The organism is Flavobacterium sp. N2550 (genome assembly GCF_025947265.1).
Classification (GTDB): domain Bacteria; phylum Bacteroidota; class Bacteroidia; order Flavobacteriales; family Flavobacteriaceae; genus Flavobacterium; species Flavobacterium endophyticum.
In genome coordinates, this window is the sequence record NZ_CP110007.1 from 1,441,789 (window position 1) to 1,499,459 (window position 57,671).

Annotated in this window: 51 protein-coding genes, 3 tRNA genes and 3 rRNA genes (2 of these 57 only partly in view); 26 read left to right on the top strand and 31 right to left on the bottom strand. The window is 38.7% G+C overall.

The genetic code is table 11. The features are described from left to right. Positions 1-1,102 carry the 3' portion of an aminotransferase class V-fold PLP-dependent enzyme gene (locus OLM56_RS06215; protein WP_264528697.1) on the top strand. The gene continues 56 nt to the left of window position 1, outside the view, so only the last 1,102 of its 1,158 coding nucleotides appear in the window; its start codon lies off the left edge, out of view; its stop codon occupies positions 1,100-1,102. Positions 1,103-1,105: 3 nt separating this feature from the next. Here the strand turns inward: OLM56_RS06215 and OLM56_RS06220 are convergent, their stop codons facing one another. Then, the gene (locus OLM56_RS06220) at positions 1,106-1,825 is read right to left on the bottom strand and encodes a class I SAM-dependent methyltransferase (RefSeq protein ID WP_264528698.1); all 720 of its coding nucleotides are present in this window, start codon (positions 1,823-1,825) and stop codon (positions 1,106-1,108) included. Between the two features lie 63 nt (positions 1,826-1,888). Between OLM56_RS06220 and OLM56_RS06225 the strand changes: the two genes are divergently transcribed. Together OLM56_RS06225 and OLM56_RS06230 are read left to right on the top strand one after the other, a co-directional pair. Then, the gene (locus tag OLM56_RS06225; RefSeq protein ID WP_121376166.1) at positions 1,889-2,383 is read left to right on the top strand and encodes a YkgJ family cysteine cluster protein; all 495 of its coding nucleotides are present in this window, start codon (positions 1,889-1,891) and stop codon (positions 2,381-2,383) included. An 11-nt stretch (positions 2,384-2,394) separates the two neighbouring features. Next, entirely contained in the window at positions 2,395-2,631 is a 237-nt protein-coding gene (locus tag OLM56_RS06230; RefSeq protein WP_264528699.1) for a hypothetical protein, read from the top strand. Positions 2,632-2,642: 11 nt separating this feature from the next. Here OLM56_RS06230 and OLM56_RS06235 read toward each other — a convergent pair whose 3' ends face one another. Continuing rightward, positions 2,643-2,867: a hypothetical protein gene (locus tag OLM56_RS06235; protein ID WP_182493480.1), complete on the bottom strand. Its 225-nt coding sequence runs from the start codon at positions 2,865-2,867 to the stop codon at positions 2,643-2,645. 78 nt (positions 2,868-2,945) lie between these two features. Then, complete coding sequence (locus OLM56_RS06240; RefSeq protein WP_264528700.1) at positions 2,946-4,175, bottom strand: DUF1343 domain-containing protein; 1,230 nt, start codon at positions 4,173-4,175, stop codon at positions 2,946-2,948. Between the two features lie 6 nt (positions 4,176-4,181). On the opposite strand from OLM56_RS06240, the gene OLM56_RS06245 reads away from it, so the two are divergent. The 8 genes from OLM56_RS06245 to OLM56_RS06280 all read left to right on the top strand — a co-directional run bounded on the left by OLM56_RS06245 (position 4,182) and on the right by OLM56_RS06280 (position 12,512). Further along, positions 4,182-5,435, top strand: a complete 1,254-nt coding sequence (locus OLM56_RS06245) for an ABC transporter permease (protein WP_264528701.1) — start codon at positions 4,182-4,184, stop codon at positions 5,433-5,435. A gap of 56 nt (positions 5,436-5,491) precedes the next feature. Continuing rightward, complete coding sequence (locus OLM56_RS06250) at positions 5,492-5,686, top strand: hypothetical protein (protein WP_264528702.1); 195 nt, start codon at positions 5,492-5,494, stop codon at positions 5,684-5,686. 447 nt (positions 5,687-6,133) lie between these two features. Next, positions 6,134-7,647: ribosomal RNA gene (locus OLM56_RS06255) — 16S ribosomal RNA — on the top strand. Between the two features lie 93 nt (positions 7,648-7,740). Beyond that, a tRNA-Ile gene (locus OLM56_RS06260) sits at positions 7,741-7,814 on the top strand. A gap of 92 nt (positions 7,815-7,906) precedes the next feature. After that, positions 7,907-7,980: transfer RNA gene (locus OLM56_RS06265), tRNA-Ala, on the top strand. Between the two features lie 93 nt (positions 7,981-8,073). Then, positions 8,074-10,955, top strand: a 23S ribosomal RNA gene (locus OLM56_RS06270). 136 nt (positions 10,956-11,091) lie between these two features. Beyond that, positions 11,092-11,201 (top strand): 5S ribosomal RNA (rrf, locus tag OLM56_RS06275). The 16S, 23S and 5S rRNA genes sit together here with 2 tRNA genes alongside, the layout of an rRNA operon. An 84-nt stretch (positions 11,202-11,285) precedes the next feature. Continuing rightward, on the top strand, positions 11,286-12,512 hold the full coding sequence (locus OLM56_RS06280) for a glycosyltransferase (protein WP_264528703.1): 1,227 nt from the start codon (positions 11,286-11,288) through the stop codon (positions 12,510-12,512). A 50-nt stretch (positions 12,513-12,562) separates the two neighbouring features. On the opposite strand, the gene OLM56_RS06285 is transcribed toward OLM56_RS06280, so the two are convergent. The 5 genes from OLM56_RS06285 to porU all read right to left on the bottom strand — a co-directional run bounded on the left by OLM56_RS06285 (position 12,563) and on the right by porU (position 21,012). Further along, positions 12,563-14,239: a pyruvate dehydrogenase complex dihydrolipoamide acetyltransferase gene (locus tag OLM56_RS06285; RefSeq protein ID WP_264528704.1), complete on the bottom strand. Its 1,677-nt coding sequence runs from the start codon at positions 14,237-14,239 to the stop codon at positions 12,563-12,565. A gap of 5 nt (positions 14,240-14,244) precedes the next feature. Next, positions 14,245-15,243, bottom strand: a complete 999-nt coding sequence (gene pdhA, locus OLM56_RS06290) for a pyruvate dehydrogenase (acetyl-transferring) E1 component subunit alpha (RefSeq protein WP_182494273.1) — start codon at positions 15,241-15,243, stop codon at positions 14,245-14,247. A 146-nt stretch (positions 15,244-15,389) separates the two neighbouring features. Then, a complete protein-coding gene (gene cdd, locus OLM56_RS06295) occupies positions 15,390-15,872 on the bottom strand; it encodes a cytidine deaminase (RefSeq protein WP_264528705.1) in 483 nt (160 codons plus the stop codon). Positions 15,873-15,944: 72 nt separating this feature from the next. After that, positions 15,945-17,123: a type IX secretion system outer membrane channel protein PorV gene (porV, locus tag OLM56_RS06300; RefSeq protein ID WP_264528706.1), complete on the bottom strand. Its 1,179-nt coding sequence runs from the start codon at positions 17,121-17,123 to the stop codon at positions 15,945-15,947. A 43-nt stretch (positions 17,124-17,166) separates the two neighbouring features. Next, positions 17,167-21,012, bottom strand: a complete 3,846-nt coding sequence (porU, locus tag OLM56_RS06305) for a type IX secretion system sortase PorU (protein WP_264528707.1) — start codon at positions 21,010-21,012, stop codon at positions 17,167-17,169. Positions 21,013-21,223: 211 nt separating this feature from the next. Here porU and gldJ point away from each other — a divergent pair, with 211 nt between their 5' ends. The 4 genes from gldJ to OLM56_RS06325 all read left to right on the top strand — a co-directional run bounded on the left by gldJ (position 21,224) and on the right by OLM56_RS06325 (position 25,474). Further along, the gene (gldJ, locus tag OLM56_RS06310; protein ID WP_121376954.1) at positions 21,224-22,888 is read left to right on the top strand and encodes a gliding motility lipoprotein GldJ; all 1,665 of its coding nucleotides are present in this window, start codon (positions 21,224-21,226) and stop codon (positions 22,886-22,888) included. 64 nt (positions 22,889-22,952) lie between these two features. After that, on the top strand, positions 22,953-24,236 hold the full coding sequence (locus OLM56_RS06315; RefSeq protein WP_264528708.1) for a UDP-N-acetylmuramoyl-tripeptide--D-alanyl-D-alanine ligase: 1,284 nt from the start codon (positions 22,953-22,955) through the stop codon (positions 24,234-24,236). Between the two features lie 145 nt (positions 24,237-24,381). Beyond that, entirely contained in the window at positions 24,382-25,098 is a 717-nt protein-coding gene (locus tag OLM56_RS06320) for a MotA/TolQ/ExbB proton channel family protein (RefSeq protein WP_121376953.1), read from the top strand. Continuing rightward, on the top strand, positions 25,079-25,474 hold the full coding sequence (locus tag OLM56_RS06325; protein ID WP_121376927.1) for an ExbD/TolR family protein: 396 nt from the start codon (positions 25,079-25,081) through the stop codon (positions 25,472-25,474). Before OLM56_RS06320 ends, OLM56_RS06325 begins: the two co-directional genes overlap by 20 nt. 395 nt (positions 25,475-25,869) lie before the next feature. On the opposite strand, the gene OLM56_RS06330 is transcribed toward OLM56_RS06325, so the two are convergent. The 8 genes from OLM56_RS06330 to OLM56_RS06365 all read right to left on the bottom strand — a co-directional run bounded on the left by OLM56_RS06330 (position 25,870) and on the right by OLM56_RS06365 (position 33,048). Continuing rightward, positions 25,870-27,390: a T9SS type A sorting domain-containing protein gene (locus OLM56_RS06330; RefSeq protein WP_264528709.1), complete on the bottom strand. Its 1,521-nt coding sequence runs from the start codon at positions 27,388-27,390 to the stop codon at positions 25,870-25,872. A 168-nt stretch (positions 27,391-27,558) separates the two neighbouring features. Continuing rightward, positions 27,559-27,993: a DUF1801 domain-containing protein gene (locus OLM56_RS06335; RefSeq protein ID WP_264528710.1), complete on the bottom strand. Its 435-nt coding sequence runs from the start codon at positions 27,991-27,993 to the stop codon at positions 27,559-27,561. A gap of 12 nt (positions 27,994-28,005) precedes the next feature. Continuing rightward, positions 28,006-28,461 carry a hypothetical protein gene (locus OLM56_RS06340; RefSeq protein ID WP_264528711.1) on the bottom strand — a complete coding sequence of 152 codons (456 nt, stop codon included), beginning with the start codon at positions 28,459-28,461 and terminating at the stop codon, positions 28,006-28,008. A 169-nt stretch (positions 28,462-28,630) separates the two neighbouring features. Next, entirely contained in the window at positions 28,631-29,137 is a 507-nt protein-coding gene (locus OLM56_RS06345; RefSeq protein WP_264528712.1) for a hypothetical protein, read from the bottom strand. A 269-nt stretch (positions 29,138-29,406) separates the two neighbouring features. Further along, positions 29,407-30,108, bottom strand: coding sequence for a hypothetical protein (locus OLM56_RS06350; RefSeq protein ID WP_264528713.1), 702 nt, complete (start codon positions 30,106-30,108; stop codon positions 29,407-29,409). A gap of 100 nt (positions 30,109-30,208) precedes the next feature. Beyond that, positions 30,209-30,595, bottom strand: a complete 387-nt coding sequence (locus tag OLM56_RS06355; protein ID WP_264528714.1) for a hypothetical protein — start codon at positions 30,593-30,595, stop codon at positions 30,209-30,211. Between the two features lie 30 nt (positions 30,596-30,625). Further along, positions 30,626-31,042, bottom strand: a complete 417-nt coding sequence (locus OLM56_RS06360; RefSeq protein ID WP_264528715.1) for a helix-turn-helix domain-containing protein — start codon at positions 31,040-31,042, stop codon at positions 30,626-30,628. A gap of 911 nt (positions 31,043-31,953) precedes the next feature. After that, positions 31,954-33,048 carry a hypothetical protein gene (locus OLM56_RS06365; protein WP_264528716.1) on the bottom strand — a complete coding sequence of 365 codons (1,095 nt, stop codon included), beginning with the start codon at positions 33,046-33,048 and terminating at the stop codon, positions 31,954-31,956. A 366-nt stretch (positions 33,049-33,414) separates the two neighbouring features. Here OLM56_RS06365 and OLM56_RS06370 point away from each other — a divergent pair, with 366 nt between their 5' ends. Continuing rightward, on the top strand, positions 33,415-34,395 hold the full coding sequence (locus tag OLM56_RS06370; RefSeq protein WP_264528717.1) for a T9SS-dependent choice-of-anchor J family protein: 981 nt from the start codon (positions 33,415-33,417) through the stop codon (positions 34,393-34,395). 109 nt (positions 34,396-34,504) lie between these two features. Here the strand turns inward: OLM56_RS06370 and OLM56_RS06375 are convergent, their stop codons facing one another. Beyond that, positions 34,505-34,783, bottom strand: a complete 279-nt coding sequence (locus tag OLM56_RS06375) for a hypothetical protein (protein ID WP_121376916.1) — start codon at positions 34,781-34,783, stop codon at positions 34,505-34,507. 235 nt (positions 34,784-35,018) lie between these two features. On the opposite strand from OLM56_RS06375, the gene OLM56_RS06380 reads away from it, so the two are divergent. The 4 genes from OLM56_RS06380 to OLM56_RS06390 all read left to right on the top strand — a co-directional run bounded on the left by OLM56_RS06380 (position 35,019) and on the right by OLM56_RS06390 (position 38,209). Then, positions 35,019-36,689 (top strand): T9SS-dependent choice-of-anchor J family protein, encoded by a 1,671-nt coding sequence (locus tag OLM56_RS06380; RefSeq protein WP_264528718.1) that lies wholly within the window; start codon positions 35,019-35,021, stop codon positions 36,687-36,689. Positions 36,690-36,699: 10 nt separating this feature from the next. Further along, the gene (locus OLM56_RS17505) at positions 36,700-36,894 is read left to right on the top strand and encodes a LytTR family transcriptional regulator DNA-binding domain-containing protein (protein WP_413614436.1); all 195 of its coding nucleotides are present in this window, start codon (positions 36,700-36,702) and stop codon (positions 36,892-36,894) included. Positions 36,895-37,137: 243 nt separating this feature from the next. Then, positions 37,138-37,680: a hypothetical protein gene (locus tag OLM56_RS06385; RefSeq protein WP_264528719.1), complete on the top strand. Its 543-nt coding sequence runs from the start codon at positions 37,138-37,140 to the stop codon at positions 37,678-37,680. Positions 37,681-37,711: 31 nt separating this feature from the next. Then, positions 37,712-38,209 (top strand): hypothetical protein, encoded by a 498-nt coding sequence (locus OLM56_RS06390; protein ID WP_121376910.1) that lies wholly within the window; start codon positions 37,712-37,714, stop codon positions 38,207-38,209. A gap of 127 nt (positions 38,210-38,336) precedes the next feature. Here the strand turns inward: OLM56_RS06390 and OLM56_RS06395 are convergent. The 5 genes from OLM56_RS06395 to OLM56_RS06415 form a co-directional block, all read right to left on the bottom strand. After that, positions 38,337-38,411, bottom strand: a tRNA-Val gene (locus tag OLM56_RS06395). Between the two features lie 58 nt (positions 38,412-38,469). Beyond that, positions 38,470-39,690 carry a bifunctional folylpolyglutamate synthase/dihydrofolate synthase gene (locus tag OLM56_RS06400; protein WP_264528720.1) on the bottom strand — a complete coding sequence of 407 codons (1,221 nt, stop codon included), beginning with the start codon at positions 39,688-39,690 and terminating at the stop codon, positions 38,470-38,472. 37 nt (positions 39,691-39,727) lie between these two features. Further along, positions 39,728-40,621, bottom strand: a complete 894-nt coding sequence (locus OLM56_RS06405; RefSeq protein ID WP_264528721.1) for an energy transducer TonB — start codon at positions 40,619-40,621, stop codon at positions 39,728-39,730. Between the two features lie 86 nt (positions 40,622-40,707). Continuing rightward, positions 40,708-41,934, bottom strand: coding sequence for a Glu/Leu/Phe/Val dehydrogenase dimerization domain-containing protein (locus OLM56_RS06410; protein ID WP_264528722.1), 1,227 nt, complete (start codon positions 41,932-41,934; stop codon positions 40,708-40,710). Between the two features lie 92 nt (positions 41,935-42,026). Beyond that, positions 42,027-43,094: an anhydro-N-acetylmuramic acid kinase gene (locus tag OLM56_RS06415; RefSeq protein WP_264528723.1), complete on the bottom strand. Its 1,068-nt coding sequence runs from the start codon at positions 43,092-43,094 to the stop codon at positions 42,027-42,029. A gap of 97 nt (positions 43,095-43,191) precedes the next feature. Here OLM56_RS06415 and OLM56_RS06420 point away from each other — a divergent pair, with 97 nt between their 5' ends. Continuing rightward, positions 43,192-44,334, top strand: coding sequence for an acyl-CoA dehydrogenase (locus tag OLM56_RS06420; protein ID WP_121376952.1), 1,143 nt, complete (start codon positions 43,192-43,194; stop codon positions 44,332-44,334). Positions 44,335-44,428: 94 nt separating this feature from the next. Continuing rightward, a complete protein-coding gene (locus OLM56_RS06425; RefSeq protein ID WP_121376905.1) occupies positions 44,429-46,843 on the top strand; it encodes an ATP-binding protein in 2,415 nt (804 codons plus the stop codon). Here OLM56_RS06425 and OLM56_RS06430 read toward each other — a convergent pair. Further along, the gene (locus OLM56_RS06430; RefSeq protein ID WP_121376904.1) at positions 46,840-48,180 is read right to left on the bottom strand and encodes a sigma-54-dependent transcriptional regulator; all 1,341 of its coding nucleotides are present in this window, start codon (positions 48,178-48,180) and stop codon (positions 46,840-46,842) included. The genes OLM56_RS06425 and OLM56_RS06430 overlap by 4 nt on opposite strands. Before the next feature lie 159 nt (positions 48,181-48,339). Then, a complete protein-coding gene (locus OLM56_RS06435; protein ID WP_121376903.1) occupies positions 48,340-48,633 on the bottom strand; it encodes a hypothetical protein in 294 nt (97 codons plus the stop codon). Between the two features lie 384 nt (positions 48,634-49,017). Between OLM56_RS06435 and OLM56_RS06440 the strand changes: the two genes are divergently transcribed. Together OLM56_RS06440 and OLM56_RS06445 are read left to right on the top strand one after the other, a co-directional pair. After that, positions 49,018-49,962, top strand: a complete 945-nt coding sequence (locus tag OLM56_RS06440; protein WP_264528724.1) for a M28 family peptidase — start codon at positions 49,018-49,020, stop codon at positions 49,960-49,962. Between the two features lie 37 nt (positions 49,963-49,999). Continuing rightward, the gene (locus OLM56_RS06445) at positions 50,000-50,677 is read left to right on the top strand and encodes an SDR family NAD(P)-dependent oxidoreductase (RefSeq protein WP_264528725.1); all 678 of its coding nucleotides are present in this window, start codon (positions 50,000-50,002) and stop codon (positions 50,675-50,677) included. Here OLM56_RS06445 and OLM56_RS06450 read toward each other — a convergent pair. Both OLM56_RS06450 and OLM56_RS06455 read right to left on the bottom strand, forming a co-directional pair. Then, a complete protein-coding gene (locus tag OLM56_RS06450) occupies positions 50,663-51,379 on the bottom strand; it encodes a VanW family protein (RefSeq protein ID WP_264528726.1) in 717 nt (238 codons plus the stop codon). The two genes, OLM56_RS06445 and OLM56_RS06450, sit on opposite strands and share 15 nt — an antisense overlap. Next, positions 51,376-52,050 (bottom strand): class I SAM-dependent methyltransferase, encoded by a 675-nt coding sequence (locus OLM56_RS06455; protein WP_264528727.1) that lies wholly within the window; start codon positions 52,048-52,050, stop codon positions 51,376-51,378. Before OLM56_RS06455 ends, OLM56_RS06450 begins: the two co-directional genes overlap by 4 nt. A gap of 47 nt (positions 52,051-52,097) precedes the next feature. Here OLM56_RS06455 and OLM56_RS06460 point away from each other — a divergent pair, with 47 nt between their 5' ends. Then, positions 52,098-52,697 carry a SprT-like domain-containing protein gene (locus OLM56_RS06460; RefSeq protein WP_121376897.1) on the top strand — a complete coding sequence of 200 codons (600 nt, stop codon included), beginning with the start codon at positions 52,098-52,100 and terminating at the stop codon, positions 52,695-52,697. Between the two features lie 80 nt (positions 52,698-52,777). Continuing rightward, positions 52,778-53,836, top strand: a complete 1,059-nt coding sequence (locus tag OLM56_RS06465; RefSeq protein ID WP_264528728.1) for a mannose-1-phosphate guanylyltransferase — start codon at positions 52,778-52,780, stop codon at positions 53,834-53,836. 26 nt (positions 53,837-53,862) lie between these two features. Here OLM56_RS06465 and OLM56_RS06470 read toward each other — a convergent pair whose 3' ends face one another. The 5 genes from OLM56_RS06470 to OLM56_RS06490 form a co-directional block, all read right to left on the bottom strand. Continuing rightward, positions 53,863-54,651 (bottom strand): ABC transporter ATP-binding protein, encoded by a 789-nt coding sequence (locus OLM56_RS06470; RefSeq protein WP_121376895.1) that lies wholly within the window; start codon positions 54,649-54,651, stop codon positions 53,863-53,865. Continuing rightward, entirely contained in the window at positions 54,648-55,397 is a 750-nt protein-coding gene (locus tag OLM56_RS06475) for an MlaE family ABC transporter permease (protein ID WP_121376894.1), read from the bottom strand. The genes OLM56_RS06470 and OLM56_RS06475 overlap by 4 nt, the downstream gene beginning before the upstream one ends. Before the next feature lie 133 nt (positions 55,398-55,530). Continuing rightward, positions 55,531-56,379, bottom strand: a complete 849-nt coding sequence (locus OLM56_RS06480; protein WP_264528729.1) for a glycosyltransferase family 2 protein — start codon at positions 56,377-56,379, stop codon at positions 55,531-55,533. A gap of 13 nt (positions 56,380-56,392) precedes the next feature. Next, on the bottom strand, positions 56,393-56,923 hold the full coding sequence (locus tag OLM56_RS06485) for a methyltransferase (RefSeq protein WP_264528730.1): 531 nt from the start codon (positions 56,921-56,923) through the stop codon (positions 56,393-56,395). 72 nt (positions 56,924-56,995) lie between these two features. Continuing rightward, positions 56,996-57,671, bottom strand: the 3' portion of a protein-coding gene (locus tag OLM56_RS06490) for a 3-oxoacyl-ACP synthase III family protein (protein ID WP_264528731.1). Its footprint extends 383 nt past the window's final position; 676 of the gene's 1,059 nt are visible here — the last part of the coding sequence; the start codon falls outside the window, past its right edge; it ends in the stop codon at positions 56,996-56,998.

Genomic DNA, 57,671 nt, shown 5'->3' on the forward strand with positions numbered 1-57,671 from the left:
CGGAGCTTGCCCAAAACCCATATTTGAAGAATATCAAAGATTTCAAACAGAGCTAGAAAACGAGCCCGTCCAGTTTATACAAAAAAAAGCAGGCGGTTATTTGAAAAAAGCAAAAGAAAGACTGTCCAAATACATCGGATGCCAGCCTGAAGATTTCTTTTTTACGCCTAATCCGACAATTGGAATAAATACAATAATGAGAAGCCTGAACCTGCAGCCGGGCGATGAAATTCTTTCAACAAACCATGAATACGGCGCAATGGACAGAACTTGGGCTTTTTTCTGTCGAAAATCAGGAGCCAAATACGTCCGACAGGAAATCTCTTTGCCGATCATTTCAAAAGAGCAAATCTTAGAAGACTTTTGGAAAGGCTATAACGCAAATACAAAAGTGGTTTTTATCAATGAAATCTCTAGTGCAACAGCCTTAGTATTCCCTGTCAAGGAAATCTGCAAAAAAGCACAAGAACTCGGACTGATAACAATTGTTGACGGAGCTCATGTTCCTGGACATATCAATTTGAATATACAAGAAATGGATCCTGACTTTTATACTGGGACATTACACAAATGGATGCTTGCTCCAAAAGGGAGCTCGTTTTTATATGTAAAGAAAGAATTCCAAGACGATATCGATCCATTAGTTGTAAGTTGGGGCTATGATAATGAAACGATTAATGATACTCAATTTTTAGATTACCACGAGTATCAAGGGACAAGAGATATTTCTGCCTTTTTGTGTACGCCTAAAGTAATTGATTTTCTTGAAGACAACAATTGGAAAGAAGTGTCCGAAAAATGTAAAAATACGGTTCTAGAGAATTACCAACGTTTCTGCGATTTGCTACATACTCAGCCTTTGTGTCCAATTTCAAAAGAATTTTTAGGACAGATGGCAAGCATTCCCGTCAAAACGGAACAACCTTTACAACTCAAAGAGTTGCTTTTTGAGAAATATACCATTGAAATACCTGTCATGCCTCTCAATGGCGATTTTTATATCCGATATTCTATAAATGCTTACAATTCCCAAGAAGATTTGGATAGGCTTTATGACGCTTTAAAAGAAATTATTGCTACAACTTACTTAATCCAGATTTAAAAACTAAAGAGTTAGCCTTGCCAAGTAATCATAATGGTCGCCTTCCAAGGCTAATTCACATTGTAAGCCATTAGCGAAAGCGGCGTTCTGCAAAGTGTTGTAGTCGACATAGAGCCAATCGAAAGGTTCTTCTTTTTCGTTTTTGTAGAATACAGTAAATGTAATTTCCCCATAATAGTCTCTGTCGGTCGGAATCCATTTGCCGCCGTCCTCATCCTCGTCAAACATATAGATGATATCCGATGAATCAATGAGTATTTGTCCATTTGGAGAAAGCAATGATTTTAGCTGACGCAAGAAGTCAGAAATATTTTGCAATTTCCCACATATCCCTGTGCCATTCATCAAAAGCAAAATCGTGTCAAATTTGTTGCCAGGATCGTTCGAATCCATCTTCATTACATCTTGAATCGTTGCATTTTCCAATCCTCTCAAACGACACGCTTCAATCGCATTTGTAGAAATGTCAATAGGAAGAACTTCAAGTTTTTTGTCATTTCGAAGATACAGGCTATGGCTTCCAGCGCCACATCCTACATCCAGTACCTTTCCTTTGGCCATCTTCATAGCTTGCTTTTCAATTTTTGGCATGGCTGAAAAGTCCCGAAACAAATAAGCAACGCTCATTTCGTCGGCTTCAGATATAGAAGTTTCAGTAATCAGATTTTCCGGAGCATTATTGGTCTGGTAATCCAATATGGCTTTTCCAAAAAGGTCTTTCATCGATTTAAGGTTTATGTTTAAAGATAAAGCAGAAAGTGTAACTTTGTCCGCAAATAAATTACGTTGGAACAAATAATCAAAAATCTTCCTAAGCAGGCCAAAGATAAGCATAACGAAAACAAGAAGTATTTCGATAAGCTTAAAAAGAAGGCGCCCAAGAATATCGATTATGTAATGCAGGAATTGCACGATAGGGAATTCAAGAAAACGGATTGCCTAAAGTGTGCTAATTGCTGCAAGACAACAGGGCCGCTTTTTACGATTGCCGATATAGAAAGAATTTCTAAACATTTTCGCCAAAAGCCACAACAGTTCATTGACCAGTATTTGCGAATCGATGAAGATAATGATTATGTGCTGCAAAGTGTTCCGTGTACTTTTTTAGATTCGGAAAATTATTGCATGATTTATGATGTACGTCCAAAAGCTTGCCGGGAATTTCCCCATACCGATAGGAAGAAGTTTCAGCAGATTTCAAATCTGACATTGCAAAATGTTGCCATTTGTCCTGCGGCCTATAATATTGTTGAAGAAATGAAAAAAAGAATGCCACTATAAAATATCACTTTATGAAACACAAAAGAAACCTGTTTTATATCTTTTTTGCCTCAGTAGCAATTTCAATTTTGCTGGTTTTTGTCAACCAAGGAATAGTCGTAACAAGTCTTTTCGATAAAATAATGGAAGTCACGATAATGGTCGGATTGTTTTTTATCGTTTTTGTTGTGATTTACTTTTTGCTATTTATAACCAAATCTGGCGCCAGCAAGATAACAAAGAAGCAAAAAAAAGACCTTACTAAATAAGGTCTCTTTTTTTATACAAAAATATAATCTTCGGGAAGTTCTATCGTTTCGCTGAATCGGCCGCCGATTGCATCAACTACATAATCAATTCCTTGTTTTATGTATTCCAATATTTTCTCGACCCATTCTTTTGCTTTGTGGAATAATTCGATGGCTTTGTCTACGTAATAATCAATCATTTCGAAAAATTCCTGCAGCTTGTCCATATAATCTAAAAGTAATTGCGATGTATTCATGGTGGTAAATTTTATAGGTTTAGCGTCGGCATGTTAAATAGCCACATCTAAAAATACACATTTTTAGGAATATCTCCATTAATAAATTTCATATTTTTTTCTTATTTTTCTGAAATCCTCTAATCCTTTTTCCCAGCTTTTTTTAATCTCAGTTTCCGTCATTCCGGTTTCAATCTGTTCTTGCAGTTTCTTTGTTCCGGCCAGTTTTGTAAAGAAAGGAATAAAGAATTTGGTTTTATCCGATGTTGTCGCATACGCTTTCAAAAGCCATTTTAATTCGATACCTTTTACTCTAGGAGCCTTAGAAAGATCTTCTCCATAGCAAACCTTTCCTTTGTGCAACGGGTCTTTCGACCCAAAATTAGGTTTTGGCGTAAAGCTGAAATTGGTTTTTGGCAAGAAAGGAGAACCATAGATTTGGAATTGTTGCTCCGTTCCTCTTCCCAGGCTGACATTTGTGCCTTCAAAAAAGCACAGGCTGGCGTAAAGATTTATCGCTTGATCGTTCGGAAGATTAGGAGAAGGCTTTACAGGAAGAGGGTAATTCATTTCCTTATTGTAATTCAAGCACGGAATTACAGTCAAGTCACATTGGACACCATTTTTCAGCCACTTTTCTCCGTTGATCATTTTTCCATACTCGCCTATTGTTAGTCCATGCAAGACAGGAATCGGATGCATTCCTATAAAGCTTGAATTTTCTTTTTCTAAGATTGGGCCGTCAATGGTGTTTCCATTCGGATTCGGTCGGTCTAAAATCAAGAGCGGAATTTTATTTTCAGCACAAGCTTCCATTACATAATGTAACGAAGAGATGTAAGTGTAGAATCGGGTACCCACATCCTGCAAGTCAAAAATTAGGATATCAATACCGGCTAATTGTTCCGGTTTTGGTTTTTTGTTGTCTCCATAAAGAGAAATGATTGCAATTCCAGTTTTAGTGTCTTTCCCATCTTTGACCAATTCACCTGCATCGGCAGTGCCTCGGAAACCATGCTCAGGAGCATAGATTTTTTGGACGTTGATTTTCTTTTCTAGCAAGAAATCGACGAGATGTGTTTTGTTCGATAAAATTCCGGTTTGGTTGGTGACGACGCCTACTTTTTTGTCCTTTAGTATAGGAAGGTATTTTTCATAATTGTCTGCTCCCGTTTTTATTTCCGTAATTGTAGTTTGCCCAGGCTTGTTAGCCGTATCATGAGCTTTCGGTTTTTCCCTTTTTCCTTTTGTATCAAATGAATTTCCACAGGAAAGAATTGACAAAACCAAGAATAAAACTGTATTTTTGAAAACCGAATTTGATATCATAAAAATTTGAATTTAGAATATTTCATAGCCAAAAGACTGATTGCTGCTAAAAATCATAAAAGTAGTATATCTGCGCCAATTATAAAAATTGCCATTGCCGCTATTGCAATAGGAATGATTATGATGATTGTATCTGTAGCCACAGGAATTGGACTTCAGCAAAAGATACGAGAAAAGGTTGCGGCTTTTAATGGACATATTATTATAACCAATTATGATGACAACCAATCTGAAGTAAGCATCAATCCGATTTCTACCAATCAAGATTTCTACCCTAAATTTAAAAACGTTGAAGGAATCAGCCATATCCAAGCTGTAGCTACAAAAGCAGGAATCATCAGGACGGAAACTTCTTTCGAGGGAATCATATATAAAGGAGTAGGGAAAGATTACCAATGGAAGAATTTGGAAGAATACTTAATCCAAGGAAAACTTCCCGATGTTTCGAAGAAGCTCAATCCTGATGTTTTGATTTCAAAATACCTTGCCGATAGACTTGACTTAAAAGTAGGAGACAAGTTCAATACTTTCTTCATGAAAGAAAACAGCAACCAGCTGCCTAACCTTAGAGTTTTTGTCGTGGCAGGAATTTATAATTCCGGATTTCAAGAATTTGATGCTACCTATATAATAGGAGACATTCGCCACCTGCAAAGAATCAATAAATGGAAACCAGATCAAGTTGGAGCTTTTGAAGTCTTTATTGATGATTTTGATAAGATCGAGCAGAAAGGACAAGAAGTGTATGACAATACCCAAAATAAAGAAGATGCTTCGAAGACTCTCGATACCCAAACGATTTCTGAAAAATACTATAATATATTTGAATGGCTGCAGCTGTTCGATTTCAATATAATAGTCATTCTTGTAATTATGGTTATCGTAGCAACAATTAATATGGTTGTTGCATTGCTGGTCTTGATTCTGGAAAGGACACAGATGATCGGAATCCTTAAAGCAATTGGCGCGAGCAATTGGACAGTCCGTAAAATATTTTTGTATAATGCCTTCTATTTAATAATCCGCGGCCTGCTTTGGGGTAATGTTATCGGAATTGGTTTGATTGTTATCCAACAGCAATTCGGTATTGTAAAGTTGAATCCAGACAGTTATTATGTAAACGTAGCGCCTGCATATTTGGACTGGCTTTATATTCTTCTATTAAATATAGGAACTCTTATAATTTGTTTGGCGGTTCTTTTGATTCCTTCCTATATAGTAACAAAGATTTCTCCTGTAAAAGCCATGCGTTTCGACTAGTTTTATAAGTAGAAAGTATTTCTTGTAAAATGTTTCTTCAGATTTAAACACAAATTTTGTCGAAAACCATACTTCAAATCAGTTTTCCCGACGTTTTTCAGTCTCCTTCGAATGCTTTCCGAGCAGGTCTTCCACATTTTCCGCCACAGAAGCCGCTGGCCGTTCCGGCTTCTCCGGACCTTTTTCAGGGAGCGCACGCGCGGCTTCCACGATTCCTTCCTGCGGAGCCGAAAAAACTTCCGCTTCCATAAAACTGTGTTCCAGCGCATTGCGAAAAACTTTAAAAAAAAGTATGCTGAAAGTTTGGAAAAGCGGAAAAAGGGGCTACTTTTGCACCCGCAATCAAGCAACGTTCCTACCGAGTACTGAAACAGAAGGCCTGAAAAAAAATCCGAAAAAGATTTGCAGGAAACGGAAAAGGGTCATATCTTTGCCGTCCGCAAAACACCGATCGGAAGGGGCCGGAAGGGCCGGAGAAAAAAAGATTCAAAATTTTTTTCAAAAGTCTTGCAGGTTCGGAAAATAATCGTACTTTTGCACCCGCTTCGAGAGAGGCGAAAGAATAGAAGAACACGTTCATAGACATATTGGATTGACAGCAGTTTCGGCAGCGATGCCGGAGCTAAAAAAGAGAGAGCGGCGCGGTCTTTAGATAAGACCCGCAACAAAGCTGAGATTCGTCGAAATTATTAAAATATACGATGAAGAGTTTGATCCTGGCTCAGGATGAACGCTAGCGGCAGGCCTAACACATGCAAGTCGAGGGGTAGATGTCTTCGGATATCGAGACCGGCGCACGGGTGCGTAACGCGTATGCAACCTGCCTTCCACAAAGGGATAGCCCAGAGAAATTTGGATTAATACCTTATAGTATATCGACCCGGCATCGGGATGGTATTAAAGATTTATCGGTGGAAGATGGGCATGCGTCCCATTAGCTTGTTGGTAAGGTAACGGCTTACCAAGGCAATGATGGGTAGGGGTCCTGAGAGGGAGATCCCCCACACTGGTACTGAGACACGGACCAGACTCCTACGGGAGGCAGCAGTGAGGAATATTGGACAATGGGCGCAAGCCTGATCCAGCCATGCCGCGTGCAGGATGACGGTCCTATGGATTGTAAACTGCTTTTATACGGGAAGAAACCCTGGCTCGTGAGCCAGACTGACGGTACCGTAGGAATAAGGATCGGCTAACTCCGTGCCAGCAGCCGCGGTAATACGGAGGATCCAAGCGTTATCCGGAATCATTGGGTTTAAAGGGTCCGTAGGCGGCCCCGTAAGTCAGTGGTGAAATCTCCCGGCTCAACCGGGAAATTGCCATTGATACTGCAGGGCTTGAATTATTGGGAAGTAACTAGAATATGTAGTGTAGCGGTGAAATGCTTAGATATTACATGGAATACCGATTGCGAAGGCAGGTTACTATCAATACATTGACGCTGATGGACGAAAGCGTGGGTAGCGAACAGGATTAGATACCCTGGTAGTCCACGCCGTAAACGATGGATACTAGCTGTTCGGGGCAACCTGAGTGGCTAAGCGAAAGTGATAAGTATCCCACCTGGGGAGTACGTTCGCAAGAATGAAACTCAAAGGAATTGACGGGGGCCCGCACAAGCGGTGGAGCATGTGGTTTAATTCGATGATACGCGAGGAACCTTACCAGGGCTTAAATGTGGCCTGACAGGACCGGAAACGGTTTTTCCTTCGGGCAGGTCACAAGGTGCTGCATGGTTGTCGTCAGCTCGTGCCGTGAGGTGTCAGGTTAAGTCCTATAACGAGCGCAACCCCTGTCGTTAGTTGCCAGCGAGTCATGTCGGGAACTCTAACGAGACTGCCAGTGCAAACTGAGAGGAAGGTGGGGATGACGTCAAATCATCACGGCCCTTACGCCCTGGGCTACACACGTGCTACAATGGACGGTACAGAGAGCAGCCACTGGGCGACCAGGAGCGAATCTACAAAACCGTTCACAGTTCGGATCGGAGTCTGCAACTCGACTCCGTGAAGCTGGAATCGCTAGTAATCGGATATCAGCCATGATCCGGTGAATACGTTCCCGGGCCTTGTACACACCGCCCGTCAAGCCATGGAAGCTGGGGGTGCCTGAAGTCGGTGACCGCAAGGAGCTGCCTAGGGTAAAACCGGTAACTGGGGCTAAGTCGTAACAAGGTAGCCGTACCGGAAGGTGCGGCTGGAACACCTCCTTTCTAGAGAAAGACGCAAATCTCGCTGCGGGGGCCATCATGGTCCGCCTGCTCTCGCTGTTGGTTCAAAAATATTAAAGAAAAGCAATAAAACAGAGTCTCGTAGCTCAGCTGGTTAGAGTACTACACTGATAATGTAGGGGTCGGCAGTTCGAGTCTGCCCGGGACTACTTTTTTAAGGCTTTGATAGGAAATTTTAGAAGTATGAGTACGAATTACGCATTAATTCAAGATTCAACATTCATAATTTAAGATTAGAGATGGGGGATTAGCTCAGCTGGCTAGAGCGCCTGCCTTGCACGCAGGAGGTCATCGGTTCGACTCCGATATTCTCCACTTTTCCGGAAGGAAAAAAGTTCATTGACATATTGGGATAAGAAAACATTTAAAAAGTAGAAAGCATTCTTCTGATTTATCAGAAGAGAAAGCGCAATAAGCAAAATAAGGGCGCATGGGGGATGCCTAGGCTCTCAGAGGCGAAGAAGGACGTGATAAGCTGCGAAAAGCTGCGGGGACGGGCACACACCGATCGATCCGCAGGTATCCGAATGGGGCAACCCACTATGCTGAAGGCATAGTACTCCGATAGGAGGGCGAACCCGCTGAACTGAAACATCTAAGTAGGCGGAGGAGAAGAAAACAAAAGTGATTCCGTAAGTAGTGGCGAGCGAACGCGGATTAGCCCAAACCAGGCATGTTACGGCATACCTGGGGTTGTAGGACCGCGACATTTTATGCAAGAAGAACCGGAAGCGACTGGAAAGTCGCGCCATAGAGGGTGACAGCCCCGTACGGGCAATGATTGTAATAGATAGCGGTATCCTGAGTAGGGCGGGGCACGTGAAACCCTGTCTGAATCCGGCGGGACCATCCGCCAAGGCTAAATACTCCTGAGAGACCGATAGTGAACCAGTACCGTGAGGGAAAGGTGAAAAGAACCGTGAATAACGGAGTGAAACAGATCCTGAAACCATGCGCCTACAAGCGGTCGGAGCCCTTTAGTGGGGTGACGGCGTGCCTTTTGCATAATGAGCCTACGAGTTAACGTTGCCGGCAAGGATAAGTGGTTCAGCCACGGATCCGTAGCGAAAGCGAGTCTGAATAGGGCGCCATAGTCGGCAGTGTTAGACGCGAAACCGTGTGATCTACCCATGGGCAGGATGAAGCTGTGGTAACACACAGTGGAGGTCCGAACCGGTTGTCGTTGAAAAGACTTCGGATGACCTGTGGGTAGGGGTGAAAGGCCAATCAAACTCGGAAATAGCTCGTACTCCCCGAAATGCATTTAGGTGCAGCGTTATGCGTAAAGTTATACAGAGGTAGAGCTACTGATTGGATGCGGGGGCTTCACCGCCTACCAATTCCTGACAAACTCCGAATGCTGTATAATGTTTCATAACAGTGAGGGCTTGGGTGCTAAGGTCCAAGTCCGAGAGGGAAAGAACCCAGACCATCAGCTAAGGTCCCCAAATATATGCTAAGTTGAAAGAACGAGGTTTGTCTGCCCAGACAGCTAGGATGTTGGCTTGGAAGCAGCCATTCATTTAAAGAGTGCGTAACAGCTCACTAGTCGAGCGGACGAGCATGGATAATAATCGGGCATAAGCATATTACCGAAGCTATGGATTTGCAATTTATTGCAAGTGGTAGGGGAGCATTCTGGCTGGGGCGAAGGTGTATCGTAAGGTATGCTGGACCGGCCAGAAAAGAAAATGTAGGCATAAGTAACGATAATGCGGGCGAGAAACCCGCACACCGAAAGACTAAGGTTTCCTCAGCTATGCTAATCAGCTGAGGGTTAGTCGGGTCCTAAGGCGAACCCGAAAGGGACAGTCGATGGCCAACGGGTTAATATTCCCGTACTTCTTATAATTGTGATGGGGCGACGGAGTGATGAAAGCACCGCGAACTGACGGAATAGTTCGTTGAAGCACCTAGCTATATTTCCTATAGGCAAATCCGTAGGGAATGGCGAAATGCGATAGTACGCGGAGTCTTCGGACAAAGCGATAGTGTGCCTAAGGGCTTCCAAGAAAAACCTCTAAACTTAGATTATAAGAACCCGTACCGTAAACCGACACAGGTAGTCGAGGAGAGAATCCTAAGGTGCTCGAGAGATTCATGGCTAAGGAATTAGGCAAAATAGACCTGTAACTTCGGGAGAAAGGTCGCCAGCGCAAGCTGGCCGCAGTGAAGAGGTCCAGGCGACTGTTTATCAAAAACACAGGGCTCTGCAAAATCGTAAGATGAAGTATAGGGCCTGACACCTGCCCGGTGCTGGAAGGTTAAGAGGAGATGTTATCTTCGGAGAAGCATTGAATTGAAGCCCCAGTAAACGGCGGCCGTAACTATAACGGTCCTAAGGTAGCGAAATTCCTTGTCGGGTAAGTTCCGACCTGCACGAATGGTGTAACGATCTGGACACTGTCTCAGCCATGAGCTCGGTGAAATTGTAGTATCGGTGAAGATGCCGATTACCCGCAGTGGGACGAAAAGACCCTGTGCACCTTTACTATAGCTTAGTATTGACTTTGGACAAGTGATGTGTAGGATAGGTGGGAGACTTCGATCCTGCGTCGCCAGGCGTAGGTTAGTCATTGTTGAAATACCACCCTTTGCTTGTCTGAAGCCTAACCCCGCGCTGCGGGGGACATTGCTTGGTGGGTAGTTTGACTGGGGTGGTCGCCTCCAAAAGAGTAACGGAGGCTTCTAAAGGTTCCCTCAGCACGCTTGGTAACCGTGCGCAGAGTGCAATGGCATAAGGGAGCTTGACTGAGAGACATACAGGTCGATCAGGTACGAAAGTAGAGCATAGTGATCCGGTGGTTCCGCATGGAAGGGCCATCGCTCAAAGGATAAAAGGTACGCCGGGGATAACAGGCTGATCTCCCCCAAGAGCTCATATCGACGGGGGGGTTTGGCACCTCGATGTCGGCTCGTCACATCCTGGGGCTGGAGAAGGTCCCAAGGGTTGGGCTGTTCGCCCATTAAAGTGGCACGCGAGCTGGGTTCAGAACGTCGTGAGACAGTTCGGTCTCTATCTACTGCGGGCGCAAGAAATTTGAGTGGATCTGATTCTAGTACGAGAGGACCGAATTGGACCGACCGCTGGTGTATCTGTTGTCCCGCCAGGGGCATCGCAGAGTAGCTACGTCGGGAAGGGATAAGCGCTGAAAGCATATAAGCGCGAAACCCACCACAAGATGAGATTTCTTTTAAGGGTCGTGGGAGATGACCACGTCGATAGGCTGCAGGTGTAAAGGCAGTAATGTCATAGCCGAGCAGTACTAATAACCCGTAAGCTTATGCGCGATTTTCCTGCCCTCCGGGGCAGGAAGAAACTTTCTTATAAAACTTAAAAATGTATTTTATCCCAGTATGCCAAGATATTGCCATGGTATCCGTAAAAAGAGGCCATGGACATGCCGCCCGACGGCAAGAATGATCCAAGGTGGTTATTGCGGCGGGGCTCACCTCTTCCCATCCCGAACAGAGAAGTTAAGCCCGCCTGCGCAGATGGTACTGCAATCCTGTGGGAGAGTATGTCGCCGCCTTCCTTTGAAAGAGTCCTTACGATATGTAAGGACTCTTTTTTTTGCATATATGCAAGGCATCTTACTCAAAATAGCGTTCTTTGCAACATGCATAAACCAAAACTTTTAATAATAGGGCTCGTCTTTCCTGAGCCAAATTCTTCGGCAGCCGGCGGTAGGATATTGCAATTAATCCAATTGTTTAAAGAGATTGGATGTGAAATTACCTTTGTTAGCCCAGCTCAGTATAGTAAATATCAATTTGATTTAACTTCAATAGGTGTTAACGAGCAAATTGTCAGCTTAAATGATGAAAGCTTTGATGATTTTATCAAAGATTTGAATCCAAAAATTGTATTATTTGATCGTTTTGTAATTGAAGAACAATTTGGCTGGAGGGTTGCGAGTTGTTGCCCAGATGCTCTAAAAATTCTAGATACAGAAGATTTGCACTGTTTGCGTTTAGCTCGACAAAATGCTTTTAAAGAAAAAAGAGAATTCGTTACTACTGATTTGTTTAGCGATACTGCAAAAAGAGAGATTGCAAGCATTTTGCGATCAGACATTTCCTTGATCATTTCTGAATTTGAAATGAACCTCTTGATTGAAGAATTCAAGGTAGATCCTTCCTTGTTGTTTTATCTCCCTATTTTTGCTACACCAGTTTTGGATTTTCCTCCTTATGAAGAAAGAAGAGATTTTATGTTTATCGGCAACTTTCTACATGAACCCAATTGGAATGCTGTCCGTTATTTAAGAGAAATCCTTTGGCCTATAATCCATGCACAACTGCCAGATGCTAATTTGTATATTTATGGTGCCTATCCTTCGGCTAAAGCTTTGCAATTGCATAATCCGAAATTAAATTTTCATATTATGGGTAGGGTTGAAGAAGCTAGAGTAGTTATTGAAAAGGCAAAAGTGATGTTAGCACCATTACGATTTGGTGCTGGAATAAAAGGAAAGCTTCTAGAAGCTATGCAATATGGGACGCCAAGCGTTACTACAACAATAGGTGCGGAAGGAATGCATCTTAATTTGGCTTGGAACGGTTTTATCGCCGATAATCCAGAAGATTTTGCAAATCGAGCTATACAGCTCTATCAAGAAAAAATCACTTGGGAAAAGGCTCAAAAAGGGGGTGTAGTCATTTTGAAAAATAAATTTTCTAAGGATTTATATGCAAAAGGTTTTATAGAAATGATGGAGAAACTTCGAAACAATCTACAACACCATCGAAATAAAAATTTCATTGGACAAATTCTACAACATCATATGCTAAAAAGTACTGAATACATGTCGCGGTGGATTGAAGCTAAAAATAAATTGCAATAAAAAACCCGTCATAAACGTAAGACGGGTTTTTTGTTTATAGAGAAATTAGCTTATGCTAACATCGTAACTGGATTTTCTAAGTATTGTCTTAGCGTCTGTAAGAATTGTGCTCCAGTAGCTCCGTCAACGGTTCTGTGATCGCAAGCTAGCGTTACTTTCATAGTATTGCCGACTACAATCTCGCCGTTTCTGACAACTGGTTTTTCAACAATTGCTCCAACAGAAAGAATCGCAGAGTTTGGCTGGTTGATAATTGAAGTGAATTCAGTAATACCAAACATACCTAAATTTGAAACGGTAAAAGTACTTCCTTCCATTTCGGCTGGCTGTAGTTTTTTGTTTTTGGCTCTTCCGGCAACATCTTTTACATTTGCTCCGATTTGAGACAAGCTCAATTGGTCAGCAAATTTTAACACAGGAACAACCAAACCGTCTTCAACAGCAACAGCAACTCCAATGTGTACGTGATGGTGGATTACCGTCACATCCTCTTTCCATTGGGAGTTTACTTTTGGATGCTTCTTCAAGGCCATTGCACAAGCTTTGATTACCATATCATTAAATGAAACTTTCGTGTCTGGTAATGAATTGATTGTATTTCTAGAAGCTATGGCACTATCCATTGCAACTTCGATTGTCAAATAATAATGTGGTGCCGTAAATTTAGACTCTGATAAACGCTTAGCGATAACTTTGCGCATCTGTGAGTTTTTGATTTCTTCTGAATAGGTTTCGCCAGCTGGAACAAAAGGTTTTACAGCAGGAGCAGCGGCTGTTTCTGATTTAGCAGCTGTTTCTTGTGGAGCTGTTGCTTGAGAAGTTGCAGCAGGCTTGAAGTTTTCGATATCGCTTTTTACGATACGACCGTTTTCTCCTGTTCCTTTAACTTGTGAAATTGAAATGCCTTTCTCTTCGGCAATTTTTTTAGCCAAAGGAGAAATGAAGATTCTTTTTCCGTCTGAAACAGTTTCTACAGTTTCTTCTTTTGATTCGGCTGTTTCTGCTTTAGGTTCTTCCGTTTTTTCTTCTTTTGATGGAGCAGGAGCTGCACCGCCTTTTCTGAAGTTTTCTGCGATACCAGTAATGTCAGTTCCTTCTGGACCGATGATAGCTAAAACGCTGTCAACAGGAGCTGTTTCGCCTTCTTTGATTCCGATAGACAATAAAGTTCCAGAATTGAAAGATTCGAATTCCATTGTTGCTTTGTCAGTTTCGATTTCAGCAAGAATGTCGCCTTCGTTAATTTTGTCTCCAACTTTTTTCAACCAGGTCGCTACCGTTCCATCGGTCATCGTGTCGCTTAGACGCGGCATGGTTACAACTACAACACCTTTTGGTAAAGCTGTCGTTGTGCTTTCTGCTTTTGGAGCTTCTTTTGTTTCTTCATTTTTTTCTTTTGGAGCTTCTTCTGATTTGGTTTCTGCTTTAGGAGCTTCTTCTTTTTTGTCTGAAGAACTTCCGCCAGCTAATAAATCTGAAATATCTTCGCCTTCTTTTCCGATAATTGCCAGAAGCGAGTCAACTGGAGCAGATTCTCCTTCTTGGATCCCGATGTGCAATAAGGTACCTGAATTGAAAGATTCAAATTCCATTGTTGCTTTGTCAGTTTCGATTTCAGCAAGGATATCGCCTTCGTTAATTTTGTCTCCAACTTTTTTCAACCATGTGGCTACAGTTCCTTCTGTCATCGTGTCGCTTAAGCGAGGCATTGTGATTTTTGTTGCCATAATGATTAAAGTTTATGAGGTAAAAAAGGATAGTTTTCTTGTTCGTAAACAACATCGTAGAGTTGTTGTACTTCTGGGAATGGTGATTCTTCTGCAAATTGAGCGCATTCTTCTACCAAGTCTTTAACTCTTTCGTCAATTGCTTCAATTTCTGCTTCGGTAGCATACTTGTTTTCTTTGATCACATCTAGAACTTGAGTGATTGGGTCGATTTTTCTGTATTCTTCCACTTCTTCTTTAGTTCTGTATAATTGTGCATCAGACATTGAGTGTCCTCTGTAACGGTACGTTTTCATTTCTAAGAATGTCGGTCCGTCACCGCGACGTGCTCTGTCGATTGCTTCGTGCATTGCTTCTGCAACTTTAACAGGGTTCATTCCGTCAACCGGTCCGCATGGCATTTCATACCCTAAACCAAGTTTCCAGATATCTGTATGGTTTGCTGTTCTTTCTACAGAAGTTCCCATCGCATAGCCATTGTTTTCTACAATGAATACAACAGGAAGTTTCCAAAGCATGGCCATATTGAAAGCTTCATGCAAAGAACCTTGACGTGCTGCTCCATCACCAAAATAGGTTAATGTAACCCCGCCTGTATTAAAATATTTATCAGCGAAAGCGATACCAGCACCCACTGGAATTTGAGCTCCAACGATACCATGGCCTCCGTAGAATCCTTTTTCTTTTGAGAATATGTGCATAGAACCGCCCATCCCTTTTGATGTTCCGGTAACTTTGCCCAGCAATTCTGCCATAACGGCTTTAGGGTCAACGCCCATTCCGATTGGCTGAACGTGGTTTCTGTAGGCAGTAATCATCTTGTCTTTGGATAAATCCATTGCGTGCAAAGCGCCTGCCAAGACAGCTTCCTGACCATTATATAAGTGAAGAAATCCTCTTACTTTTTGCTGAATGTATAAAGCGGCTAATTTGTCTTCAAACTTTCTCCAAAGCAGCATGTCTTCATACCACTTCAAATAAACTTCTTTTGTAACTTCTTTCATTGTTTGTTTTTTGCTAAACGTTATTGTGCCAGTAAATTGCTAAAAATAATAAGACGCAAAATAGTTTCCTCACACAAATTTGCGAAAGGCAAAAATAAGACATTCCAACTTAGAAGTAAAACTTAAAAGGTAAATTTTAGGTTTTTTTATAAGAAGTTTTTATCAAACATAAATGGAAGCAGGTTTTTGAGAGAGTCTGATTTGTAAACGGCTCCCGTTTCTCCCATAAAATAAATTTCAATCGGATAATCCTGCTTGAATTCGTATTCGGATATGGATTGGCGGCAGGCTCCGCAGGGCGGAATAGGGGAAGTGACCGGCTTTTCATCGGATGTAGCGGAAATCGCGATTTTCAAGATTTTAGCATCTGGATAAATAGCTCCTGCCTGGAATATGGCAACTCTTTCGGCACAAAGTCCAGACGGATAGGCAGCGCTTTCCTGATTGGATCCCAAAACAACTTTACCATTATCTAAAAAGATGGCGGCTCCGACTCTGAATTTTGAATAAGGCGCATAGGCTCTTTTTCGTATTTCAATGGCCTGATACATCAAATTTTGCACGTCTTCTGGCAATTCCTCTTTGTTGTCAAATACTGAGAAAATGGTCGTAATGTTGATTTGTTTCATAAATGTTTTGAGGAAAAAAAATCCAAATTACTAATGAAAGCAATTTGGATTTTTTAGACTTTAAATTATATACTAATATTCATCATATTGATCTCCAAAGGCAAAGCTAAGAGAAAAACGCAATGTGTTTTCTAATGGGTTTCTGACTTTTGAAGCAGAGAATAGGTACGATACGTCTAATTTTACGATATTGTATTTAAATCCAGCTCCAAGCGAAATGAACTTTCTGGCTCCTTTTTCTTTGCTTTCGTTAAAGTAACCTGCTCTTACAGCAAATGAATCTTGGTACCAATATTCAGCTCCTAAAGCCCATGTAACTTCTTTTAATTCTTCTTTTATTCCGTCAGGCGCATCTCCAAATGATTTGAAGATTCCTTCTGTCCATCCGATGGAACGATAATCTCTATTGTTTTGTGCTCTTTCCTCATCGGTGATATCGCCGTCACCATTTAAATCTGGATTTTGCGGAGTCGGAACCAATAGCTTGTTTATTTCTGCATTTAAAGAAACTTTGTTGTATTCGTCAAAGATAAAGTCGAATCCTCCTCCAAGTTTCAAGTTTGATGGAAGGAAGTTTGAGCCTTCATCTGAATCGTCTAAGTCATAATTGATTTTTGGACCTAAATTTTGGAAATTGAAACCACCTCTCCATCTTCCGTTAAAATCTTCGTAGGCTACTTCTTCAGATTGATAGTAACCAGAAATGTCGACTGCAAATGAGCTTGCTGCTGAAGCATCATTGCTCAATTGCGCCAATCTCAGGTTGGAACGAATGTATCTTCCGGCAACCGACATAGAGAATCTTTCACTTAATTTCAAAGAATAAGATAAGTCTACGGCAAATTCGCTAGGATTTACTTCCACCGCTGGATCGTCTGGGTTGTCGTTTCTGAATTCGATAACTCCAAGGCTGAAGTAACGCAAGCTTCCGGCAAAAGCACTTCTTTCGCTGATTCGGTTAAAATAAGTCAACTGGCTTAAAGAAATATCATTTACAAGTTCTGGAAGATAAGGTGTATAACTTACAGAAAAGCCTTGTTTGTCTAACGAAAAGGCATATTTTGCAGGGTTCCATTGCTGTGAATAAGCATCTGGAGACGAAGCAACACCGATGTCGCCCATACCAGCAGATCTTGCATCACCAGCAATAAGAAGAAAAGGCACTCCTGTTGTAATCACTCGGCTTTCTTCTTGAGCATTGGCTATGCTGAATCCTAATATGCAAATAATAAATAATGCGGTTTTTTTCATTCTGAGATTGGTATTAATTGAATTGAACAAATATAGTATTTTATTAAAGTATAACAAGTTTTTCGTATTTTTCTGTTTTTTTGTTAGTCAGGGTCGATTTGACCGTCAGCTTATAGACATACACTCCTTTGCCTATCTTGTCGCCAAAATCATCTTTTCCGTCCCAAGAAATCTCTCTAGATAAGAAGCCTTCTGTCGTTACTATCTGATTGATTGTCTTTACGATCTTTCCAGTAATGGTAATGACTTGTACCTGTACTTCTAGCGGCTCATACGGGCGGTTATGGGTGAACCAAAACTGCGTGTAGCTCACAAACGGATTAGGATAGTTCAGTACATTTTTTAAGGTCACGGTTTCATCTCCAACCACAATAAATTGTATTTCTGCTGTCACCGGATTGTTGTACACATCCCAAGCCTTGAAGGTAATTGTGTGCAATCCAACTGCTAAATTTCGGAAAGGGAAGCGTACTTTTCCTTTCGTATGATTGTCTAATTCGGTTTCGTAATAGTCATTAAGTATGTACGGATTGTTCTCGTCTCCGTCTAAAATTGCGACAATATCATGACCGATTCCGCTGGCGGTGTTGATTCCGTTTTCATCTTCCAAGAAAGCCAAAAATATAGGTGACTCGTTGGTAATGCCTCCCGAAATAAACGTCTCGTCATTCATGTACAATCGCACTCTCGGGCCTATGTTGTCGGCAACAGCATTCGGATTGATTCCTCCAATTTTTATATCAGTATTGTATCCTGTCTGGTCTTCGAGGACTTGGTTCTTTTTCGCGTAAAAGCTGATTCTTCCGTTTCCGACAGGTATAGAAATGTCTCTTGGCACTACAAAATTAAATTCAAACTGTCCGTTGGTAACCGATGCGTTGCCGCGGAAAACAGTTTCTCCTAATAACACAAAATCCATCAGGATTAGGTTGCCCGTCCCATCGGTTATGCCATCGTTTCCTAAAGTGGTTCGCTGTACGTTTTTATCGAATATATTTACGGATAAATTGCCGTTGTAGTTTGGAAGTATAGCGTTTCCGTCTACGTTTCTTACTTCACCCGATAATTTTACCGGACTCAAAGCATTAAAAACAAAAGTAGAAGAAGCTACTGGCTGGTCGTTTATTTTGGTCAAGACTATCGTAGGCTTCGGGATGGCTAATCTTAGCGCAGGGTCGCCGACATATGAAACCATCAAGGCCGTGCCGTTGTAATTGTTTTTTGCAACCCTTAGTGCTTCTGATATTGGAACATTGCTCGTGGTACCATAGCCGTATAATTCACTAGAAAAAGCTTCATTGATATCTTGTCCGGTTGTCACGCTTATCTGTCTCGTGGTCGTTACCATTGATATGGCGCCGCCTTTCGGATTCCAATACGTATATTCTCCGGCCGTTGGTCTAAAAGGATTATCAAATCTTGTGAATTCACAAGTCACAGTCACAAACAGCGGATACTTATAACGGTTGTTTAAGTTCTGAGCGTCGGCTTTTTCAAAGATCCTTTCCTTTGCCAGTCCGTCTTCACCGCCATGTCCGAAATAATTAAAGACCAAAGCGCCTTGGTTGATCGCATCCACAAAATCCTTTCTGGCTTTTGGATAACGGAAACCTCCTGCCGAAGCTTCTTGTACATAAGAATCGGTGTGTATTTTTTCTACGTTCACAAATGGTTTCTGTGCTGCAATCTGGTTCCCTAAAGCATCAATTCCGGTTTGGATTGAATTTTCCCAAGCCACATCTACGTCGTCAGAAACCAATACAAAGTTGTTTCTCCATTTTCCGTACGATTCGATAGCGTGGTACTCAATAACCTTGGTGACCATTTCTTCTGCTTGTCTTGCATCCGAAACGAGCATTCTTCCAACAGCAAGTTCCATGTCTTGAACAGAACCGCTCAAGGTCATTGTTCCTTCGTTGTCGTCTAGCATGGTAAAATAATCGTCAGACATATAAGAGCCGCCTAGCGAAAAACTGTTCAGGGCTTGAAATACGGGCACGATGTTCGTGTTATTCGAAATCCTGTTTTTGTAATCGAAAGAAGCATCTCCAAACAAATTCAGGTATTTGATTCGCTTGGTAGGAATCGATCCGTTGTTATAGATGTATTTTACAAAATTTCTGATTGCTCCGATATCTTGCTTTCCAGAAGAAAACTCTTCGTAGATATTTTCAAGATTGACAACTTTTACGTTCAATTGCGAATGTGTCCTGTGGAAATTTGCCAATCGTTCTGCTTGTGAATTCAGAAATGCAGGAGTCACGATTAAGTAATCGACGTCTTGAAATGCGCCTTGAGAATTTTTAAGGATAGTTCCTTTCAGGTTCTGATTTGCTACGCGGGTTTTGGATTCCTTTAATGGCGAGTAATAATCAGAGGCATCAATGGCAATGTATTTTCGGTCTTCGCCCAAATATGCTTTAAAAGCAAATGTGGCCGCTCCGTTATTTTCTACTTTTCTTACATTGTAAATGTCAGTAATGTCCCATGCCTGCGTTATGCCTGCCGCGTTCGAAAGCTGGTATTGAATTACTCCCGTGTTGACATCGGCATCATTATATTGGAATCGGAATTGTTTTCCATAACCTTGCAGGTTTCTTTTGGCTTCTACTATAATATAGTCCAGATAAGCATCGGCGCTAGGAACGCCTCCATTGTTATAGCTTAATTTTACTGCAACATTTTCTGCCGCAGGGAAATTCCCTGTAAGGCTTCGTTCAAAAGCTACATCGCCATCAGTACTTGTAGGAGGGAAATTCATCGCGCCTATGTTTTGGCTGTTAGCAGTAACGCTCATAGTCGTTGCCGAAAAAGCAGCTGCGGCTGTGTTAACGGTAAGTTTTATCTGGGTTCCTGAAGCAATATTAGGAAACTTGAAGTCAAAAGTCTGTTCGTTTTCGATATTAAACCGTTCTCCAAACCATTTTCTTCCCAAGCGACCTATGTTTGTCTTGTCTTGCTCGTGATATTGGTAATCGTCAAAAGTAGTAGCGTTAAGTGTTGGATTGTCGTTAATAACGTCCATATTTCCGATTCTTTTTCCCGGTCCACCTTGCGCTGTTACATAATAATACGACCGGTCTGCATACAAATTGTTGTGTGTCTGGCTTTCGCTGTTCCAGTTGTCAAGTCCTTCGGCATAAAAAAGAATGTAATCTTGGTTGTCAAGAGAGCCGTCGTTTTCTCCTATAATAGTAATGGCGTTTTCGGCTAAATCTTCGGGATAAAAAGTTCCGTTGAGCAGCGGCAGCATTCGGCCTCCGTTGCCATAAATTTTTATGTTTCGGGCATCCACGCCATTCAGGTTCATGCCTAAACTCTGCAAGAAACTCCTTGATATTTTATATACTCCAGATTTTAGTACGTAAAATCGATACCAGTCACCCGAACTCAAGACAGAATTTGAAATAGACGCAGAACTCTGGGTAGAATAACGGCTCGGCCTGTTGGCGGTTGTCGTAAATGAATAGGTGAACGATTTTACTCTTTGAAAACCTGCGCCCGATTTAATGATAGGCGACAAGGCAAGCACCGCTCTTTGAGAAGCAGCGTTGTTCATATTCGTGATAGTCGCTCCTATAGTAGAAGGAATCGATGCTGTTCTTAAATCGCCCAGCTGTTCGCGACTAATCGTTTCGTAAACAATATTGGTAATCTGCAGGCTGCTTTCATCGGCAAAACCTGATACAGGAATTTTAATATTGAAAAAAATAGCTTTCTTGTCATAATCATACTGAAAGCTGGACGATTTAAAGATAGGTGCTTTTATCTGGATCTGCTCCGAATAAATACCTGAGTTGTCAATCCATTCAATGGAAATATTGTCTCTCTGCTGGGCAAAAGAAACATAAGAACACATAAGCAATAAGAGGAAGGTAATCTTTTTCATTAACTTGAATAACGCTGACTGCGCTTAATTATTACGAAAAGTAAAAATAATTTTTTTAACTTAATATTAAGTACAATAAACCCATTAAATTTGCGTTCTTAAAAAAGGCTTTTAACAAAAAATTAGTTTTTTATTAATATTTGAAAATTGTTGTTGCAGTTTAATGGTTAATTATTATATTGCGGCTCGAAATTTATTACCTACTGAAAGTATGAAAGTAAACAAAATTATGGCTTTGAAGCTGATGCTGTCCTTAGCATTGGTTATGGGTTTTACTAGTTGTAGTAAAAAATCCAGTTCAAAAAACGCATCTTCTGCCACGGGTTGGAAAATCAATGACAAGAAAGGCGGGTTCCAATACAACTCTAAATTCAAGAAGCAAGAGACTGCACCTGGATTGGTTTTGGTTGAAGGAGGAACGTTCACTATGGGTAAGGTTCAAGACGATGTGATGCACGATTGGAATAATACTCCTAACCAGCAGCACGTTCAGTCTTTCTATATGGATGAGACTGAAGTTACCAATCTTATGTATATGGAATATCTTGACTGGTTAAAAAGAGTTTTTGATCCAGAAGATGAAAATTATAAAAATATCTACGAAGGTGCGCTTCCTGATACATTAGTTTGGAGAAATAGATTAGGTTATAACGAAACAATGACCAATAACTATTTGAGGCATCCTGCTTATGCAAACTATCCTGTAGTTGGTGTAAACTGGATCCAAGCTGTTGAATTCAGCAAATGGAGAACAGACCGTGTGAACGAAAATGTTCTTGAAAGAGAAGGCTACCTTAAAAGAGATGCTAAAGTTACAGATGCTAAAGGTGACAACACTTTCAGTACTGAGACTTACTTGAATACGCCGACGAAAACGTACGGTGGTAACGAAGAAATCGTCTTGAAAGGAAGAAGAGGAAAATCTAAAGACAGTGTTAACCTATATGCTCAAAGAACTTCTGGTATCATACTTCCAGAATACAGACTTCCAACTGAAGCTGAGTGGGAATATGCTGCTGCTGCTGATGTAGGAAACAGAGAATACAACCTTTACAGAGGTCAAAAGAAATATCCTTGGAAAGGAAACTACACTCGTTCTGGAAAAAGACAAGTTAGAGGTGACCAATTGGCTAACTTCAAACAAGGTAAAGGAGATTACGGCGGAATTGCAGGATGGTCTGATGACGGTGCTGATATCACGAACGTAGTTAAATATTACCCACCAAACGATTTTGGATTGTATGACATGGCAGGTAACGTTGCAGAATGGGTTGCCGACGTTTACAGACCGATTGTTGATGATGAAGCAAATGACTTCAACTACTACAGAGGTAACGTTTACATGAAAAACAAAATCGGTGAAGACGGAAAAGCTGAAATCGTTACGGGAGAAAATATTGCTTATGATACGCTGGCAAACGGTAAGATCATCGCAAGAAACTTCCCTGGACAAATTGCTCAAGTTCCAGTTGATGAGAAAGAAACTTACTTGAGACAAAATTTCGACAAGTCTGATAACAGAAACTATAGAGATGGTGACAAGCAGTCAACTAGATATTATGACTTCGGAAGTTCTGAAGACGGTGAGAAAGTAGATGATTCTAAAAGAATGTACGATTCTCCAAAACATAATGTGACTACTGATAGTTTAGGAAATATGGTTCGTAAATATGACCATTCATCAAAAAGAACAACTTTGGTAGATGATAACGTTAGAGTTTACAAAGGTGGTTCTTGGAGAGACAGAGCCTATTGGTTAGACCCAGCTCAAAGAAGATATTTCCCTCAAGATATGGCTACTGATTACATCGGATTCAGATGTGCAATGTCTAGAGTAGGTCCTAAATCTGACAAAAAGAAAAAAGCAAGAAACTAATTTTCTATACTAAATTCTACAAAAGCCCTTTTATTAGGGCTTTTGTTTTTTTAAACCACTTGTAATGGAAATTAAAGACATACACGATTTATTTTTAAGATGCGCTTCCGTCTCGATCGATACTCGAAAGATTGAAGATAACTGCATGTTCTTTGCTATCAAAGGCGAGCGTTTTGATGCCAATACTTTTGCCGCAGAAGCCTTAGAAAAAGGAGCTTCGTTTGTTATTATTGATAACAAACAATATTTTATAGACGACAGGACGATTCTGGTTAACAATACTCTGGAAACATTGCAGGAAGTGGCCAAGTTCCATAGAGACTATCTAGGACTGCCGATTATTGGGTTGACAGGAAGTAACGGAAAAACAACCACTAAGGAGCTGATCAATGTGGTGCTTTCAAAAAGGTACACTACAAAAGCTACAATCGGAAACCTAAACAATCATATCGGCGTGCCGCTCACATTGCTTTCTTTTAATTCGGATACTGAAATCGGAATTGTAGAAATGGGAGCCAACCATCAAAAAGAAATAGAATTCTTGTGTAGCATTGCCCGTCCCGATTTTGGCTATATTACCAATTTCGGAAAAGCGCACTTAGAAGGCTTTGGAGGAGTAGAAGGCGTTATCAAAGGCAAAAGCGAGATGTACCAATTTCTTTCCGACAATAATAAATATGTCTTTGTAAACCTTGATGATACCATTCAAAGAGAAAAGACAGAAAAAAATCTCCGCATTACATTCAGCCATTCCGACAAAAATGCTTCTGTCTTGATTAACAAGATTACGGCGAATCCATTTGTTGCTGTTGAATTTGATGGAATAAAAGTGAAATCGCACCTAATTGGCCTGTATAATGCAAACAATATCAACGCTGCCATTACCATAGGCCGTTATTTCAAGATTTCTGATGACGAAATAAAAGAAGCCATCGAAAGCTATATTCCAGAAAATAACCGCTCGCAGATGCTGGTCAAGAATTCTAACGAAATCATTCTAGACGCCTATAACGCCAATCCGAGCAGTATGGAAGTAGCCATCAAGAACTTCTTGCAACTTGACAAACCAAACAAGGTCGCGATTTTGGGCGATATGTTTGAACTGGGCAAAGAGAGCTTGCACGAACACAAGCATATAGTAGCGTTGCTTAAGAATGAGAAGGAAGTTGCCGCCTATTTTATTGGTAAAGACTTTTATTCTAATAAGCTAGACAAAAAGAACCTGTTCTTTTTTGAGACATTCGATGAATTTTCTGAAGCCTTTAGAGAAGAAAAGATGGAAAATAAAACGATGCTGATTAAAGGATCGCGAGGCATGGCATTAGAAAGAACGCTAGAATTGTTATAGCCGAGACGGCAATTAGAGAGTCCCGAGAGATACTATATTTTAAAAACTGCCGTTATACTTTTAAAACTAAATAAAAAACTTATTTTTGTCTTGAAGCAATAAATGCTTTACGATTCAAATAACCAAAATTCGAACGATATTTATGATATTTTCAACCATTTTACTGCAGACTGATACCATTGCAAAAGCTTCTACCAATACAGTAATTGAGGGGATCGCAAAAAATGAAGAAATGAATCTATTTAGTTTCTTGATGAAAGGTGGAGCATTTCTTGTTCCGATCGTCATCCTTCTTTTTTATACCATCTATCTGATTTTCGAAAGATATCTTTCGATCAAGAAAGCAACGAAGCAAGATTCACACCTGATCAAAGATATCAGCATACAGTTGAATTCGGGAAACATCAACGCTGCGCTGTCTTTGGCCGAAAGATCAAACACAGCCTCTGGGAATGTCTTGAGAGAAGGAATCCTGACCATCGGGAGGCCGATTTCTGAAATTGAATCCAACATGGAAAGAGCTGCCAATATCGAAATTGGCGAAATGGAAAAAAGAATGGGACACTTGGGGCTTATTGCCGGTATTGCACCGACTTTAGGTTTCGTGGGTACGATTTCTGGAGTTATCAAGATTTTCTACAGCATTTCGCAGACCGAAGATATCAGTATCGGTAATATTTCTGGCGGTTTGTATGAAAAGATGATCAGTAGTGGTGCAGGACTTGTTGTAGGAATCATTGCCTATGCAGGCTACCACTTGTTCAATGGGGTGATTGATAATTTCTCCCTGAACGTCCAAAAGCAGATATTGGAATTTGTAAGTATAATCCAAAGACCTAACGATGGCTCTAAAACGAAATAGAAGATTTCACGCGGAAGTAGCTACTTCTTCCCTAAGTGACATTATGTTCTTTTTGCTGTTGTTCTTTTTGATCATATCAACACTGGCAAATCCGAACGTAATCAAGATGACGTTGCCTAAAACGCAGCAGAATGATAAAACGAACAAGCAACACATTACGCTGTCGGTTTCGGAAGAGAAACAGTATTATGTAGACAAGCAAAATGTTTCTTTCGAAGAATTGGAAGCGACGCTATTAAACAAAATGGGCGATGCCAAAGACCAGACCGTAATCGTGAGGATTCCGTATAATCTGCAAGTACAAGACTTGGTCGATTTGCTTCAGATTGGTGTCAAGAACAACTTAAAGTTTGTCATTGCTACAGATAAGAAATAAAAATACAAGAGATAAAAAAAACGCTTCGGGAAACCGGAGCGTTTTTTGTTGGGATTCCAACCCAATATTTTCAAGTAGCTAATCATTTAAACGTTATTTCCTAACTCTATTCTTATAATTTTTTACAAGAATGTAAACCGAAAATGCAAAAACGACTAAGTAAATAATACCTAATCCTATATTCTTAAACTTTAGATTTTCAAAATCGAATTCCTTATACAATGCCGATCCTACAATGATGGCTATAATACCAAAAATAAATGATGATGCTTGTTTGTTTTCCATATGCTCTAATGTTTCTTCGAAGTTAATGAAGGGTTTAATTTTTATTAATTTGTTTAATAATTTTTCTTAAACTATCTGAACTTTATATTCCTAAAAATAGTCTAGTCGGTTTACATCTTGATAAACTTTACCGTTACCTTTTTTTCTGAAAACGGAAAACTCATAAAATATAAACCTGTTTCATATGAAGAGACATCAATTTGAGAAGTATTTTTCACTTGCTCAATAACTTTACCAGTGGCATCACTAATAATAATGGTTTCAGGTATAGAATTATTTGTTGTTTCGATATACAGAGTATTTTTTACCGGATTTGGATAAACAGAAGCAAAGGGTTGTAATTTATTCGAAATGCCTAGACTACAATCTGCTTCATTGTTGACGTAACTTCCACTAAAACCAGCCGACCAAATTTCGGTATTTAGTAGGTAATTAGCATTTTTATTATCTACATAAACACAAGTCAGCATGGGATTCAAACCGATATGAGCATATTGTATGTTTTGGTTATTTCCATTTCTTAAGTCTAATGCGGCTAATTGATAATTATTATAAATGTCAAGTCGAGTTAGAGCAATATTAGATGATAAATCCAAATGTTGTAATTGTTGACTTGAATATAGAGTCATCTTTTCTAATAATTGGTTTTGCGATAAATCTAGGGTTGGCAAAGTAACGCGAGATAATGCTAGGCTCTTCAAGGTATGGTTTTGCGATAAATCTAAAGATGTATAACCTCCTCTAAGATACAGGTATGTTAAATGGGGTGAATTGGTAAGGTTGATTGCTCGCATTTGAAGTGCATCAACTGATAATGAATCTAATGCCGAATTTTGTTCGACATTTAGATGATTCAGCGATTCACTATTAATTCTGACCGATTTTAAATTAGGTGCGACAGAGGCATCAATTTCTAAAATAGAGTTTGATTTAACATATAAGTTTTCTAATAAGGGATGGTTCGAAAGAAAATCATCATTAGCAACTGGGCTATCTATAGATAAATCCGTTAGCAATGTATTAGATGCTAAGTTTAGTATGGTTAACGGTGCGTCGAATGTACGGATGTCTACTTTTTGCAATAATGTATTAGTGCTTAAATCTATAGATGTCACATTGCCATAAAGCCTAAAATCTGTTAACCCAACTAATGGTGAGACATCGAAATGGTATATAGTAGAGCCAAAAAAGCCGGCACCAAGTGTGAGTTTGGTCAATGCGGTATTATTTGAAAAATTTACATTATTTAGCGTATTGCTGTAGAGATCTAAAGTTGTTAATGCAGTATTGTTCGATAAATCCAGAGTATGTAATTCATATCCGCTAATATCTAAAGTTAAAGTTTTTAAAGCAATATTTTGTGACAAATTCAAGCTCTGTAAAGAATAGTTATAGATATGAAGTTCTGTTAACGAAACAAAATCCTCAATTCCAGTAACAGAACCTATAAAGTCTAGGGTTAATGATGTCACGCCGCTAATATTTGCAGTAGGCACATAATGATCTATTGGGCCAGAATCATAACCTAAGTAAATAAGTTTTTCTTCGAATGAACTGTTTGGTATATAGGTAAGCTGTGAGAACGAACTGGTCGAAATTAGCATAACTACAAACATGTAAATATTTTTCATAATAATTCTTTTATGATACATTAATTCTTTAATATTTTTCAAAATTCTTGTGAGTTGAGTTTAAAACAGATAGACTAATTTCTGTTAAAGATAGAGTTTTCGCAAATACAAGGGTCAGCCGCCCAACGGATTTTTCATCAGTTAAGCTATTCGTCCTTTTGCAGATAACTATGTTAATTCTATCTGTTTGCTCAATCCATATCGTATTGCCTCATCAAGCACGTCAATATTTATATCTTTCAGCGATTTGAATTTAATGCAATAGCCAGTTACAGTTGCCTTGCCTATTGTAGATCCAAAGTTGTTGGGTAAATAGGTTTTGTCTTCGAGTCCCATAATATAAACCGAAATGCCTATTATATTCGCGCTTATGCCGATTTGATAAAATTCTTTGAAAGAACCATCTTTATAACGCATCATAAACTGTCCGTAGCCGATATTCGGATTTGCAATCACTTTACCCGTAGCGTCTGTGCCGTCTAAAAACCATAATTTGCTATTAGGCAACAGTTGAAGCATTTGCTGATGCAACATTTGCATATCAGTACTTTTAGGTTCTTCTTGGCTGTCAATATAAGCTTTGATTTGTTTTTCTACGTCCATGGTATGGCAGTGTTATTTTTTGAATTTTGAATTTCTCCAAGACGCTAACATCTTCTCTCCTTTGGATGTGTCAATATACATGATGTTGACTGTCAATTCTTTTTTTTCAAACAGTCTACTAAACATTAAAAGAGTCATTACCATCTTATTTGGAAGCTCGATTTTTACCTTAAAAGTTTGAAATACAAAACCGTCAATCTTTTCTGTTGAGCTACTTCTCTCAATCTTTGCTTGAGGCATTTGGCTTTTAAACGTTTCAAATACAATATCGTTTATAGCTTTGCAGGATTCTAAATAATTCCCATCTGTAGCCTCGTCAAAGGGTTGGTAGTTAGCCTCAAAATAATTGAATTGATCGTTTTGGAAGACGAAAATTGTCTTAGCCTGATTAATAATTTCTTGCCCAATGGTCTTTTCGAGGGCATTAGTACCTTTATTTTGAACTTTCGACCACTCTTGTGTACTCACGCTCACAAAATCTTTGGGAATAACGATTGTCCATTTAAAATCTTTATTATAAATCGTATTGCTGTCAGCTGTTTGCGCGTGGCAACTTAAGATTGCTGCAGCCCAAAAGATAAAGGCATATTTAGCTTGTTCATTTTTTAGTATTTTGTAGGGTACTCGCGACCTGTTTCTATTTTAGCTTTTCAAAGCCATACAATGTTATATAATCAATTTTATGCCCCCAAAGCTCACTAGTAGCTGTTTTAGGAAAAGCGCCCACAATGCTGGTATTTTCAAATTTATCCGAAAAATAATATTTTATATCCGCCTTGTAGGTTATTGGCTTTTCAAGATTGTTTCGAAGCAATAATACACTTTTCCAATCCTTATCCTCTTTTCCTCCGTTATAAAAGGCGCCCATAAAAAATAATTCTATGGTGTTCTTTTGTGGTTTTTTTGAAAAAAGATCTTCATTTTTATCCAAATCATAGTAGCCTTTAATAGGCTCGATTGCCAAGACTTTATATTCGTATTTGTTGTTCTCAATCTCTTTTAGTTCTAGTGTTATTTTAGAACCGAGAGAAAAAGTAAACTTTCCATATTCAGTAGGGAATTTTGTAGGAACATTTATTTTGGTTTGAGAATACAGATAAGAGCTCAAGACAGTGAACAGAATAAGGAAAAGCTTTTTTTTCATTTAGGATTCTTTTTTTGAGTTTTATTATTGGTTAACTTAATTCTGGATATTTTTTAATACGGTTCTACTTTTTACTATACTCATCTTCGGCTGTCATTTTCTTGTCAATGTTAAAAATATAAATAATACTCCGCTACAAAGCAGAGCCAATGCAAGGAACAAACAAATTGTGCTTGTCGGATGCCCTGATTTTGTTGTAAAAGCAAACCCACTTAAAAGCCAACTCAAAATTATTGCTCCAATTGAAAGGAATATTTTATTTCTTTCGGTCATTTTACTATCGATTTATTTATGCCAATTAAGGCCTTTTGTATCTTCTTAAAAGATTTTATTTCTCCTTGTTTATTTACATGAGCAATTCTTAAAAACTGTTCTTCTAATTTGAATGGAAGATAAGGAACTATGCTATCGACATAACTCCAAAATTGTAAGTCTGCCTCTTGAAATGGAAAGAATAATGTTGGCGAGCACGATTTTGTTCTCGAAAGCCAAACGCAAAGAGATGTTCTGTTATCTTGATTTGGCAATTCTTCTTTATTGATTGTATCAACTAATTTAAAGTCATACGTTACAAAAAGCTCGAGAGACCCAAAGGAGGACTTTGGCAATGGGCTATTTTCGATAATATATCCAATTGCTTCTTGCCATCTATCTTTAGTAAATGTCCAATTGTAGCGGTTTGCCGAAACTGGTTCTCCGCTGGGATAGTGGTAACCAATCGGTTCTGCTTCACTTGTTCCAAACCGTTCAATAGTTTTTTTAATTATTTTGTTGAGAGCCTCAACAGGATCTGTTGCCTCATAAGCCGTATAAGCTGCTAATTGTAATGTGCTAGGCTCAGAAATAGTTGCAGTAGTGCAATGCTGCAAAAAAAACTCAATGTCTTTAAGTATGTCTTGAAGCTTGCTTTTGTTGAACTTTTGTGTTGTTCTGTTTTTAGAAAGAGAATAAATTATATAGGGTTTTTCCATGTTTAAAATTTCTATTAACCACTAATTTACATACTGAGTCGTATTACAAACGTCTATTTTCAGCTGGCAGACGACAAAACAACAATATTGCAAATTGCTATTATAGGCTGGCGTGATTGTTGTCTTCAAAATTTTCAACTATACCTTTTAATTCTTTTAAGCTTTCCGGAAGCGGATTTAAAACAATTTCTTTATTTAATTCCGTTACTATTTCAGATTCGATTTTACAGAAGATTCGACTATTCTCTTTATAGAAATGAAATTTTAAATTATCTAAATTAGGATTAGAGGGATACAGTATGTTTTCAAGATAATAACTTTCAAAATTATATTTTATTGACAACCTAAATAGGGTTGGGTCTTTTGGAAAATCTACAGTATTGGCTTTTTGATTTTCAAAAAGTGTAAAGATTGTAGCGTTCCAAATTCCTTGCGAAAATTGAATCTTTAAATCTTTATCATGATCTCCACTAACGATAATTTTCATAATTGCTGATTTATGTGGTTTTATAAATGCTTACTTCCCAATCAACCTCTCCAACTTCTCAATCATCTCATCCTTTTCTTTTAACATACGCTCATAAAGCTCTACCATCTTATCAATAGGATTGAAACTTGGTTGGTAATTGAATACTGCCGGATTAGTCATAGTGGCATTATCATTATTGTTGATTATATTAGAAATAACGTTTATGGCTTGTTCCTCACTAAAATTCTCAAAAGCTTCTACAGGCACTTTTAATATTTTAGCCACCTGCACGAGTATGTTGGCTTCTACGGTTTCTTTCTGCTCTAAGAGCGAAATTTTCTTTTGGTTCCACTCATCGCCCAATTCAAAAGCTAGAGCTTCTTGCTTGATGCCCAGCATTTCGCGAAAGCGCTTGATGTTTCGGCCTTGGTGTATTTTTTTGTGTGGCATGTCGTTGTGTATCATAATCGTAAGTATAAAATTTTTGTTAAATATAGAAAAATATAGTTTATAGTTGACAGTGAATAGTGGATAGTGGAAAGTTATTAAGATTGGAACTGGAGGCTACAAACTGGAGCAAGTAACCTACCTTTTGTTCTTGGCCGGCGTCACTATATCTGCTGAACGATGGGATGATTTTTAATCTTCTTCATAATGATTAATTTTAATGTTAGTATAAAATTTCTGAAACTCCGTATAATATCTTATGATGCAGCACAAAATCAGCCTAATACGGCATAGAAGAACTTTTTGCTCTCTACTATTTGCAATTGCAGTATTACATCTGCTTGGCGCTGTTTGCAAAAGCTTTTTGCTAGATTACATTTTGCAATTGTTATATTACATTGACCAGATGTAGTCATACAAAAAAACCTTTCGTGCATGCTGTTTTATAGTTGTTGTTTTACATTTGTCTAATGTTGTATTACAAAAGCTCCTTGCTAGATTGCATTTTGCAATTGTTGCTAGCATCTGCCTGATGTTGATTGCGGCAACTTTTTGCAACATGACATTTTGTAATTGCAGGACAACATCCGTTCTATGCACGCTGAATCGACAGACTGTAATGCTCATTTTTCTGTATGTTATGATCAATAGCTCCATCTACGCTTTCTTTATCACGAAGCAGTCCAAAGTCGGACTACTTCTGTTTTTCTTGATACAATACTAAAAGTTCGATGCTAAAAACGCAACCGAAAAGTAATAAGTGGTCAAATACAGGCGTAAGTGGTCGGTTTTTGGGTGTAACTGTTTTTTTTGACCTGGCTCAAAATGGGAGAAAATAGGGTAGGTGAAAGTAAAAAAAAGTAAATCCGATAATTCAATAAATTATCGGATTGTAAACGTATGAAGATTAGATTTAGGACATCTTGGCTTTATTTCATATATTCTATTTCTCTTTTGTATTTTGAAGCCTCATAACGCTGTTCCTTTCTGCCGTCTGCAAGATGATATGTCACCAGTTGCTTTTTTTTCATTTCGATTGCGTTTCCTTTAGCGTCAACTGTATAATCATATTGCGTACTTAGCGCATCTTCTTTATAATAGACCGAATAGGTTTTTAAGTTGCCATTCTTATCATAGGCAAACTCATGACGCGATTGTATACTGCCATCGGGATTAAAATTAATGATCTTTATTTCATTGCCTTTGGCATCATAATACACTTGCTTTTGTATGTAGGTTACATTTTTAAGTACGTTGGTCGTATTAAATTCTGTATAACCGTCTTTAGCTGTACGATTATATTTTTGGTGAAATTGCAACGCACCATTATGATACGTCAAAAATTCGGTGTTATTGCCTTGCTTGTCATACGACCAAGTATATTTATATTCGCCTTCTTTTGGCCTATTGATCGTTTGGCCTATCTGTTTTCCTGCCTTGTCATATGTATTTAGGACGGTTTCTTCTAGATTTCCGTCAAAATCATACCGTTCTTTCTTTATCTCGTTATTGGCAGCATCATGCCACAGCCTTACTTCCGATGTCTTATAGCCCATTTCAAAATAATTGCTTACTACGGCTGCATTGCCGCGTTTGTCGAGCTGTGTTATTTTTACAAACTTTGTGGGTTCTTGTCCTGTGCCGTATCCTCGCATTTTCTTAAGTTCGGCATTATCTCGTATTTCAAATTTTTTTATAAAAGCATCAATATCCTTGCACTGGCAGCTGTAATTGGTGACGGTAGTGCCGTTAAAAATATTGACCTCGTTAGATTGGCTCCCTCTCTCTGTTTCGGCAAACGAAGTAAGCAGGCGGTCCTTTTTATCATATGTTGCTTTTTTGACAACAACCGAAGAAGGGTTTAGGCTGTCGCCAAAAAGTCTGTAGGTTGTATAGGATTTGATTTTTCCTTTTAGCGGAATCTTAGAAAATTCATCTTGTGCAAAAAGGCTAAACGGCAGCAATAGGAGCAGAGCAAATACGCCTATGGTTTTGAAGGATTTCAGTTTTTTGCTTTTGGCCATTTTAGTTTATTTTAGGCAAACATACCATATTTTTTAACATGTAAGCATCCAATTGCTACTGACACTTAGTAGTATACTCTTTCCTTAACAAACGTAGTTATTAAAAATGTTATAAATTTTCAGTAAAAGGAGTCTGTCTTGCTTAATAAGCTGCTTTTGTTTGAAAAATTCTTTTTTGTTGTATAATTAATTATTTTTTTATAAATTGCCCTCGTATTAACTAATTTTTATGAAGATGCATTGCTTGCTTCTAGGAAACTAAAAGGCATGATTTTTACTTGCGAAAATATGCCTCCAAGTAGATTTTTTTAGTCTTTCTAGAGTATCAAAATGTATTTTATTATTAATTTTTTAATACTTTATTTTATGAAAAAAACGCTACTTTCTGTTTTTTTACTTTCTGTTTCAGGATTCGCTACTGCTCAAACCGTTTACAGTTTCGGTTTTAGTGGCACCACAGCAGAAATGGAGACCGCCGGATGGATGAGGACTAACCAAAGTAATCCTATAACAACAGCATTATGGACGATTGCCTCTTACACTCCTGTTACTGTAAATACTACTGTAACACCCCAAATTCAAGGCAATCCATTCAATGACAGGGTCTATACTAACGGTGAGGTAAGTCCAGTTCCGAATGGCCAATCGGGAGGGCCTAATTCCTTTGCTTTGGTTAATTTTAGAAGTACGACTGGAACTGGAACAATCAGCAACTGGTTGATCAGTCCTGTGGTTACAGTACAAAATGGCGATGTTGTTTCTTTTTGGTCTAGAAAAGGAACTTCGGCTACAGACGATTATCCGGATCGTTTGGAACTAAGGATGAGTACGGATGCAACGCATGTCAATCCAACCGGAGGCGCGACAGATGTAGGATCATTCACTACTGTTGGTGTTACTGTTAACCCAACATTGGCTGCTGGATTTGTGTATCCTAAAGTTTGGACACAGTATAGTTTTACAGTTTCAGGTCTTTCGGGTCCAACAGCTGTGAAATTTGGATTTAGATATTTTGTGACAAATGGAGGGCCGAGTGGTGCCAATTCAGATATTATCGGAATTGATACTTTTGATGTAAACAGGGCATTGAGTACGGATGATTTCTTTGCAAATAATTTCTCTGTGTATCCAAATCCATCAACGGGGATAGTAAATTTAACAGGCAAAAACAACATGGCTATCAATACCATCCAAATCACAGACTTGAACGGACGTGTCGTTAAAAATGTCAATGCAAAAGGTATTTCTGAAACTCAAATCAACATCTCTGACCTGACTACAGGCATGTACTTTTTGAATGTACAGACCGATTCTGGATCAGGAACTACAAAAATTATAAAAAACTAATTTCATTACGTTAATATAATAAGACAAGCCCGCTCCTAAGAGCGGGCTTTATTGTTTAAAGCAAAAAATAAGGATGCGTTATTGATAAGACTGAACGTGCAAGAATAAACTACTTCTTAAAACCAATCCTTGTAATACCTTGTTCAGGGAATTCCTCAATAAAAGGAGTCAGCGAAATATGCTTTTTCTTTTTATCGAATATCGTCATGTGCCATTTGTTCATCTTTCCTGCAGGAACATTTACATAAAGCGAGTTGGCTTTTTTTATTAGATATCTCGTTCGATATTCTTCTTCAGGATTGTAGAACTGCGAGGAATCAATCCCAATAATTAGTATTTGCCGGAATAGGGCTTCAACCTTTTTTATGTCATCGTCATTTAGTCTCATAATACAAATTTAGGATTATTTCAGGTAATTGTGGAAACCCGTAAGGAACTTAGTTACGGCTAGAAAAAAAAACAGCAAATAAATCCAAAAGCCGTCAATCTTAATGTTTTAGTAAAAATGCAAATCGGTTTTATTTGTATGTTTGCGCTCAACAAACATTTTCTGTACAGCTCTAGGTAATTTTCTTGTTGGCTGTTCAGATCGATACCCCTACAAAATGCAAAACTATTTTAGATTGCTTATTTTATTGGTCCTTTCAGGCCTTGCTCCAAACCTGTCATCGGCGCAGACCACAATTCTAGACCAGACGTTGCTTACGGCACAAAGTTTTAATACGTTTACCGCTTTCAGTGTTACGGGTTCGCAAAACTGGTCGCATAGTACGACTTATGGAGCCATGTGCAACGGGTATGCAGGTGGACAAAGCTTTGAAAACGAAGACTGGCTTATCAGTTCGGCAATGAATCTGTATCAGACAGATAACGTAAAGCTTACGTTTAACCATACGCGTGGCAATGCAGGCGTCCTAAATGTAGGCGTGGCAGAAGGCTGGTATAAAGTTTTTGCTACAGCTAACTACACAGGCGATCCGGCAACAACAACATGGATTGAACTGACAGGATTGAACCAAACGGTTCCTACTGCCTGGCAATATGTGTCTTCGGGACAGCTTGTGATACCAGATGCTGCGAAATCAGAAAACTCACGCATTGCTTTTCGCTATAAAAGCAGCGCCACTCAGAGCGCTACATGGGAAATAAAGAACGTAAAAGTTGTGGGTCAACCGCAAGCAACAAATCCGAATGCAGGTGTTTTTAAAATTACAAACTGGAATACGGAATGGCTGGGCTGTACTTCATTTGGGCCAACTAACGAAAGCCAGCAGATTGCTAATGTTGCGGCGGCCATGCTTTCGATGAATTCGGATATATATTGCATTCAAGAAGTTTCCAACACAGCTTCAAACCCTTCTATCGCAACACTCGTGTCGCTTTTGGGCAGCGACGAATGGGAAGGCAAGATTGTGCCTATAACAACAGGCGATTGCGACCAGAGACAGGGTATTATCTATAAAAAATCAAAAGTACAGTTTGTGAGCGCTACGCAATTAAGCAGCGGCAGTCCGTCGCAAGGCAACTCTTATAATTATAATTGGTCAGGCGGACGCTATCCTGCGTTGTATTCCGTAAACTTTATTTCGGGGACTACATTGGTTCCTGTATCTATCGTAAACATTCATGCTAAGGCAGAAGATGGCAATGCTGCGAGCTATACGCGCCGATTAGGTGCTTCACAAGCCTTAAAGATGATTCTTGACGGAACTAGCTATAATTCTAAAAACCTGATACTGATTGGAGATTTCAACGATTATCTTATCGGAACAACAAGCGATGCCTGCGCCTGTACGCTGTCGCCCTATAAAAACTTTGTCGACGATGAGGTCAATTACAACAGCATTACCAAAAACATGGTTGATGTGAACCAGACTTGGGGAACGCACCCAATTATCGAAAATATCATCATTTCTAACGAGCTGTCCGCCAACTATGTTTCGAGCAGTACGGCTCAAGAAGCGGCGATAGTGCAAAATATCAGTAATTATTATAATACGACTTCCAACCATTTGCCGGTAAGCGCGACTTTCCAATTTTCGGTACTGGGAACTCCGGAGTATACTTATGCTCAAAAAAGCCTATTGTCGATTTATCCGAATCCTGTAAAAGAAGAATTGAAGTTTGATACGGCTGGACTAGAAGACAATGCGACAGCACAGATATTTGATCTGACCGGCAGACAGATGAGCTGTCGTCAAATAGATGGGAATACAGTTAGCGTTACAGCATTGCCAACTGGAATTTACATTTTGAAAGTGGGTAATAAAAGTGGAAAGTTTGTGAAGGAATAGGGAAGATATCATAAGTTGCAAAGCTGATAACAATTACACGACCTTCAACTTTATAAATACGCCAAAACTCGTCGTTTCTACCAAACTCAAAGAGTACGAAACGATGCTTTCGCCGTACAGCTTTTTACGCACGCACAAATCGTACTTGATTAAGATGGCGTATTTTGACCATTTTATCAAGGCTGATGGTGGTATACAATCGTGATGCAGAACAAACTCAGTGTGTCGCTATCCGTACGTAAAAAAAGAAGAATTCCTCTTGCTGCTCGAAAGTCTGTCTTATATCCTTAAACGCTTTTCCTCTCATTGCCGACGATAATCTCGCAAAATAGCGCGTATGTTCATCGGCTAAAAATCTTATTTCTTTTTGATTTAGTATTGCAATGCAGTTCAGAAACAACTGTGCAGGCTTAACTTTTTATGTAACCTAAATCAATTAAAAAAGAACATGAGAACAGCATTACGAATTTTTGGAATCCTTGTCATTTTATTTGCATTACTCTTTGGAACCATGTCAATCTGGAGAGCCCAACGCGATAAGGATGATCTTCGCGAAAGTCGCATGGAAATTGTTGAAGCGGAACAAAACCTTTCTTTATTAAAAGAAGAAGCAAAGAACATGACAGGCGAATCAAAAACACAAATAGACGAGCAGGTTGCTACGGCAGAAGAGGGTCTAAAAAAACTTCCGTCAGAATCAGTATATACGACGGTACAGATGTTGCTTGGTTTTCTTGTCGTAATTTCATTAATACTAAGCGTATTTCTTTTCCGCCCGAATTTAAATTTTTCCAGAATGTTACTAGTGTCTTCTGTAGTGCTTTTGTTGGCGGCCTATTTTGCTTCTCCTAATCTTGAACGAGGTGAATATTCTGGACTTCCAAGCAGAACATTGGCTCTTTTAACAGGGATTCCGGTAGTCATCGCAGCAGTGTTCGCGTTTTTAATTGCCAAAAATAAGCGCGCTGAAAGCTTACGCAGTGGCCGCTAAACGAAATTACTAACAACTTAATATTTTACTTATGAAATTTAAAAATCTAATGCTCGGACTAGTCATTGCGCTGGCCGTATCTTGCGGGTCAAAAGAAACTAAAGAAAACGATGCGGTCACTAAAGACACCACTGCTACTGAAATACCAGCAGCTGAAACGCCTGTATCGGTAAAGGAAACATTGACGAAAGTTTGGGTCTTAAACGACATAGACTATAAAGTAGGACTTAATGCTGCCGAGGACAAAGAGGCATATAAAGCCAAGCTTGAAAAAGTACTGGCCGATATGAAAGGCAAGAGTGAATTAAACCTTGGCGCCGACGGAAAAGTCAGCGTTGAAATGATGGATCACACGAATACGATCAAAAACTACAACGGTACTTGGTCGCTGACCGATGAAGACAAAACGCTGAACGTGATGCCTGCTGGTTCGCTAGATCCGCTTCAATGGACGATTTGGGAACTCACTCCTGATAGCTTATCACTATTGATCAATAATACGACGATGAAATTCGTTCCTAAAAAATAATTCAATATCTTACTTAATTCAATTGTAAACCACAGTCATATAAGGCTGTGGTTTTTTAGTAAATAGGCTAAATCTTTTCAGACTTTGTAGAATGCAAAAAGCCGAAACTTACGTTTCGGCTTTCTTGTGGGCGATGAGGGATTCGAACCCCCGACCCTCTGGGTGTAAACCAGATGCTCTGAACCAACTGAGCTAATCGCCCTGATTGCGAGTGCAAATATAGACTGTTTTTTTATATCTGCAAATTATATTTATAAAAATTATAAAATTTCTGCTACTACAAATGTGCTTCCGCCAACATAGATAAAGTCAGATTCCGAAGCATTTTCTAGAGCGTTTTTGTAAGCTTCTGTAACAGAGTTGTATACTTTTCCATTGAGTCCGAATGATGTTGCTTTTTGCTGTAAAGTCGAAGCATCTAATCCGCGAGGAATATCAGGCCTGCAAAAATAATAAGTAGCGTTTTTTGGGAAAAGAGGCAATACATCGTCTAAATCTTTGTCGTTTACGACTCCCAATACGATATGAAGCTTGTCAAATTTCTGATTGTTTACTTGATGCATTACGATTTCAAGTCCGTGCTTATTATGTGCCGTATCACAGATTACTTTTGGAACTTGTTTCAATTGCTGCCAACGGCCTTGCAGTCCAGTATTTTTGACCACATTCCAAAAACCATTTTTTATATTTTCTTCCGAAATTTGAAATTGTTTTTGAGATTGTAATACGCGAATCGCTTGCAGAACCGTTTTTTTGTTCTGCTTTTGATAATCGCCAAGCAGCACCGAAGGATAGGTTTCTTGGATTATATCGGAAGCAAAGAAAATTTCGGATTGGGTTTCACTCGCTTTTTTATCAAAAACAGGCTTTGTTTGGGAAGTGTATTCTCCAATGACAACCGGAATATTAGGCTTGATGATTCCCGCTTTTTCAAAAGCGATTTTTTCCATCGTATTTCCTAAAAACTGTACATGGTCCATTCCGATATTGGTAATGACGGAAAGGAGAGGAGTAATAATATTTGTAGAATCTAATCGTCCACCCAGACCGACTTCGATAATCGCGATATCGACTTTTTCTTGACGGAAATAATCAAAGGCCAATCCGACAGTCATTTCGAAAAAGCTCAATTGGTTTTCTTCAAAAAAAGATTTGTTTTGGGCAATAAAGCTTACAACAAAATCTTCGGAAATGTCTTTTCCGTCAATCTTTATTCTTTCGCGAAAATCTTTTAAATGTGGAGAAGTGTATAATCCGGTCTTGTATCCCGCTTCTTGTAAAATCGATGCTAAAAAGTGTGAGGTAGAGCCTTTTCCATTGGTTCCGGCAACATGAATTGTTTTGATTTCTTTTTCTGGATTATGGAGATGATTTGCTAATAAAATAGTATTTGTCAAATCTTCCTTATAGGCAGAAGCACCTTGCTTTTGGTACATTGGCAACTGGTTGAACATCCAGTCTAAAGTTTCAGGATAGGTCATTTTTCAGGATTGAAAATGATGAATATACGTTTGAATATTAATTCAAGCTGAAATTATATACGATTGTTCCGACTTGTTTTTCGGCGGCTCCACTATTTGCTGACCATTTTGTGTCCATCGCAGCAATTTTTGCTTGGTCCAATAAACAACGAGCTAAATTTGTTGAGCCTTTTACACCTGGAATAGCAGCGATTGTTTTGCCGCTTCTATCAACAGTCACTTGAACAACAACTTTCCCTTGTTCATCACAAGTATATTTAGGGCTTGGTTTTGAAAGTACTTTTCTTCCTAGTAGGGAATAGCCGCCTCCAGTTCCACCGCCTGTTCCGCCTCCAGAACCTGGTCCGCTTCCAGGGCCATTGCCTGGTCCGTTTCCAGGACCATTACCACCGCCTGTTCCTCCTCCAGAACCTCCATCGCCATAATAGTTGTTTGAATTTTTATCGCCATTGAGTTTTCCTTTGTTTCCGGCAACGCCGTCGTCGCCATCGCCTCCTTTGTTATTTCCGCCTAAGATATTCGCAAGCGCATCGTTAGTGGATTTTGAAGGTTTAGGCTTTTCCGGAACAACAACAGGCTTATCCGTTTTTTTAATTTCCGTTTTGACTGGTTTTTTATTTTCAACCACAGAAACCGCATCTTCATCATCAGAAGCCTGAGTCAAAATATCTTCTTGAGCACTCGCGGATGATTGCGGAGCTGATTTTGCAGTCTGGCTTACTTTTAAAACCTCGCTCGTATAATCAGCTCCAGAACCAAACTCGCTGTCTCCAAAGTTTACAGTTACACCGCCTCCACCGCCTCCGGCAAGTTCTTGGATTCTCTCTTCGGTAGCAAATTTTATTAAAATCAAAAGCAGGATGAAAATCACAAACAATACAGTTGTGATCGCCAACGACTTTTTTTGCTCTTCAGAAATGGTGTAACTCATAGCTTTAAAAAATTATTCTTGATAAAAGTATCATAAAGATAACGGAATTATTGAAAAAATGTTATCTGAACTACTATAATCAATAATTAGACCAACTGTTTCAAGGCAATCTCGAAAGCAGTCGCGCTGATGTTTTTCTTGTCAGAATTTAGGGTGTGTGCCTTTTGGATTGCATTCTTGATGATTTCTGAAGTATCGTTAAAGATAGCTTCGTCAGTCATGTGAACTTTTTTCTCCATAAAATAAGCAAATACTCTGGCCATACCGCAGTTAGAGATAAAGTCAGGAATCAAGCTTACTTTTTTGTCGGTAGCTTCCATGATCGGGCCAAAGAAAATTTCTTTGTCGGCAAAAGGTACGTTAGCACCGCATGAAATAACTTCCAATCCAGAAGCGGTCATATTGTCTAATTGTTCTTGAGTAACCAATCTTGAAGCAGCGCAAGGCGTGAAGATTTCTGCTCCGATGGTCCATATTTTTTGGTTGATTTCTTCAAAAGGAATCATATTATCGGCTACCAGCTGGTTTCCGTTTTTGTTCACGAATAAGTTTCGGATTTCTTCAAAAGTAAACCCATCTTCATTGATAACACCGCCGTTTCGGTCGATGATACCGACCACTTTTGCTCCAGAATTAGCTAAGTAATAGGCTGCTGCTGAACCTACGTTTCCGAATCCTTGAACGATAGCTTTTTTTCCTTTGATGCTTCCGCCATAGATATCATAAAAATGACGCACTGCTTCGGCTACGCCAAAACCAGTAATCATATCGGCTACGGTATATTTTTGGTTGACATCTGGAGAATAAACTGGGTTTTCAATCACCTTTACAACACCTTGACGCAATTGTCCAATTCGGTTGATTTTGTCAGCTTCAGTCGGTTTGAAATGCCCGTTGAAAACGCCTTCTTGCGGATGCCAAACACCACATTCTTCTGTCATCGGAATTACTTCGTGGATTTCGTCTACATTCAAGTCGCCTCCGGTTCCGTAATAGCTTTTTAACAACGGAGAAACGGCTTTGTACCATCTTTGCAAAACGCCTTTTTTTCTTGGGTCATTCGGATCAAAGTTGATTCCAGATTTGGCACCGCCAATAGCAGGCCCAGAAACTGAAAATTTTACCTCCATAGTTTTTGCCAAAGAAAGAACTTCGTTCATGTCCAATCCTTTTCTCATTCTTGTTCCGCCACCTGCAGCACCACCGCGAAGCGAATTGATAACTGTCCAGCCTTCTGCCTCTGTTTCGGCATCTTTCCAGTTGAATACTATTTCAGGTTCTTTATTTTCAAATTTCTTAAGTAAATCTTTCATTATGTGTACTATTTGTATGTATTGTTTATTGGTTTGCAAATATAGTTTTAAAGCTTCAAAAGAGCAAAGTTTTGAGAATCACAATCCTAAATTTAAGGCAAGAATATTTTTCCAGAACTGTGATTGTGTTTGGCACCGGTCACGCTTGCCAATACGTTGATTTCGTTTCGCAATTTCAAAACGCCTAAGAGTCCGAAAATTAGCGCTTCCTTATATTGTATCGTTTTGTCGTCGGGAATTTCAAATGTCATTTGCGGAAGGTGGAAGGCCATTCTTTCGAGTAAGAAATCATTATAAGCGCCGCCGCCTGTCGCCAAAAGCCTTCCCGATTTTTTTGGAACGGCCAAAGCAGTTTGGATTGCAATGTGTTCTACAAAAGTCCGCAATTTGTCTTCTAACGGAATCGGATGTTTTTCAATCATCGGAAGAACGATTGTCTTTACGAATTCAAAACCTAAAGATTTAGGATAGCTTTTCGAATAAAAATCAAGGGCATTCAGTTCTTGCAATAGTGCTTCGTAAACTTTTCCGCTTCGGGCTATTTTCCCCTTATCGTCATATTCCAATCCTGCTAGATTAGCATAATAATTAAGGACAGTATTTACGGGAGAAATGTCAAAGGCAATTCTAGTGTTGTTTTCTTCAAAAGAAATGTTTGAAAAACCGCCCAGATTTAGGCAGTAATCATAGTCTGAGAATAAGAATCGGTCGCCGATCGGAACAAGAGGAGCACCTTGTCCGCCTAATTCAACATCCTGCACTCTAAAATCGCAGATTATTTTTTGTCCGATCAAGTTCGCAATGTTTGGAAGATTTCCAATCTGTAATGTGAAGCCATTTTGCGGCTGATGCAAAATAGTATGTCCATGCGAACAGACTGCATCTAAATTTTCCAATTGGTTGTCTTTAATAAAGCTGGAAATCACGTTCCCTAATAATAAGGTAAATTCTTTATTTAAGATCTCGAGTTCTGCAGTTGAAAAATCTACGGCATTTTTAAGTCGGGCTATCCAATCTTCAGAATAAGGGATAGCGACAGCTTCTTTAATTTCAAAGCGCCATCGGTTCTCATGGCGGCTAAGAAGGATATGAGCCAGATCGATACCATCTAAGGATGTTCCCGACATAACCCCGATAACGTTATAGTTTTCTTTGACCATAGCGCCAAAATTAGGCAATCTTATTGAAAATTTGATAATTAATATTTACATTTGGGCACAAAAAAACAACGAACGGCAAATAATACCTTTACAAATTATGGATTTTAAATTAACCGAAGAACACCTAATGATTCAGCAAGCGGCAAGAGATTTTGCTCAGGCAGAATTGCTTCCGGGTGTAATTGAAAGAGACGAACATTCAAAATTTCCGACAGAACAGGTCAAAATGATGGCTGAACTAGGATTTCTAGGCATGATGGTTGACCCTAAATACGGAGGTGCTGGATTGGATAGCGTTTCTTATGTTTTGGCAATGAAAGAAATTGCAAAAGTAGATGCTTCGGCAGCCGTAGTAATGTCTGTAAACAACTCTTTAGTTTGTGCAGGTATTGAAAAATATTGCAACGAAGAGCAAAAGCAAAAATATCTTGTGCCCTTGGCAAAAGGTGAGGTAATTGGTGCCTTCTGCCTTTCTGAACCAGAAGCAGGAAGTGATGCGACTTCTCAAAAAACAACAGCAATCGACAAAGGTGACCATTATCTTTTAAATGGTACAAAAAACTGGATTACGAATGGAGCTACCGCTTCCACGTATATCGTAATTGCTCAAACTGATATTGAAAAAGGACACAAAGGAATCAATGCTTTTCTTGTTGAAAGAGGATGGGCTGGATTCGAGATCGGTCCGAAAGAACAAAAAATGGGAATCCGCGGATCTGATACACATTCATTAATGTTTACAGACGTAAAAGTTCCTAAAGAAAATAGAATCGGAGAAGATGGTTTCGGATTCAATTTTGCCATGGCAGTATTGAACGGAGGAAGAATCGGAATTGCTTCTCAAGCTTTAGGAATTGCTTCCGGAGCTTATGAATTGGCTTTGAAATATTCAAAAGAAAGAAAAGCTTTCGGCAAGGAAATTTCCAAACACCAAGCCATTGCTTTCAAATTGGCCGATATGGCAACGCAGATCAGCGCGGCAGAAATGTTGTGTATGAAAGCAGCTTGTGAAAAAGATGCTGGACAAGATATTTCTCAGTCGGGTGCGATGGCAAAATTATTTGCTTCTCAAACAGCAATGGATACTACTATTGAAGCGGTACAAATCCATGGTGGTAATGGTTACGTAAGAGAGTATCATGTAGAAAGAATGATGCGTGATGCAAAAATCACTCAGATTTATGAAGGTACATCAGAAATACAAAGAATCGTAATTTCTAGAAGTATCTTGAACGGATAATTTCAATGACATTGGCATAGCCAAATATAAAAATCCAGCAATTTCAGCTGGATTTTTTTTGGAACAGATTATTTTTAAATACTATCTTTATCTCATGAGTCAGAAGCCGAGATCGTTAAAAGGTAAAGTTATTGTTGGTTATCTATTGCTTTTTGTAATAGCCGTTTTGTCTATTTGGTTTGTCTATTCTGAAATTTTAAAAATAGCAACTCCCAATAAAGATGTTACTGCTGACAATCAAAAGATTATCCGAATTAGTAATGCTATTGCGAGCTTGTATGCTTCTGAATCGGCAGGAAGAAATTCTATATTGACAGGTTCAAGAGCCGATTATAACGAATACAATAAACTGCTCGATAGCGTAAAGTCTGAAATCGAAGCGATAAAATCCGAAGCAGACAAAACACAACTTGCTAAGCTAGATACAATACAATACCTGCTTCAGAAAAAGAAAAATAGCATCAACGAAATTATAAAATTCCAAAATTATGTTGATGAAAAATCAACTTTCAAGAGAGCGGTGCGGAAAATTTATAATACCAAAGATTCGTTGGTCAAAAAAATAAAGCCGGTTAAGTTTTCCGGCCGACAGCAGTATAGGGCCTTTTTAAATGAAGTCCTTACGAAAAATCAATTAGATTCTTTGAGCAGGTTGCCACTTTCGAATGATTCGCTTACGATGGCATTTGAAGGCGTGCTGACAAAACTGCTCATAAAAGATAACAAACTGCACTATGAGCTGTTTGAGAAAGAACAAAAAATGCTGGATGAGAACCGTTTTATTTCTGATCAGCTAAGAACGGTTCTTTCGTCTCTTGAAAAGCAGATATTGCAGAAATCGTATGCAAAAATCAATGAATCCAAACACGCAATTGATAATACCATCCAAACCATTGCCTGGGTGGGAGCCATAACTTTTTGCCTGCTAATTCTTTTTGCCTACATCATTATCAGGGACCTGACCATCAATCAAAATTATAGGAATCAGCTCGAGGTTTTGAATGCTGAAAAAGAAGATTTATTACGAAGCAAGATGATGCTTTTGGCAACTGTAACCCATGATATACAAACACCTTTAGGAAGCGTTATCGGCTTTTCGGACTTATTGAAAAACACGCAGATTAATCCAAAGCAACAACAGTATCTCGACAATATAAAACATTCGTCTAATTATATATTAAAGCTTGTCAACGATTTGGTCGACTTCTCAAAACTTGAAAATGACCGTATTACTATAGAAAAGATCAGCTTTAATTTTAAAGATTTGATAGAAAGTACCTGCAAGCCGTTAGAGCCAAACGCCGAAAATAAAGATATCGAGCTGAATTGGGATGTAGAAGAAGCGCTTGATGATAATTTTGTTTCGGATCCGTATAGATTGAAACAGATATTGACCAATCTGGTTTCGAATGCGATAAAATTTACGCAAGAAGGTTCTGTTGAGGTCTTGGCAAAGATTGAAGCAAACAATATCGTGGTTTCGGTTATCGATACAGGAATCGGGATTGCCAAAAACAAGCAAAAAGCTGTTTTTAAGGAATTTACGCAAGCGCATGCAGGAATCGAGAAGAAATTCGGTGGAACCGGTCTCGGCTTGACAATTGCCAAAAGAATGCTATACCTTTTAGACGGTAGCATTGTGTTGGATAGTGAGGAAAACAAAGGATCGATATTTACGATTACTATTCCGGCCATCAAGTCGGGAATAAAAGCAGTAGAAGAAAGCGTGTCAATTTTAGATTCTGAAACAGAATTTTTACGAGACAAAAGAATCTTAATTGTTGATGATGATGCGATGCAGCTTTCTTTGATGAAAGAAATTTTCTCGAATTATCCGGTATCAATAACCACGTTGGTCGATGCTTCTAAAGTAAGAAATTTGCTGGAGCATGAGCATTTCGATTTGGTCTTGAGTGATATTCAGATGCCGAATATCGACGGATTTGAATTGGTGAGGATTATAAGGAATAATAACAGTCCAGAAGTGGCATCTATTCCTGTGATTGCCTTGTCTGGCAAAAGAAATTTGAATCCGGAAGACTTTACAAGCAAAGGATTTACAGCTTTTCACCCAAAGCCATTACGATTGGAAGAATTGCTTCTTTTGATGAAATCTATTTTCAATGGAAAGCCAATGGATGTTGCCGTTCAGGTGACCAATGCCAAAAAGGACGAGAAATTGTTTGATTTGTCCAGCTTGAACAAGTTTACGCAAAATGATCCTGTTTCCTTAAAGCTAATTGTCGATACGTTTATAACCAGCGTTGCCGAAAATTCAGAATCATTGCGAACAGCCGTTGCGGAAATGAATCATCAAAGGATGGCTGAAATAGCACATAAGATGATTCCGATGTTGAAACAGATGGAAGTCTATACAATTTCAGATCTGCTGGAGCCGATAGAAGACCAAACTTTAGGGTATGACAAAGAGGACATGGAAAAGTATGTCGAAGTCGTTTTTCAAAAACTATCGGTACTAATTTCAGAGCTTGAAAAGGAAATTAACTAAAGGTCTATACTGTATAATTTCAGCTTGTTGTAAAGCGTTTTTCGGTCTATATTCAAAAGTTTTGCCGCCTTTGTTTTGTTGAAACCTGCTTTTTCCAAAGCAGAGCGAATTGCAGATTCTTCATTTTCTTTTGAATAATACGAAACAGCATTTTCTTGCTCAATAGCCGAACGCATTTCTTGAGGCAAGACATCAATAGGCACTGAATTGGTTTTGGTAAGCAATACAGATCGCTTGATTGTGTTTTTCATCTCGCGAAGATTTCCTGGCCAGTCATAATTCATAAACAATTCAATGACTTCATCGTCAAAACCTTCAATGTCTTTTTCCAAATCTTCATTGGCCAAGGCTAAGAAGTGATGCGCAAACACCATGATGTCATGTTTTCTTTCGCTTAATCTAGGAGCTTGGATGCAAAATTCATTGAGCCTATGATATAAATCTTCTCTGAAATCGCCACGCTTAACAGCTTCTGATAAATCTTCGTTTGTAGCCGCAATGACCCTGATATCTACTTTGATTTCGTGATTGCTGCCGACAGGTTTTACTTTGCGTTCTTGCAAAGCACGAAGCAGTTGGATTTGGACTTCATACGAAAGGTTTCCGACTTCATCCAAAAATAAGGTACCACCATTGGCTGCTTCAAAATGGCCCGTCTTGTCATTGATAGCTCCCGTAAAAGAACCTTTTATATGTCCGAAAAACTCGCTAGAGGCCAATTCTTTTGGAATAGCACCGCAGTCTACCGGAATAAAAGGCTTGTCTTTTCGCTTGCTTTGCGTATGTATGGTATGTGCAATATATTCTTTTCCCGTACCGCTGTCGCCAATAATCAGTACTGACATATTGGTTGGCGAGACAAGGCTGATGTATTCGTGTAATTGGTTTGAAGTAGAGCTTATCCCTTTCACAAAAGCAAGATCAGTAGTTTCTTTCTTTTCGCTTTTTGTGGCAACAGGTTCCGGTTTTTCAGCTCTCTTTTTTAAAGATTGTTCAATGGTATGAAGAATCTCGTCAGGATTGATAGGCTTTCCGACATAATCATAAGCTCCCATTTTCATAGCGCTTACTGCTGTTTTGATATCAGTATAACCCGTCATCAATACGACTTGGGTTTTGAAAGAAGTTTCTTTGATGGATTTTAGGATCTGGATGCCGTCGCTGTCTGGCAGTCGGATATCCGTCAAGACCACATCGAAAACTTGATTTTTTATTGCTTCTTCTGCTTCTCTGGCAGTAAAAGCATTGGTAACATCATAACCTTTTTTTTGTAAAAAGGTTTTCAGCATTACGCAAAAAGACGTGTCATCATCAATCACCAAAATTTTCGAACTCATAAGACAGGGGTGTAGTAATGTTTTTCACAAATTTAAAATTTTAAACCAATTTTAAGTGTTAATATATGTTATAATATAAAAACAATAAAGGAGATGCCCCCACATCTCCTTTAATATTGCGAAGAATATAAATTCTTCCTTCAACAAACTTAACTTAAACTATGCTTCTTTTATAAACTCACCTTTTGACGTGAAGTATGCAGTTACAGTCTTATCATCTTTTGATAGAATCAATTTGTACTCTCCATCGTCAGCTACGTGAGCTTCCTTTATTGTATATCCACCATATTTTGAACTGATGGTTTTTAACGCATCAGCTGGAATAGCAGATGGTTCAATTGGTTTATATTGTTTTTCCTGGATAACGGAAATTTCAGTTGTCGTTTTTTCTGATGCCGTAGCGTTTATTCCAAAACCTAATACTAATGCGGCTAATATTAAAATCTTTTTCATAACAATTTTTTTGTGGTATTGTGTTGTTTTCTTTTTCGATTAATTAATAGAAATAAATGTGCCATTACGTGAAAGGTAATGCTGATTATGTATAAATATCTGGTAATCAATGGTTTTTGTTTGTTTTTATTTTTTGTTGCTACTGGGGAATTTGTGTAATTGTGTGGAAAACGAACAGAAAAAGTGTGGAATTCAACAAATTTAATGGCGTTTTGAGAATGTGGAATCGCTGATATCAGATATAAAAAAATGCGAAATGACACCTCTGTGCTCTATTTTTAGAAAAATGCTATGTAATTGCCTCCTTATTTATCCTTTACAGATTCTCAATTATTGCCTTATTTTTTTTACTTTAGCCAAAGCCAACCCGTCAATTATAGACCGATGATTAAAAAAATAGTTTCTCTGTTTTTTTTGTGTGCCCTACTAAGCTGCAAATCAAATTCCCCAGTTGTTGCTTATAAAGTAGAGCAGCAGTCAGTCGCTAAAACATTAGAGTTTCTTGCTTCCGACGAACTGCAAGGGAGAGCTGCGGGTTCACCCGGAATTGATAAGGCAGCCCAATATCTTGAAAAAGTTTTTTCAGAGAATTCCATCAAGCCTTATTTCTCCACTTATAAAGATACACTTTCCAACTATCCTAAAACCACTTATAATATTGTAGGTTATTTGGAAGGAAACGATCCAAAGCTTAAAAAAGAATTTGTAGTGGTCAGTGCCCATTATGATCATATCGGTTTGGCGGAAAAGGCAATTGACGGAGATAATATAAATAACGGAGCAAATGATAATGCTTCTGGAACTACAGCGGTAACTGAAATCGTGAAATATTTCGGTAAGACAAAATCGAATAAAAGAAGCATTCTTTTTGTGTTCTTTTCTGCCGAAGAAGAAGGACTGCTAGGTTCAAAGCATTTGGCTAAAAAGTTGAAAGAAAAAAACTTTAATATTTATACGATGTTGAATTTTGAAATGATCGGAGTTCCTATGAAACGTGATTTCACGGCCTATATTACAGGTTATGGGAAATCGAACATGGCTTCAAAATTCAATGAGTATTCTGGCAAAAATCTGATTGGGTTTGTACAGCAAGAACTCACCTATAGACTGTTTATGGCTTCTGATAATTATCCGTTTTTTACAGAATTCAATATTCCAGCCCAGACAGTTTGTACTTTCGATTTTGAGAATTTCGACTATTATCACCAAGTACAAGATGAGTTCAAGCTAATGGATACGGCCCACATGACTTCCTTTATCCAAGACATGCTGCCGGTAATCGAAAAAATGGCAAATACTCCTACAAAGGAAATTACCCTAAAAAAATAATGGATGCGGACCAAAAGGAGCCGAAAGTTTAATTGAAATGAAAAACATCATCATAACAGGAACAAGCAGGGGAATCGGTTACGAATTGGCTTTGCTGTTTGCAAACGCAGGACATCAAGTTTTGGCAATTTCTCGAAAAACGCCACAGGCACTTTTAGAAAATAAAAACATTACATGCTTGTCTGTTGATTTATCAATTGAAGAAGATCTAGCAAAAATCGAAAATTTCCTTTCTTCTGCGTGGAAGCAAGTCGATGCGATAATACATAATGCGGGAGCGCTATTGCTGAAGCCATTTTCTGAAACCTCTACTCAAGATTTCGAGAAGATTTATAAGGTAAATGTTTTCGGAGTTGCTTCGCTGACACGAATTTCTTTGCCTTATCTGAAACCAGGAAGCCATGTCGTTACCATCAGCAGCATGGGCGGAATACAAGGGAGCATGAAGTTTGCCGGTCTTTCTGCCTACAGTTCCAGCAAGGGAGCAGTAATAACACTTTCCGAACTGCTTTCAGAAGAATATAAAGAAAGAGGAATTTCTTTTAATGTTTTGGCATTAGGCTCGGTACAGACAGAAATGCTTGCGGAAGCCTTCCCAGGATATCAAGCTCCGCTTTCGGCAAAAGAAATGGCAGATTACATTTATGATTTTACCTTAAAAGGGAATAAGTTTTATAATGGCAAAGTCTTGCAGGTTTCTTCATCGACTCCTTAATTTGTTGTAAAAAGAAATAGCAACCTTTTTGGTGTCTATAAAAGTAATTACTTCTATTTTTTTACCCTTATCGACAATATTGAAGGTTATTTTATGCTCTTCTATTTCCTGTGGACTGTTTAGTGCGCAAACAATACGAGAACCTTCGATTTCGATTTTGAATTGTATCGGAAAAGGATTGTTGTTTACAATTCTCAAATCTTTGTACCCATAAACTACAGTAGCATCGGCACCCAAAGGAGTGAATCGTTCTTCTTCTGAATAGATGTCGACAGAATGATTGTGCCTTTCCAATATCTTAAGATTGGCTTTCAATGCCGTATGATAGATGATTCCCGAAAGCTGGCAGAGTCCGCCGCCGACTTCTTCGGAAATTTTTTGGTTTACGATATTTCTTCCTTTTTTAAATCCGTTTCTTTCCGAAGGATTTCCAACTATTTTCCAAAAAGAAAATAATTCATTTGGGAGGACGCAAATCTCATTAATGGCTTTTGAAGCCAGCTGCAAGTTGTGGGTTTTGTTTTCTAAAAAAGTTCCTTTTTTTATTTCCTGCTCGGTTGTGATTGAGAAGCCAGAAATATTTTCTAGTGGTCTTTTTTTGGCAAAACGATTTTTAGAAATAAATCCTAAATCAGTAATATACCTTTTTAGTATTTTGAATTTTAGCTTTACGACCGTCGGGATAAGTCTTTTCGCATTCATGTTTTTTCTAATTCAATAATGAGGTAAGAAGAATACTCTTTGAGAAAGGTCTTGCAAAAAAAAGTATCGATCTTTTGCAATAAGGGTCGGATAGAAGAAGGAAACCGATGGATAGGAAAAAAAAGAATTCCCCGACGATGCTTTATCTTCCAATTTGATTCGATCAAGTTTTCTATGTCTTTAATTGAGAAATCATTAGCGCCATGCCAGCCTTCGTTTTTGTATTTGAACTGTCTTCTTCTCTTTTTAGAAGGAAAGTCGAAAATCAACCGGCCTTCTTTTTTTAATTTTTGATGTGATTCTTGAAGGAATTCATTAACGATTGTCTTGTCGAGATGCATAAGCACATGAAAAGAAAATATAACATCAAAAAAAGCATCTGGGTATGGAATTTCGGAAACACTTCCTAATCTGATTTCTTTGTTCGAAAACTTGCTTTTTGCAACTTCAATCATTTTTGGGCTAATGTCAGCGCCATGGGTTGCATGATCTAAAAATCTTCCTGTTCCGCAACCTAAATCCAAGATGTTGCTGGAATCAAGAAGAGGCAAGTTCTTTTTCAAGTAGGCTCTTTCTTGAGAATCGATATAAGTTCCATACGAATTCCCAAACCTATTTTGATCATAAGTCGATGCTAATTCATCATAATATATTTTTATTTCTTCAATCATATCATAAATGTATAGCATTTCTACCAAAAATAAATAAATTTGTAATAATGAGTGAAGTCTTGTCAAAATATCTCCCTGAACACGCTGTCGAGCCGTGTTTCGAGTTAATTAAAGCCAATGAAGTCCATCTAAAAATTGTCAATGAACGTATGACACGCCATGGCGATTATAGGAAAGGAGCCAGCGGCAAACATGAAATCACTATAAATTCCAGCCTGAATAAATATAAATTTCTCATGACTTTGATTCATGAAATAGCACATCTGGTCGCTTTTAAGAAGTTTGGCAGGAATATCAAGCCCCACGGCAATGAATGGAAATATACCTTTCAGCAATTGATGGTTCCTTTTATACGCCCTGAAATTTTCCCAAGCCATATATTGCCACTGATGGCAAGGCATTTTAGGAATCCGGCAGCAAGCAGCGACACGGATGCGACCTTGTCTTTGGCCTTAAAACAATTTGACGAAGGAAACGATAAGAATTATATATTTGAGATACCTTATGGAAGTTTGTTTAGAATCCATAACGGAAAGATATTTAAAAAAGGTGCTCAAAGGATCAAACGGTTTGAATGCCTAGAAGTAAGTTCAGGAAGAATTTATTTATTTAATCCGAATGCAGAAGTAGAGCTTTTGCCCAGCTGATGTTAAATGTTAATTAAACCATTTTGATTTAAGTTTAGAATTAAGAATATTTACATAGATTGTAAAAATATAATCCAAATATGAATAAGAATTATTTTGCCATACTAATGGCTGGTGGTGTTGGCTCTCGATTTTGGCCAGTGAGCACTAGCGAATTTCCAAAGCAGTTTCACGATATGCTGGGGACAGGGGAAACTCTCATCCAAAAAACATTTAGCAGATTATCTAAGCTGATTCCGGCAGAAAATATTTTTATCCTGACAAACGAAAAATACAATGATTTGGTCTTGGCTCAACTTCCTGAAGCCAAACAAGAACAGGTTTTGTTGGAGCCAGCAATGAGAAATACGGCGCCTTGTATTTTATACGCTTCCTTAAAAATAAAAAAAATAAATCCGGATGCCGTAATGGTTGTAGCGCCAAGCGATCATTGGATTGAAGATCAAGGAGCATTCATAAACGATCTTCAGGTTGCTTTCGACTTTTGCGAAAAAGATAATGCCTTAATGACTCTAGGTATTCAGCCGACTTTTCCTAATACAGGTTTTGGCTATATTGAATATGATAAATTGGATGAAAATTCTATAAAAAAAGTAAGCCAATTCAGAGAAAAACCAGATTATGAAACCGCCAAAGAGTTTTTGAAAAGCGGAAATTTTCTGTGGAATGCAGGCATATTTATTTGGAGCGTAAAATCAATTATCCAAGCCTTTGAGGTTTTTCAGCCACAGCTGTATAGCTTGTTTATGAAAGGCTTTGAAAACTATAATTCTGATTTGGAAAAAGTCTTTATTGAAGAGAATTATGCCGATGCGGAAAATATTTCTATCGATTATGCGGTTATGGAAAAAGCATCAAATGTATTTGTGCTTCCGGCTACTTTTGATTGGAATGATCTGGGTACTTGGGGTTCTTTGTATGAGAAACTCCCTAAAGATAATCAGTTGAATGCTGTGGTTAATGCTACAGTTTTTTTAGAAAATGCCTCAAATAATATCATCCGAACTGATGCGAAGAAATTGATTGTTATTGACGGACTGAATGATTATATAATTGTCGATAGAGAAGACGTATTACTGATTTATCCAAAGGATAAAGAACAAGAGATAAAACGAATTACAGCAATTATAAATAAATAAAAAAAGCCTGCTTCTGCAGGCTTTTTTTATTTATTGTTGTTTTCTTCTTCATCAGCATCGGCCAAAAGGCTTTCCCTGACTTTTTTGAATAGGTCTGATGAGTAGACAAACTCAACGATAGATTTGTTCTTAGTCTCTAAAATTTCTTCGTTGTTTCCTTCCCATTCTTTCAGTCCGTTTTTTAAGAAGACGATTTTTTCGCCAATCTGCAAGACGGAGTTCATGTCGTGCGTATTTATGACCGTAGTCATATTGTATTCTTTCGTAATTTCTTGGATCAGGACATCAATAAGGATAGAGGTTTCTGGGTCTAATCCTGAGTTTGGCTCATCACAAAAAAGATATTTCGGATTGTTTACAATAGCTCTTGCAATAGCAACACGCTTTTGCATACCTCCAGAAATTTCAGAAGGAAATTTTTTATTGGCATCCACAAGATTAACTCTTTCTAGTACTTGATTGACGCGATCGCGGATTTCGCTCTTTTTCTTGTTGGAAAACATTTTTAGCGGGAAGCCCACATTTTCTTCCACTGTCATGGAATCAAAAAGAGCGCTTCCTTGAAAAACCATTCCGATTTCGGTTCTCAATTCTCGTTTTTCATCTGGAGTCAATTCAGAATAAATTTTTCCGTTGAAAGATATAGATCCTTCATCTGGAGTGTGAATTCCAAGCAATGTCTTAAGCAAAACGGTTTTTCCAGAGCCACTTCGCCCGATAATAAGATTGGTTTTTCCAGCCTCAAAGGTGGTAGAAATCCCTTTTAAGATTTGTGAATCACCAAACGATTTTTTTATATCTTTTACTTCGATCATGAGCTTAAAAGTAATTGTGTTAATATAAAGTTCATGAGAATAACCACGACACTCGTCCAAACAAATGAAACCGTACTCGCTTTACCTACTTCTAAAGCACCGCCTTTCATGTAATAGCCATGAAAAGAAGGAATGGTTGCCAAGATAAAGGCATATACCATTGTTTTTATAAATGCATACACAATGTGAAACGGAATAAAATCGGTTTGTAATCCGGTAATAAACTCATCGCTAGAGGTCAAGTCGCCATAAACAGAAGCCATATAACCGCCTAAAATTCCTAAAAACATACTTAATGCAATTACGAACGGGTAAAGCATCAAAGCAGCTATTTTTGGGAAAACTAAGTAGTTTAGCGAATTTACTCCCATAACTTCTAAAGCATCAATCTGCTCCGTAACCCTCATTGTTCCGATACTGGAAGTAATGAAAGACCCTACTTTTCCGGCCATGATGATCGAAATAAAAGTAGGCGCAAATTCTAATATTACAGATTGCCTTGTGGCAAAAGCGATCAAGGTTTTTGGAATCAGAGGATTGGTCAAGTTTAAGGCAGTTTGTATCGCAACAACACCGCCAATAAAGAAAGAGATAAAAGCAACGATTCCTAAAGATCCGATAATCAAATCGTCTATTTCTTTTAAGATGAGCTGCTTCATATAGGACCATTTTGTCGGTTTATTGAAGATTTCCTTCAACATGATAAAATAGCGGCCTATTTGGGTTAAGTATCGAATTATCATTATACGTTTCTAAATTATGGCTAAAATACGAAATTTGTTATGAGTTGCTGGTTATGGATTATGAGTTTTTTTGAGAAACTGCTAAATAGATAAAAGCGATTGGACTAAAGATAGTCATGAAAATGGTAACGTACCATTAAATTAACTTTTCCTTCATTTTTTTCAGGCGGTAGCTTCTGATAAACCGTGCTTGTTCTTCTGTTACCAAAAGAGGCTTTTTTGCTGTTTTTGCCTTTAGAAAACCTTTGATGTAGTCAAAAAACAAGAAAGGTTTTTTCTTAAGCATTGCTAATTTAGCCGAAGCAATAGCTGTAATAAGAAACCCATAGCCTAAACTATAGAATGCTTCTCCTTGTTTATAACGGGCAGTTTTGTTGTAGTTAGCTCCAGTCGGTTTGAGATGTTTTACTTTTAAGGAGGCGTCGGTTACTACTTTCCAGCCGTAGAATTTGCAAAGCAGTTCGTCTACAGTGTCCCAGCCCATAGCAGGCTTTAGAGTCCCGATTTGTAGAAAGCATTCTTTTCGATATGCTTTAAAAGCGCCACGTATATGATCCTTGTCGGTAAGGTTTTCAAGTATCCAATCACCGTTTTTTTCGATATACGCAAATCCTCCGGCCATGCCGATTTTTGAGTCCGATTTGAAAATAGTGATAATCGTTTCGAAATAATTTGCTGGCAGAATCAAGTCGGCATCCAGTTTTACGATTACATCATAATTTTCGTCCAACGTTTCATATCCTTTGTGAAAAGCCTGGATGACCTTGCTTCCAGGAAGATGGATGGCTTCAGAAGTTCTTTTTACCAGATGGATGAAAGGATATTTTGATGCAAATTCTTGAACAATTTCAGAAGTCTTATCCGTCGAATTGTCATCAACGACAACTACTTTTGCAGGCAGGAGCGTTTGATTTGCTAAAGACTGCAAAGTTAAAGCGATAAAAGCTTCTTCGTTATGCGCTGGAATGACGATATAATAGTTCATAATGAATTATGAATTATGAATTATGAATTTTCTCTGCGTAGACAATATAATACCTGTTTGTGAATCTTCGCAATAAGGGTCTGATTCCAAATTTCTTGACTGGATTTGTCCATTTTTGCCTATCGATTATTTTCCAGCCTGTTTTTTCCAACAGCCAGTCAAGCTGCCAATCCTCAAATTCGTGATAATGGCGGTCCCACATATCGGTTTTGCTGCGATAGGCCGGAGAAAACCAAAGACGCAACGGTATAGAAATAAATAGCTTGTCGGATTTTATATTTTGCAATACGGTATAAGGATTCAACAGATGCTCGAATATCTCAAATGCTGTTGTTACAGTATAGTGCTCTCCCTGAAGCGCAGCCTGGTCATTGTCCAGATCTTCACCTGTCGTGTTTAGGACTTTAAAACCTTCCTCTTTCATGATTTTTGAGAATGGATTTTCCACTCCTAAATCGAGGATTGTTTCTGAAGAAGTAATATGCTTGTTTAAAAAATCCAGCGTATGCTTGAATCTTTTGTTAGGAAACGTTTTTTCGTACATCGTGTTTCAAGTTTAAGGTTTCAAGTTTTCAAAGTATTGCAATGACAGCTTGAAACCTGAAACTGGAACTTTTTATAGTCTATAAGTAAATGCGTTGACATTCATTCCTGCGCCAACGGATGCAAAGATAATAACATCTCCCTTATGAAGTTTCTGATTTTCGATTTTTCCTTTCATTAAAAGGTCGTATAAGGTTGGGACTGTTGCAACGCTGCTATTGCCAAATTTATGGATGCTCATCGGCATAATGTCTTTGGGCGGCGTTTGCTGAAATAATTTATAAAATCGGTGAATTATTGCCTCGTCCATTTTTTCGTTGGCCTGATGTATAAGAATCTTTTTGACTTCAGAAATATCAATACCGCTTTTCCCAAGGCAGCTCTTCATGGCACAGGGAACTTGGCTCAATGCAAATTCATAGATTTTTCGGCCGAACATTTTGATATAACGTACGTCTGGATCCAAATCTTTATTATAGGATTCTCCAAAATACAAGTAGTTGGCTTCTTCATATGCAAATGTGGCGCTTTCATACGATAATATTCCTTCGCTATCTTCCGTGCCTTCTACAATGGTCGCTCCAGCACCATCGGCATAAATCATCGAATCGCGATCATGCGGATCGATAACTCTTGAAAGTGTTTCGGCTCCAATCACAAGGCAACGTTTGGCCATTCCTGATTTGATGTAAGCGTTGGCTTGGAGCGTACCTTCAATCCATCCTGGACATCCGAAAAGAATATCATAG

Coding starts and splice junctions, on each gene's coding strand:
- OLM56_RS06400 (WP_264528720.1), bottom strand. CDS start 39,690: ATGACCTATCCTGAAACTTTAGACTGGATGTTCAACCAGTTGCCAATG.
- OLM56_RS06480 (WP_264528729.1), bottom strand. CDS start 56,379: ATGAACTATTATATCGTCATTCCAGCGCATAACGAAGAAGCTTTTATC.
- cdd (WP_264528705.1), bottom strand. CDS start 15,872: ATGAAACAAATCAACATTACGACCATTTTCTCAGTATTTGACAACAAA.
- OLM56_RS06315 (WP_264528708.1), top strand. CDS start 22,953: ATGGAAATTAAAGACATACACGATTTATTTTTAAGATGCGCTTCCGTC.
- OLM56_RS06485 (WP_264528730.1), bottom strand. CDS start 56,923: ATGTACGAAAAAACGTTTCCTAACAAAAGATTCAAGCATACGCTGGAT.
- OLM56_RS06460 (WP_121376897.1), top strand. CDS start 52,098: ATGAGTGAAGTCTTGTCAAAATATCTCCCTGAACACGCTGTCGAGCCG.
- OLM56_RS06230 (WP_264528699.1), top strand. CDS start 2,395: ATGAAACACAAAAGAAACCTGTTTTATATCTTTTTTGCCTCAGTAGCA.
- OLM56_RS06220 (WP_264528698.1), bottom strand. CDS start 1,825: ATGAAAGACCTTTTTGGAAAAGCCATATTGGATTACCAGACCAATAAT.
- OLM56_RS06410 (WP_264528722.1), bottom strand. CDS start 41,934: ATGAAAGATTTACTTAAGAAATTTGAAAATAAAGAACCTGAAATAGTA.
- OLM56_RS06330 (WP_264528709.1), bottom strand. CDS start 27,390: ATGAAAAATATTTACATGTTTGTAGTTATGCTAATTTCGACCAGTTCG.
- OLM56_RS06455 (WP_264528727.1), bottom strand. CDS start 52,050: ATGATTGAAGAAATAAAAATATATTATGATGAATTAGCATCGACTTAT.
- OLM56_RS06240 (WP_264528700.1), bottom strand. CDS start 4,175: ATGATATCAAATTCGGTTTTCAAAAATACAGTTTTATTCTTGGTTTTG.
- OLM56_RS06470 (WP_121376895.1), bottom strand. CDS start 54,651: ATGATCGAAGTAAAAGATATAAAAAAATCGTTTGGTGATTCACAAATC.
- OLM56_RS06375 (WP_121376916.1), bottom strand. CDS start 34,783: ATGAGACTAAATGACGATGACATAAAAAAGGTTGAAGCCCTATTCCGG.
- pdhA (WP_182494273.1), bottom strand. CDS start 15,243: ATGAAAGAAGTTACAAAAGAAGTTTATTTGAAGTGGTATGAAGACATG.
- OLM56_RS06350 (WP_264528713.1), bottom strand. CDS start 30,108: ATGGAAAAACCCTATATAATTTATTCTCTTTCTAAAAACAGAACAACA.
- OLM56_RS06285 (WP_264528704.1), bottom strand. CDS start 14,239: ATGGCAACAAAAATCACAATGCCTCGCTTAAGCGACACGATGACAGAA.
- OLM56_RS06405 (WP_264528721.1), bottom strand. CDS start 40,621: ATGAGTTACACCATTTCTGAAGAGCAAAAAAAGTCGTTGGCGATCACA.
- OLM56_RS06345 (WP_264528712.1), bottom strand. CDS start 29,137: ATGAAAAAAAAGCTTTTCCTTATTCTGTTCACTGTCTTGAGCTCTTAT.
- OLM56_RS06325 (WP_121376927.1), top strand. CDS start 25,079: ATGGCTCTAAAACGAAATAGAAGATTTCACGCGGAAGTAGCTACTTCT.
- OLM56_RS06435 (WP_121376903.1), bottom strand. CDS start 48,633: ATGAAAAAGATTTTAATATTAGCCGCATTAGTATTAGGTTTTGGAATA.
- OLM56_RS06425 (WP_121376905.1), top strand. CDS start 44,429: ATGAGTCAGAAGCCGAGATCGTTAAAAGGTAAAGTTATTGTTGGTTAT.
- porV (WP_264528706.1), bottom strand. CDS start 17,123: ATGAAAAAAACCGCATTATTTATTATTTGCATATTAGGATTCAGCATA.
- porU (WP_264528707.1), bottom strand. CDS start 21,012: ATGAAAAAGATTACCTTCCTCTTATTGCTTATGTGTTCTTATGTTTCT.
- OLM56_RS06415 (WP_264528723.1), bottom strand. CDS start 43,094: ATGGTCAAAGAAAACTATAACGTTATCGGGGTTATGTCGGGAACATCC.
- OLM56_RS06335 (WP_264528710.1), bottom strand. CDS start 27,993: ATGGACGTAGAAAAACAAATCAAAGCTTATATTGACAGCCAAGAAGAA.
- OLM56_RS06420 (WP_121376952.1), top strand. CDS start 43,192: ATGGATTTTAAATTAACCGAAGAACACCTAATGATTCAGCAAGCGGCA.
- OLM56_RS06360 (WP_264528715.1), bottom strand. CDS start 31,042: ATGATACACAACGACATGCCACACAAAAAAATACACCAAGGCCGAAAC.
- OLM56_RS06370 (WP_264528717.1), top strand. CDS start 33,415: ATGAAAAAAACGCTACTTTCTGTTTTTTTACTTTCTGTTTCAGGATTC.
- OLM56_RS06390 (WP_121376910.1), top strand. CDS start 37,712: ATGAAATTTAAAAATCTAATGCTCGGACTAGTCATTGCGCTGGCCGTA.
- OLM56_RS06355 (WP_264528714.1), bottom strand. CDS start 30,595: ATGAAAATTATCGTTAGTGGAGATCATGATAAAGATTTAAAGATTCAA.
- OLM56_RS06430 (WP_121376904.1), bottom strand. CDS start 48,180: ATGAGTTCGAAAATTTTGGTGATTGATGATGACACGTCTTTTTGCGTA.
- OLM56_RS06235 (WP_182493480.1), bottom strand. CDS start 2,867: ATGAATACATCGCAATTACTTTTAGATTATATGGACAAGCTGCAGGAA.
- OLM56_RS06440 (WP_264528724.1), top strand. CDS start 49,018: ATGATTAAAAAAATAGTTTCTCTGTTTTTTTTGTGTGCCCTACTAAGC.
- OLM56_RS06280 (WP_264528703.1), top strand. CDS start 11,286: ATGCATAAACCAAAACTTTTAATAATAGGGCTCGTCTTTCCTGAGCCA.
- OLM56_RS06465 (WP_264528728.1), top strand. CDS start 52,778: ATGAATAAGAATTATTTTGCCATACTAATGGCTGGTGGTGTTGGCTCT.
- OLM56_RS06365 (WP_264528716.1), bottom strand. CDS start 33,048: ATGGCCAAAAGCAAAAAACTGAAATCCTTCAAAACCATAGGCGTATTT.
- gldJ (WP_121376954.1), top strand. CDS start 21,224: ATGAAAGTAAACAAAATTATGGCTTTGAAGCTGATGCTGTCCTTAGCA.
- OLM56_RS06450 (WP_264528726.1), bottom strand. CDS start 51,379: ATGAATGCGAAAAGACTTATCCCGACGGTCGTAAAGCTAAAATTCAAA.
- OLM56_RS06445 (WP_264528725.1), top strand. CDS start 50,000: ATGAAAAACATCATCATAACAGGAACAAGCAGGGGAATCGGTTACGAA.
- OLM56_RS06385 (WP_264528719.1), top strand. CDS start 37,138: ATGAGAACAGCATTACGAATTTTTGGAATCCTTGTCATTTTATTTGCA.